Source organism: Shewanella sp. S23-S33, from assembly GCF_043359565.1.
Taxonomy (GTDB): Bacteria; Pseudomonadota; Gammaproteobacteria; order Enterobacterales; family Shewanellaceae; genus Shewanella; species Shewanella oncorhynchi.
Genome location: NZ_JBHFFD010000023.1, coordinates 1 through 57671 on the forward strand (window position 1 = coordinate 1; position 57671 = coordinate 57671).

General features: G+C 45.3%; 49 protein-coding genes and 1 pseudogene (1 of these 50 running past the window's edge). 27 read left to right on the forward strand and 23 right to left on the reverse strand.

The genetic code is table 11. The features are described from left to right. Positions 1-34 precede the first annotated feature (34 nt). From ACHA99_RS06995 to rluA, 3 genes are all read right to left on the reverse strand, one after another. The gene (locus ACHA99_RS06995; protein ID WP_393941965.1) at positions 35-3910 is read right to left on the reverse strand and encodes a S8 family serine peptidase; all 3876 of its coding nucleotides are present in this window, start codon (positions 3908-3910) and stop codon (positions 35-37) included. A 207-nt stretch (positions 3911-4117) separates the two neighbouring features. Further along, positions 4118-4579: a transcriptional regulator AsnC gene (gene asnC / locus ACHA99_RS07000; RefSeq protein WP_006080290.1), complete on the reverse strand. Its 462-nt coding sequence runs from the start codon at positions 4577-4579 to the stop codon at positions 4118-4120. A 95-nt stretch (positions 4580-4674) separates the two neighbouring features. After that, positions 4675-5352 (reverse strand): bifunctional tRNA pseudouridine(32) synthase/23S rRNA pseudouridine(746) synthase RluA, encoded by a 678-nt coding sequence (gene rluA, locus ACHA99_RS07005; protein ID WP_393941869.1) that lies wholly within the window; start codon positions 5350-5352, stop codon positions 4675-4677. Positions 5353-5567: 215 nt separating this feature from the next. Here rluA and ACHA99_RS07010 point away from each other — a divergent pair, with 215 nt between their 5' ends. Next, on the forward strand, positions 5568-7484 hold the full coding sequence (locus ACHA99_RS07010; RefSeq protein WP_263172521.1) for a U32 family peptidase: 1917 nt from the start codon (positions 5568-5570) through the stop codon (positions 7482-7484). 201 nt (positions 7485-7685) lie between these two features. Continuing rightward, positions 7686-8060 carry a PH domain-containing protein gene (locus ACHA99_RS07015; protein WP_105250128.1) on the forward strand — a complete coding sequence of 125 codons (375 nt, stop codon included), beginning with the start codon at positions 7686-7688 and terminating at the stop codon, positions 8058-8060. Positions 8061-8239: 179 nt separating this feature from the next. Here ACHA99_RS07015 and ACHA99_RS07020 read toward each other — a convergent pair whose 3' ends face one another. Continuing rightward, positions 8240-10636, reverse strand: a complete 2397-nt coding sequence (locus ACHA99_RS07020) for a toxin-antitoxin system YwqK family antitoxin (protein ID WP_393941872.1) — start codon at positions 10634-10636, stop codon at positions 8240-8242. A gap of 180 nt (positions 10637-10816) precedes the next feature. Here ACHA99_RS07020 and ACHA99_RS07025 point away from each other — a divergent pair, with 180 nt between their 5' ends. Next, on the forward strand, positions 10817-11134 hold the full coding sequence (locus tag ACHA99_RS07025) for a cupin domain-containing protein (RefSeq protein ID WP_393941874.1): 318 nt from the start codon (positions 10817-10819) through the stop codon (positions 11132-11134). Positions 11135-11147: 13 nt separating this feature from the next. Here the strand turns inward: ACHA99_RS07025 and ACHA99_RS07030 are convergent, their stop codons facing one another. The 4 genes from ACHA99_RS07030 to ACHA99_RS07045 form a co-directional block, all read right to left on the reverse strand. Continuing rightward, the gene (locus tag ACHA99_RS07030; protein ID WP_393941876.1) at positions 11148-12320 is read right to left on the reverse strand and encodes an AAA family ATPase; all 1173 of its coding nucleotides are present in this window, start codon (positions 12318-12320) and stop codon (positions 11148-11150) included. Positions 12321-12403: 83 nt separating this feature from the next. Then, a complete protein-coding gene (locus ACHA99_RS07035; RefSeq protein WP_393941878.1) occupies positions 12404-13570 on the reverse strand; it encodes a membrane dipeptidase in 1167 nt (388 codons plus the stop codon). 176 nt (positions 13571-13746) lie between these two features. Continuing rightward, complete coding sequence (locus ACHA99_RS07040) at positions 13747-14193, reverse strand: SufE family protein (protein ID WP_198572853.1); 447 nt, start codon at positions 14191-14193, stop codon at positions 13747-13749. Positions 14194-14262: 69 nt separating this feature from the next. Beyond that, positions 14263-15612 carry an aminotransferase class V-fold PLP-dependent enzyme gene (locus ACHA99_RS07045; RefSeq protein ID WP_393941880.1) on the reverse strand — a complete coding sequence of 450 codons (1350 nt, stop codon included), beginning with the start codon at positions 15610-15612 and terminating at the stop codon, positions 14263-14265. A 347-nt stretch (positions 15613-15959) separates the two neighbouring features. Between ACHA99_RS07045 and ACHA99_RS07050 the strand changes: the two genes are divergently transcribed. The 5 genes from ACHA99_RS07050 (at position 15960) to ACHA99_RS07070 (ending at position 21174) form a co-directional block, all read left to right on the forward strand. Continuing rightward, complete coding sequence (locus ACHA99_RS07050; RefSeq protein WP_393941882.1) at positions 15960-17660, forward strand: methyl-accepting chemotaxis protein; 1701 nt, start codon at positions 15960-15962, stop codon at positions 17658-17660. A gap of 280 nt (positions 17661-17940) precedes the next feature. Continuing rightward, positions 17941-18780, forward strand: coding sequence for a MipA/OmpV family protein (locus ACHA99_RS07055; protein WP_393941966.1), 840 nt, complete (start codon positions 17941-17943; stop codon positions 18778-18780). Positions 18781-18789: 9 nt separating this feature from the next. Continuing rightward, entirely contained in the window at positions 18790-19179 is a 390-nt protein-coding gene (locus ACHA99_RS07060; RefSeq protein ID WP_393941884.1) for a DUF3019 domain-containing protein, read from the forward strand. A gap of 1 nt (position 19180) precedes the next feature. Beyond that, entirely contained in the window at positions 19181-19885 is a 705-nt protein-coding gene (locus tag ACHA99_RS07065) for a response regulator transcription factor (RefSeq protein WP_105250123.1), read from the forward strand. Then, the gene (locus ACHA99_RS07070) at positions 19882-21174 is read left to right on the forward strand and encodes an ATP-binding protein (protein ID WP_393941887.1); all 1293 of its coding nucleotides are present in this window, start codon (positions 19882-19884) and stop codon (positions 21172-21174) included. The genes ACHA99_RS07065 and ACHA99_RS07070 overlap by 4 nt, the downstream gene beginning before the upstream one ends. Positions 21175-21435: 261 nt before the next feature. On the opposite strand, the gene ACHA99_RS07075 is transcribed toward ACHA99_RS07070, so the two are convergent. From ACHA99_RS07075 to ACHA99_RS07085, 3 genes are all read right to left on the reverse strand, one after another. Then, on the reverse strand, positions 21436-21894 hold the full coding sequence (locus ACHA99_RS07075) for a CC0125/CC1285 family lipoprotein (RefSeq protein ID WP_028761861.1): 459 nt from the start codon (positions 21892-21894) through the stop codon (positions 21436-21438). Positions 21895-21915: 21 nt separating this feature from the next. After that, the gene (gene ompV, locus ACHA99_RS07080) at positions 21916-22689 is read right to left on the reverse strand and encodes an outer membrane protein OmpV (protein ID WP_393941889.1); all 774 of its coding nucleotides are present in this window, start codon (positions 22687-22689) and stop codon (positions 21916-21918) included. 353 nt (positions 22690-23042) lie between these two features. Then, a complete protein-coding gene (locus tag ACHA99_RS07085) occupies positions 23043-24083 on the reverse strand; it encodes an NADP(H)-dependent aldo-keto reductase (RefSeq protein ID WP_105250120.1) in 1041 nt (346 codons plus the stop codon). Between the two features lie 454 nt (positions 24084-24537). Here ACHA99_RS07085 and ACHA99_RS07090 point away from each other — a divergent pair, with 454 nt between their 5' ends. The 6 genes from ACHA99_RS07090 to nqrF all read left to right on the forward strand — a co-directional run bounded on the left by ACHA99_RS07090 (position 24538) and on the right by nqrF (position 30469). Continuing rightward, positions 24538-25911: a Na(+)-translocating NADH-quinone reductase subunit A gene (locus tag ACHA99_RS07090; protein WP_393941891.1), complete on the forward strand. Its 1374-nt coding sequence runs from the start codon at positions 24538-24540 to the stop codon at positions 25909-25911. After that, positions 25911-27143 carry an NADH:ubiquinone reductase (Na(+)-transporting) subunit B gene (locus tag ACHA99_RS07095; RefSeq protein WP_028759366.1) on the forward strand — a complete coding sequence of 411 codons (1233 nt, stop codon included), beginning with the start codon at positions 25911-25913 and terminating at the stop codon, positions 27141-27143. Before ACHA99_RS07090 ends, ACHA99_RS07095 begins: the two co-directional genes overlap by 1 nt. Beyond that, positions 27133-27939 (forward strand): Na(+)-translocating NADH-quinone reductase subunit C, encoded by an 807-nt coding sequence (locus ACHA99_RS07100; RefSeq protein WP_105250117.1) that lies wholly within the window; start codon positions 27133-27135, stop codon positions 27937-27939. The genes ACHA99_RS07095 and ACHA99_RS07100 overlap by 11 nt, the downstream gene beginning before the upstream one ends. Continuing rightward, complete coding sequence (locus ACHA99_RS07105; protein ID WP_028761892.1) at positions 27936-28556, forward strand: NADH:ubiquinone reductase (Na(+)-transporting) subunit D; 621 nt, start codon at positions 27936-27938, stop codon at positions 28554-28556. Before ACHA99_RS07100 ends, ACHA99_RS07105 begins: the two co-directional genes overlap by 4 nt. Positions 28557-28565: 9 nt before the next feature. Then, complete coding sequence (gene nqrE, locus ACHA99_RS07110) at positions 28566-29174, forward strand: NADH:ubiquinone reductase (Na(+)-transporting) subunit E (RefSeq protein ID WP_105250116.1); 609 nt, start codon at positions 28566-28568, stop codon at positions 29172-29174. Between the two features lie 77 nt (positions 29175-29251). After that, complete coding sequence (gene nqrF, locus ACHA99_RS07115; RefSeq protein ID WP_105250115.1) at positions 29252-30469, forward strand: NADH:ubiquinone reductase (Na(+)-transporting) subunit F; 1218 nt, start codon at positions 29252-29254, stop codon at positions 30467-30469. Between the two features lie 119 nt (positions 30470-30588). On the opposite strand, the gene ACHA99_RS07120 is transcribed toward nqrF, so the two are convergent. Then, on the reverse strand, positions 30589-30906 hold the full coding sequence (locus ACHA99_RS07120; RefSeq protein WP_393941895.1) for an ankyrin repeat domain-containing protein: 318 nt from the start codon (positions 30904-30906) through the stop codon (positions 30589-30591). 166 nt (positions 30907-31072) lie between these two features. On the opposite strand from ACHA99_RS07120, the gene ACHA99_RS07125 reads away from it, so the two are divergent. Together ACHA99_RS07125 and ACHA99_RS07130 are read left to right on the forward strand one after the other, a co-directional pair. After that, positions 31073-31390 (forward strand): hypothetical protein, encoded by a 318-nt coding sequence (locus tag ACHA99_RS07125; protein ID WP_105250113.1) that lies wholly within the window; start codon positions 31073-31075, stop codon positions 31388-31390. A 252-nt stretch (positions 31391-31642) separates the two neighbouring features. Continuing rightward, positions 31643-32848 (forward strand): serine hydrolase domain-containing protein, encoded by a 1206-nt coding sequence (locus tag ACHA99_RS07130; RefSeq protein ID WP_393941898.1) that lies wholly within the window; start codon positions 31643-31645, stop codon positions 32846-32848. A gap of 140 nt (positions 32849-32988) precedes the next feature. On the opposite strand, the gene ACHA99_RS07135 is transcribed toward ACHA99_RS07130, so the two are convergent. The 4 genes from ACHA99_RS07135 to yjjX form a co-directional block, all read right to left on the reverse strand. Next, positions 32989-33408, reverse strand: a complete 420-nt coding sequence (locus ACHA99_RS07135) for a hypothetical protein (RefSeq protein WP_105250111.1) — start codon at positions 33406-33408, stop codon at positions 32989-32991. Positions 33409-33569: 161 nt separating this feature from the next. Next, the gene (locus tag ACHA99_RS07140) at positions 33570-36032 is read right to left on the reverse strand and encodes an ankyrin repeat domain-containing protein (protein ID WP_393941900.1); all 2463 of its coding nucleotides are present in this window, start codon (positions 36030-36032) and stop codon (positions 33570-33572) included. Between the two features lie 241 nt (positions 36033-36273). Then, the gene (locus ACHA99_RS07145; RefSeq protein WP_393941902.1) at positions 36274-37323 is read right to left on the reverse strand and encodes a GNAT family N-acetyltransferase; all 1050 of its coding nucleotides are present in this window, start codon (positions 37321-37323) and stop codon (positions 36274-36276) included. A gap of 4 nt (positions 37324-37327) precedes the next feature. Next, on the reverse strand, positions 37328-37888 hold the full coding sequence (gene yjjX, locus ACHA99_RS07150) for an inosine/xanthosine triphosphatase (protein WP_263192596.1): 561 nt from the start codon (positions 37886-37888) through the stop codon (positions 37328-37330). 258 nt (positions 37889-38146) lie between these two features. On the opposite strand from yjjX, the gene ACHA99_RS07155 reads away from it, so the two are divergent. Both ACHA99_RS07155 and ACHA99_RS07160 read left to right on the forward strand, forming a co-directional pair. Then, entirely contained in the window at positions 38147-40711 is a 2565-nt protein-coding gene (locus ACHA99_RS07155; RefSeq protein ID WP_393941904.1) for an acylase, read from the forward strand. A gap of 451 nt (positions 40712-41162) precedes the next feature. Continuing rightward, positions 41163-42458, forward strand: a complete 1296-nt coding sequence (locus ACHA99_RS07160) for an aromatic amino acid transport family protein (RefSeq protein WP_028761640.1) — start codon at positions 41163-41165, stop codon at positions 42456-42458. A gap of 109 nt (positions 42459-42567) precedes the next feature. On the opposite strand, the gene ACHA99_RS07165 is transcribed toward ACHA99_RS07160, so the two are convergent. Continuing rightward, positions 42568-43011, reverse strand: coding sequence for a GNAT family N-acetyltransferase (locus tag ACHA99_RS07165; protein ID WP_105250107.1), 444 nt, complete (start codon positions 43009-43011; stop codon positions 42568-42570). Positions 43012-43224: 213 nt separating this feature from the next. On the opposite strand from ACHA99_RS07165, the gene ACHA99_RS07170 reads away from it, so the two are divergent. Together ACHA99_RS07170 and ACHA99_RS07175 are read left to right on the forward strand one after the other, a co-directional pair. Continuing rightward, the gene (locus tag ACHA99_RS07170) at positions 43225-43521 is read left to right on the forward strand and encodes a hypothetical protein (RefSeq protein WP_113939800.1); all 297 of its coding nucleotides are present in this window, start codon (positions 43225-43227) and stop codon (positions 43519-43521) included. Positions 43522-43730: 209 nt separating this feature from the next. Then, positions 43731-45065: a dicarboxylate/amino acid:cation symporter gene (locus ACHA99_RS07175; RefSeq protein WP_028761637.1), complete on the forward strand. Its 1335-nt coding sequence runs from the start codon at positions 43731-43733 to the stop codon at positions 45063-45065. A 72-nt stretch (positions 45066-45137) separates the two neighbouring features. On the opposite strand, the gene ACHA99_RS07180 is transcribed toward ACHA99_RS07175, so the two are convergent. Next, positions 45138-45554: an META domain-containing protein gene (locus ACHA99_RS07180; RefSeq protein WP_263196701.1), complete on the reverse strand. Its 417-nt coding sequence runs from the start codon at positions 45552-45554 to the stop codon at positions 45138-45140. Between the two features lie 71 nt (positions 45555-45625). On the opposite strand from ACHA99_RS07180, the gene ACHA99_RS07185 reads away from it, so the two are divergent. After that, positions 45626-45856: a hypothetical protein gene (locus ACHA99_RS07185; RefSeq protein ID WP_028759411.1), complete on the forward strand. Its 231-nt coding sequence runs from the start codon at positions 45626-45628 to the stop codon at positions 45854-45856. A gap of 36 nt (positions 45857-45892) precedes the next feature. On the opposite strand, the gene ACHA99_RS07190 is transcribed toward ACHA99_RS07185, so the two are convergent. Further along, positions 45893-46909, reverse strand: a complete 1017-nt coding sequence (locus ACHA99_RS07190) for a GGDEF domain-containing protein (RefSeq protein WP_393941908.1) — start codon at positions 46907-46909, stop codon at positions 45893-45895. Between the two features lie 168 nt (positions 46910-47077). On the opposite strand from ACHA99_RS07190, the gene ACHA99_RS07195 reads away from it, so the two are divergent. Together ACHA99_RS07195 and ACHA99_RS07200 are read left to right on the forward strand one after the other, a co-directional pair. Continuing rightward, complete coding sequence (locus ACHA99_RS07195) at positions 47078-47620, forward strand: GNAT family N-acetyltransferase (protein WP_168824844.1); 543 nt, start codon at positions 47078-47080, stop codon at positions 47618-47620. 61 nt (positions 47621-47681) lie between these two features. Further along, positions 47682-48032: a hypothetical protein gene (locus ACHA99_RS07200; protein WP_393941910.1), complete on the forward strand. Its 351-nt coding sequence runs from the start codon at positions 47682-47684 to the stop codon at positions 48030-48032. 38 nt (positions 48033-48070) lie between these two features. Here ACHA99_RS07200 and ACHA99_RS07205 read toward each other — a convergent pair whose 3' ends face one another. Next, complete coding sequence (locus tag ACHA99_RS07205; protein WP_393941912.1) at positions 48071-48475, reverse strand: GNAT family N-acetyltransferase; 405 nt, start codon at positions 48473-48475, stop codon at positions 48071-48073. A gap of 159 nt (positions 48476-48634) precedes the next feature. Here ACHA99_RS07205 and ACHA99_RS07210 point away from each other — a divergent pair, with 159 nt between their 5' ends. Further along, a complete protein-coding gene (locus tag ACHA99_RS07210) occupies positions 48635-51049 on the forward strand; it encodes a TonB-dependent receptor domain-containing protein (protein WP_393941914.1) in 2415 nt (804 codons plus the stop codon). 193 nt (positions 51050-51242) lie between these two features. Here the strand turns inward: ACHA99_RS07210 and ACHA99_RS07215 are convergent. From ACHA99_RS07215 to metK, 3 genes and pseudogenes are all read right to left on the reverse strand, one after another. Further along, a pseudogene (locus tag ACHA99_RS07215) lies at positions 51243-51568 on the reverse strand (transposase); the annotation flags it as partial. Between the two features lie 77 nt (positions 51569-51645). Then, positions 51646-52197, reverse strand: coding sequence for a hypothetical protein (locus tag ACHA99_RS07220; protein WP_393941916.1), 552 nt, complete (start codon positions 52195-52197; stop codon positions 51646-51648). Positions 52198-52286: 89 nt separating this feature from the next. Next, a complete protein-coding gene (gene metK / locus ACHA99_RS07225; RefSeq protein WP_028761631.1) occupies positions 52287-53438 on the reverse strand; it encodes a methionine adenosyltransferase in 1152 nt (383 codons plus the stop codon). A gap of 445 nt (positions 53439-53883) precedes the next feature. Between metK and tkt the strand changes: the two genes are divergently transcribed. The 3 genes from tkt to ACHA99_RS07240 form a co-directional block, all read left to right on the forward strand. Further along, positions 53884-55878 carry a transketolase gene (gene tkt, locus ACHA99_RS07230; protein ID WP_393941919.1) on the forward strand — a complete coding sequence of 665 codons (1995 nt, stop codon included), beginning with the start codon at positions 53884-53886 and terminating at the stop codon, positions 55876-55878. Positions 55879-55994: 116 nt separating this feature from the next. Then, positions 55995-57011, forward strand: a complete 1017-nt coding sequence (gene epd / locus ACHA99_RS07235) for an erythrose-4-phosphate dehydrogenase (protein ID WP_105250098.1) — start codon at positions 55995-55997, stop codon at positions 57009-57011. 134 nt (positions 57012-57145) lie between these two features. Further along, positions 57146-57671 carry the 5' portion of a phosphoglycerate kinase gene (locus ACHA99_RS07240; RefSeq protein WP_219254533.1) on the forward strand. 650 nt of this gene lie beyond the right edge of the window, so 526 of the gene's 1176 nt are visible here — the first part of the coding sequence; its start codon is at positions 57146-57148; its stop codon lies beyond the right edge, outside the window.

Genomic DNA, 57671 nt, shown 5'->3' on the forward strand with positions numbered 1-57671 from the left:
CCATTAAGGCTCCCTTTTTACTGTCAACAACTCGTTACTTCATACGACGGCGCATTGCCGCCAGTGGTAATAATAAGGCGGTTAACCAACCTAATGCTCCGCCATCATCTTTTTTAGCTGGAGGTATTGGTTTTGCCGTTACTTTAACCGTTACTGTACTAGGATTGCTTTCTAATTTTCCGTCAGACGCTGTTACTGTAAAGACCAGATCTTGTGCTCCACTAGGTGCGGTGAAACTTATTACCTCTCCACCATTGGTGAAGGTCACTGGAGTTCCACTCGTCTGAGTCCAAGTATAAGTCAAGGTGTCTTGATCTATATCCGCGCCATTAGCTTTTGCTGTTAACACAGAACCTTCAACACCAGTTGAACCGACTGGAGCGACTGTTGGTGCGTCATTTACATTTTTTACGTCAATGGTAACAATTGCCGCAGCGCCAGTATTGCCATCTTCGTCTGCAGATGTATAGCTAAGCATATCCGGACCAAAGTAATTCTCTGCAGGTGTATAATCAATTCCACCTGTTGAATTGATTGAAGCAGTGCCATGTGAAGGTGCTTGTACAATAGCTAAGCTGCCTAATGCTCCTTTTGGCATGATATCAATAATGCGTTGGGCATTTGCCGTAATGCCATCACCTGTAATTGATACTCGAGCAACTTTCATATCTGGTTTGATATCATTTTTTAAGACATCAATTGAGACTAAAGCTTCTTCGTTGGTTTCAATTACATCAGCTTGTCCAACATTGAGTGATGTCGCTGTAACATCGTAGTTAATAGTGACATTTCCTGCCGTTGTATTCTTTAAGGTTAATGCATCACCTGTAGAAATATTGCCACCTGTACCATTAAAGTTATAAGTCGTCCCAATAGTACCGCCTACGTTTTCAGCACCAATAGTGACGTTTGCAGGTATATTTGGAATATTGATATAGTTGAAGACAACCTCTTCAGTATCACCTGTCCTAATCCAAACACTGAATGTATAAGCTGTACCAGATGTGTCGCCATAGAGTTGGCCTTTATTCCACTCTAAAGCTAACCATTTCACTCCTGCGCCATCTGTGAATACTCCAACGGCTAAATCACCGCCACCAGTATCGCCGACAGACTTATCTGATAAGTCGAAATCAGACCAGAATGGAGCAAGGATGTTATTTGGGTTACTACCATCTGGTAATTGTTTATTTGCAAAAGTACCACTTGCACTTCCGCCTCCAACAATTGCTAAACCATTGTCTGATATTGTTATTTTGCTGTAGATCACGCCGTTGTATTTAAAGCTTGGAACTGTAAAAGTAAAGGCTTGTTCATCACAGCCTTCAGGACAAGTTACGGGAACAACACCTAAGCCAACGATACTTGGAAATCTTTGAGCACCTTTGGTTGTTGCCATTTTAGGTAAATTTAGTTGGCCTACCCATGTCACTAAGCCCAAATCTTCATTTACCTGCAATCCATTTTGTGTTGCACCTGCTAAAGTGATTTTTACATCATCTTTTGAGGTTAGTTTAGTGCCTTTAGGTGCTTGCGCTGTTACTGTGACTGTATTTGCAAATACATTATTGTTCACAGTTGCAACCAATGGGATCACGTCACTCGCAGTAATATCTGTTTTGGTTGTTAGTGTAGAAATTAAGGATGCATTACTTGATTCTTTAGCCAAAACAGCTAGAGGTAAATGAGCATTTTGTAACCCTTCCGCGCTGTTGATTAATATGTTTCCGAAGATCCACTCGCCATATTCAGCGAAAGTTGAGTCAACGGTTACAGTAAACGTGGCAGAGGCTCCTGCGGCAAGTTCTAAGGTAGAGGGGGATACTGTGATGCCTGTGCTATCTGATGAAGTTGATAAGCTCCAAGATGTCGTTGCATCGCTTTTGTTATAGACAGTACGAGTGAAGGTGCATGGACCAACGCAAGAGTCTGAAGCAATTGAAGGTTTGTCAAAGGTTAATACTGCCTTGGCTGCAGCATCTAAATCCATGCGACCTGCACCCATGTCAAATGGAGTTGCTGGGGTTGTTGCATCATCATCGAGAATGTCTTCATATTTAGCCGTAGAAGTGAGAGCCGTTTTTATATCATTTGCGCTCCACTCTGGGTGCAGTTGGCTCATAAGAGCTGCCGCACCTGCAACATGAGGGCTTGCCATACTAGTGCCAGAGATCATATTGAAGTCTTCACCACCATCATCAGGAGAAAAGGCTGATAGAATGTTGGTACCAGGTGCTGCTATATCCGGTTTAAGAATATTTTGGTTGCCATTAGGACCGCGTGAACTGGTGCTATTTAGGTTATCAGCAAGTTCAGAAACCATGATACGTTTAGTTTTAGCAATTATTGTACCTGTTGTTGCAGCATCTCCCATGGCTTCAATTACGGCTAAACCTGCATCTTTCGTAATCATGACAGCAGGGAATGGTTCACCAGGCATAGACATAGTCGTTGGTGCACCTGCCGCATTGTTATAAACTACAAGGGCTTTAGCGCCTGCAGCTTTTGCGTTTGTGGCTTTTAATGAGAAGTTACATGTTCCGCGAGAAATCAATGCAATGCCATCTTTGAACGAATCCGCAGCAAAGGCATCACAACCATTGGTATTTTCAGCATCTAAATTAACGGCCGCAATCACTGGAGCGGTAATATCTTCTGAAAGCACAGCATCAGAACTTGGGACAGCAAGTAAATCACCACCACCGATATTAAAGCTATTAGCGAAAAAACGCCCTGTTGTAGTGTTAGCAACAGTTATTCCTGATTCAATACAAGCAGGGCAGCCGATAGTTTGAGGACCATTACCATCGTTACCGGCAGCACTAACTACAACAACACCCGCAGCTTCTGCAGCTTCAAACATGGTTTTGTATGGGCTGCTAGCTGGATCACTACCAGCACTCCCCCCCCATGAGTTGTTGATTACATCTGCGCCATCATTAACAGCATGTTCTAAGGCTTCCATTAACATGATGTTTGAACCACTACCACCAGTACAGTCAGCTTTACTATAAAGAGCTTTATAAACCATTAAGTATGCAGCTGGAGCAACGCCTGATAACTCAACAGGGATTTCTTTGAAGGTTGTTGATACTTTATTGCCAACGGCGGTTCCTGCTACGTGAGTACCATGGCCACCAAAACCGAGTGGGCTCATGTATTCATCAGCGCAAACAGGGAATGTAGGTTGTGACCAACGCGCAACGATTAGTTTGTTATTACAGAAAGATGCATCAACAGTCGAGCAATAGTCATCCGATGGTAAATTTCCACTTGGTGCGGTAAAGCCAGCGTCAGTAAACATGGGGTTTTCAGGACGAATGCCACCATCAATGATTGCGACTTTAATTCCTTTACCTGCATTTTCCATCCCAGAAACGGCTTCCCACATTGCTTGGGAATTAATAACTTGGTGAGAAGCATCCATGTTTATTTCATACATGGTTTCTGGATAGACTGATTTAACACCTGGCATTTGAGCCAGTTTTTCAGCGGTTAATCCTTGGCCAACAACAGTGACACCATTAAATAATGTTTGAAAATGGCGTTCTATTTTTGCATTAGGTACTGTTTTAGCTAGAGCAGAAGAAAAATTGTTCTGCTCTTTTGTAAGATGATTGGCGTAGCTTTTTACTTCAGCTGACTGTACGTTGATTTTTTGACCTTTTTTTGCTGAAGCTGTTGCAGCAAACGAGCCAATACCACCTTGGTATTTAGCGAGTGCAGGAGATTCCATTTCAACAATAAAACGTTGTGGTGCACCTAAATTTGTTGTTGCCACTTTAGGTTTGCTAAATTTATCGTGAGATGTGATCTCGGGTGAGTAAGGTTTAAATGTAAATTCACTGTTAGCAATAGCTGCGCTTGAGAGTAGTGCAGCGGAGATAGCGATCGATAGTTTTGTCTTCACAACTTCTTCCTTGTCAATTAATGCTTTCAGCACTTTATTAAACGTGCCCGTAGCTGAATTGTTATAGTTTTTGCTGTACTCTTTGGTGTCAGCAATGAAGTTGTAACACAAATATATCGTATGGTTAACACTTTTGCAGTAAAAAAGATGTTAATCACACTTTGCGGTTTGTTATGTTGTTTGCAGGTAGTTTGCTGTTTTTCCTGTTTAAGGCTTAACCGCTCTGACGATTGGGTTTTGTAGGCTGATCAAGGTTTCTGTTGATTGGATTTCATCGATAGATTGAATGCGATTGATGAGCACGTGTTGTAAGCCGTCGATGGATTGGCACATGACCTTTACGAAAATGCTGTAGTTGCCTGTGGTGTAATAGGCTTCGACGACTTCTTCGAGAGCGTTGAGTTTGGCGATAGCGGCGGGGTAATCGCCAGCGCTTTTAAGGTTGATACCGATAAAACAGCAAACGTCATAGCCTAGGGCTTTAGGGTTTACCGTGATTTGCGCACCTGTAATGATCCCCGCTTGCTTCATTTTTTCTACCCGAACATGGATAGTGCCGGCGCTAACGCTAAAGCGTTTAGCGAGTTCGGCAAAGGGTGTGCGGGCATCCTGCATTAGGGCTTCGAGGATATGATTATCGAGTTGATCGCGCTGAAATGCGGTATCCATAAATAAACTCTCTATAACGTAGTGAATTGTCATAAAGTTACGTTTTTTTATGGGGAATTGCTACCGATTTTGCCCGTATTATTTGATTTTAGTGATCATTGTTCGCCCAAAGGCTCACAAAAAGGGACTTTTGCGCTAAAAGTTATACTGACGCCCGAGTAGGGATGTTTGATGGTGAGCTCTGCTGCATGTAGTAATAGTCGAGGCGCTAAGGATTTTGCCAGTGAGTCGGCATAAAAACCATCGCCTAAGATCGGATGTCCTAGCGCCATCATATGCACCCGTAATTGGTGTGAGCGGCCTGTGATTGGCATTAGTTTAACCAGCGTTGAGCGCTTGGCGCGGCTCATTACTTGGTAGTGAGTCAAAGACGGTTTGCCAACAAGATGATCGACTTTCTGTTTAGGGCGATTTGGCCAGTCGCAGATCAGTGGATAATCAACGCTGCCAGTGTCATTTTTGACATGGCCTGCAACCCTTGCATAATAGGTCTTGCTGGTTTCTCTATCGTGGAACTGACGTTTTAATTCCCGCTCGGCGCTACGAATAAGGGCGACAACTATCACACCAGAGGTCGCCATATCGAGGCGATGGACGATTTGACAATGTGGATGCTCTGCTTTTACCCGGGCATAGACACTGTCGTAATGGGCGGGGTCGCGACCGGGCACAGACAACAATCCTGAAGGTTTGTTTATGACGATAATGTCTTTATCTTGATAAAGAATATCGAGCCAAGGAGTGGTCGGTGGTTGGTAAATAAAATCAGTCATAATGAGGCCTATTCGTCAATGCGCCGCAAAGATACTCTGCTAGGCTTGAGGGTGCAAGTGCGACGCCCAAAGATTGCCTGTGGCATGAACCTTTCTGAGATGACTAAAGCGCCGAAGTAAAGCACATTAGTTGATGATTTGCTGATAGAGCTGTATTTGAGTTTTTGTTATACTCCCGTCCTTTTCGTTAATGATAATTTTGAGTCTGTGAAGCCATGAGCCAGCCAGAGATATACACTCCCGAGAATCTTTCTCACGTCCATAACCGTCTTGAGTTATTGGCGCCTGCAAAAAATGCTGACTACGGTATCGAAGCCATACGCCATGGTGCCGATGCGGTATACATAGGTGGTCCTGCGTTTGGTGCGCGGGCAACGGCGGGTAACAGTGTTGAAGATATCGCGCGCCTGTGTACTTATGCTCATCAATATCATGCTCAGGTATTCGTCGCCCTCAATACCATTTTGATGGATAACGAACTGGCCGACGCCGAAAAACTTATTTGGCAATTGTACGAAGCGGGCGCTGACGCGCTGATTGTGCAGGACATGGGTGTATTGCAGCTCAATTTGCCGCCGATTGCCCTGCATGCCAGTACCCAAATGGATAACCGCAGTCCAGAAAAAGTGGCGTTTTTAGAGCAAGTTGGTTTTTCTCAGGTGGTGCTTGCCCGTGAATTGGGCTTAAGCCAAATCCGTGATGTCGCCGCGCATACTAATATGCAACTCGAATTCTTTATCCACGGTGCTTTGTGCGTGGCTTACAGTGGTTTGTGTAACTTGAGTCATTCCTTTAGTAACCGCAGTGCTAACCGCGGTGAATGCTCGCAAATGTGCCGCCTGCCGGGGAATCTTAAAACCCGTCAAGGTGATGTGTTAGCGCAGAACGAACATTTATTGTCTTTAAAAGACAATAACCAAACCGAAAACCTTGAGGCGCTCATCGATGCGGGCATTCGCTCGTTTAAGATTGAAGGTCGCTTAAAAGATTTAAGTTACGTTAAAAACGTCACCGCGCATTATCGCCAAAAGCTGGATGCGATTATGGCGCGTCGCCCTGAGTTTAAGGCTTCGTCCCACGGCCGCTGTGAACATTCTTTTATCCCCGATCCAGAAAAGACCTTTAACCGTGGCAGCACAGATTACTTTGTTAACGAACGTAGCCAAGGCATTAAAGATTTCCGCTCGCCAAAATACATAGGCGAAGAAGTCGGTAAAGTGGTCAGCATAGGTAAAGACTTTATCCAAGTGAGCTCTAGCCATGAGTTTAATAACGGCGATGGCTTAGCGTTTTTCCCCGCGAATTTTGCCATGGCAAAGCAGTCCGATGACAAGCTGCAAGGCCTGCGGGTTAACCGCGCCGAAGGGTTAAAACTGCATATATTGCAGGTGCCAAAGGATTTAAAGGTTGGCATGACTTTATATCGTAACCATAACCAAGCCTTCGAAGCCCTGTTATCGAAAGAATCCTCTAAGCGGATTATCGGCGTCGATTTACGGTTGAGCGATACCCAAGACGGACTGGCGCTGACCTTGACGGATATCTATGGCCTAACCGCCACAGTCAATTTAACAGTTGAGAAGACACCTGCGACAGATGTCGATAAGACCTTACAAAATACCCGCACTCAACTGGGTAAGCTCGGCAGTACCGACTTTGTTGCCCGTAGCATTAGTATCGATACGGCTCAAGCTTGGTTCTTGCCTGCGTCTGTGCTCAATGGTCTGCGCCGTGATGGTGTGGCCGCTCTAGAGGCTGCCCGTATGCAAGGCTACGTGCGTCCACTGCCGTGGAAGCATAATCAAGATGCAGTCTATCCCGTCAAGCATTTGAGTTACTTAGGCAACGTTGCCAACGAAAAGGCCAAGGATTTTTATCAACGCCATGGCGTGATTGAAATCCAAGATACCTATGAGAAAAATGGCGTCACTGAAGACGTGCCATTGATGATCACTAAGCATTGCTTACGCTTTAACTTCAATCTGTGTCCGAAAGAAGTGCCAGGGATCAAGGCCGATCCTATGGTGCTTGAAATCGGCAATGATGTGCTCAAGTTGGTATTCGACTGCCCTAAATGCGAAATGATGGTGGTCGGCGAAAACCGTCAAGTGCGAGGCCAGAAGCACCTTTAACATTTGTCATTAGGAGCATTGCCCGAGTGCAATGCTCCTAGCACCTATTCAGCTTGCATCTGCGCGCCTACAACGGCCTACCTCTCATTGATGTTGCCCTCACCAGCGTCACTCTCATATTTTCATCAAAGCCTTATATTGCACATGCGGTAATGAGCAGATATCTTATTGAAAATAATATCAATAATAAGGGATGTTAAAATGGGATTGTTAGACGGTTTACTCGGTAATGCTGCTGAGGTTGATTTACAGGAATTAGCCGAGGAATTAAGGCCTATCATGGGCATTCAAGAAGAATTAAAACTCGCCTACAAAGTGATCCGTGATTTGTTTATTTTCACCAATAAACGCCTGATCTTAATTGATAAGCAGGGACTTACAGGCAAGAAGGTTACTTACCATTCAATACCTTATAAATCCATTACCCATTTTGAAGTGGAAACGACAGGGCATTTTGATATGGATGCCGAGCTTAAAATTTGGATTTCAGGCCAGAGCGAACCTTTAGTAAAAGAGCTCAAGCGTGGCACGGATGTTGTGGGTATTCAAAAGACCATCGCCACTTTTGCGCTTTAGTTTTTTTGCACTTTAGTTTTAGTGCCGTGGCTTAAGTTTTAGTGCTGCGACTTAGATTCATTTAGTGCTATCAAGCTTGGAATTGTTATCGCAAGCTGACGGTTAATGTGAGTAAGGTAAGCCAAGTTTTATCTGGGCTTACCTATCCTCCCTATCGAGTGTGATTCAAATCTGCTTGATTAATTTAACACTATCCTACTTGTGCTAGTGGAGTGCTCTATCGGTTCGCCCGCCATAGTATAGGTTTCGGAAAGCTTGAGTTTGCCTTGCTCATCGTATTGATTGTGGATGCCGACCCAGAATTGCTCCTGTCCTTGAATTTGTAAATTACCTTCTTCTGCAATCTGGCGATTGGGATGATAGCGTTTCATTGCATAAAGCTTGCTTTCATCATCAAATTTTAAGTGATAAGCCAATATGGGTTCTTCGGTGTGAGTGGCGACATCTGCTATTGTTTTATCTTCTCGCTGTTTTGTCGCGGTATTGCCATTGGGTGCGTGATACTTCTGACGAGATAAATATGCGTTATTTCTACTATTGCTAGCATGATGTTCGCTGTCATCCGTACGGTTATTTGGTCCGTTACTTTGCCCATCAGCATCGTCTTCATCATAGTCATAACTAGGATTTTCTGGGCTATCCCATTCAGGTTCTTCATCTTCCTGAGTTGCTATATTTTCATGAAAATCAAAGTAGTGACGGCTTTCTATCAGTTGGCCTTGTTCATCTAGCCAGGCTTCGCGGTACACTTTTCCTTGGGGCGTAAAACGTTGCCAATGGCCGATATCGAGGTAACGACCATTAGTAATTTGGATTGTGCCAGTTTCTAAAATTAAACCTTGAGGGGATAAGGATTTAGAGCTAAATAAATCCCCTTGCGTACGGGTGAGTAACCAGCGAATGGCGCCATCTTCATAGTATTCGATGCGAGTATCGGCAATACCTTCTTGATAGTATTCCCTTTGATTATTATCAAGATTATAGCCGCAGCGGGTATTCGAGTGACTCTGATAGGATTCGAGGATCCCTTTGTTATTATAAAAGCTGGACTCTTTGAGGTAGCCTTGGCCATCACGAACTTCATATTCAGAAATTGTACGTATCGTGCCATCTTCATAAAACCAGCGAGCAGTGCCATCACGGTTGCCCTGTGTGTGCGGTAGGTACATCTGAATTTGCTGGTTTTCGTGGTATTCAATAAAAGGGGCTACCGAGAGGTTATTTTTATATTGGCCTTCGGCCGAAAGCACGCCACTTTTATAATAGCTTCTAAATAGACCTTCCCTGAGTCCCTTTTCAAGATAGATCTCAAGGGCGAGTTGACCATTGTCATGATACCAAAGGGCCATGCCTTGTTCTTTACCATCCTCAAAATAGATTTTTTCTTCAATTTGACCATTGGGATACCATTTTACATGTTCGCCATGTAATTGGCCTTCGGTATTGAAGGGTTCACGCCATGCAGGCTTACCTGAGTCGTAAAATTCTTCAATGACTTTGCCCGTCACATCGTTAAACACTTTTTGTTTAATCGCTCCATTGGGATGATACCAAACGGCTTCATATTCATAGCCTTGGTTGTAATATCTTTCAGCTTCTAGTGAACCATCAGGGTAATATTGTTTTTCAATTCCGTGGATAACATCTTGCACTAAGGGCCGGATCAGCTGTATTTGTCCAGATTCATAGTAGCGAGTTAACGTATTGATATAATAGCCATTGCTATCTTGTTCGGCGGTTTCTTTAAGCTGACCATTGCCATAAAAGTATTGAATAAATTGACCTTGGGGATGGCGATCTTCTATTTGATTGATCTTGCCCTCATGGTCATACCACGTTTGTGTTCCAAGTTGCTGATCATTAATAAAGTTGCCTTCAAATAACAGGGTACCTAGGGCATTAAATTGGCGGGTCACGCCATTACGTTCGCCAAAATAGTTTGAATCGACGGCTTGGGTAAGCCCTGGGCTTTGGGTGATGATTCTAAGTATACCCGCACCATCTTCAGCAGTGAGTTGGTGAAAAGTGCGGTGCAGTTGGCCTGTTAGGCTGGCGTAATCTTGAATATCGCCTTGCACTATATTGTCAGCATCGAGGGTAAAGTGGCTTATCAATAATGCATCGAGATTGTTAAGCTCAACTTGCCACAACGCCTTTATTTGGCTGTTCTTTTTGGGGGTGATACTGCACACTTTTACCTTGTCGAGCCAAAAGTGCTGCTCGGGGAAAGGGAATTGATTGCTGATTTCGAGGCGGTCGAATTCGGTATGGTGGAATTCGCAGCATTCATTGGCGTTTTCCCAGCCCAAGAGTTCTATGACTTGGGGCGTATCGTAGTGATAGAGAGTTAAGCCGTGGTCGGCATTTTCTTCGCAAGAAGCTGCGTCTGCCTTTGTCGTATGGATTTTTAAGCTGAAGTAGCGTTGGAATAGCGGTGCAGCGACTGACGGCTCCTGCGTTAAATCTTGTTCTTGGCTGAGTGTTTGTGATTCAGTTTGAAGATGAATGTCTTTTGGATCGCGGCTAGTTTGGTTTGAGGGAAATAACTTGGCTTTGAGTGCGCGAAACAACGACATTGGGGGAAATCTCCATATCCATATGTAAAACAATAAGCTTATCTGAGGGATACTCATGGCAACTGAGTATTTCTGTGCGCATATCATAGCGGTTTATGGATTCGTTTCTCAATGCTTGATTGCTCCAAATACCGTTTAATCAGAGTGGCACATTAATAAAAGCAGAGGAATAAAGACAAAATGCTTGATAACTTTTTTACAAAATTACCCACAGATTTATCGGCCGAAGTGTTTGAAAAACTGGCGGGTAATGACACTGTGACCATAGAACGCATCGTTTCCAATGGGCAAGCTACGCTCAAAGGTCAATGGTACGATCAAACTCAACATGAATGGGTGATGCTGCTCAAAGGCGAGGCGACGCTTGAATTTGAACAAGGTGAACCCGTTACGCTAACCCCTGGTGATTACTTAACGATTCCGCCCCATCAAAAACATCGAGTCGCTTCGACTTCTATAAGTTCAGAAACCCTATGGCTCGCGGTATTTTACGATTGATTAAGGCTATAGGTTAACGATTCTGCCATAGCCAACTGGGCGTATTGAGTAAGTCTTGGCCTTGGATCTGCGTTTGGCCTAAGGTTTTGTCTAAGGCCAAGGTATTGCAGTGTTCAAATTGACTTAAGGCATTAATAAGCCGATTAGCATGGGAAACCACCCACAACTGGCACTCTTCCGATACCTTAGCGATTAAGCGTGCAAGCGCAGGTAATAAGTCGGGATGTAGGCTAGTTTCTGGCTCATTTAACACCATAAGCTCTGGCGGCCTTGGGGTCAGTAGGGCGGCGATTAACAGCAAATAGCGCAGGGTGCCATCCGACAATTCACTGGCATTGAGTGGCCTTAATAAGCCATTTTGATGAAATGCGAGTACTAAAATACCGCCCGCTTGGGGTTCAATGCGAACTTTAGCACCGGGAAACGCATCGCTCACCGCATGATCAAAAGCCGCTTTATCACCTATCTCAAAAATGGTTTGAATTGCTGATGCAAGGTCGCGCCCATCGTGGTGCAATACTGGCGTGGCTGTACCTAATTGTGGACGACGGGCTGGCGCTTCTGAATCGGTTCTGAAGTGATCGTAAAAGCGCCATGCGCGGATACTGTCGCGAAGCTTGAGCACTTCAGGGCTGCGCTCTGGATCGGCAAGTTCGGTAAAAATACTGTCACCAGTTTGCAGGTGTGCGCCTAAGGTTATCCAGCCTTGTCCGTCAGCACTGCGACTCTTCACCATAGGACCACGGCGCTCAACCAATACAGTTGAGGGTCGATATTTAGGGCCGTTCCAAATGGCTTCGCGCTTGATTTGTGGATCTAAGCCAAACAGCGTGGTGGCGTCGGGTTTGGGTAAACCGAGTTCAATAAGATAGCTAAAATCTTCGCCGGCAAACCCAAGCTTTAGGCGGTTTGGCGCTTGCCTGACGGTGGCTTCAATAGCGGTGTCGCCCGCTAGCATACTTTTGGTGGGGTTTTCTGGTCCCGCCCAAAAGCTGGAATCGAGTCCGCCTTCTTGGGCTAAAGCATTGACAACGCCGCCTTGCGCCGTTTGTGCGAGTAAACGTAGTGCCTTGTATAGATTCGATTTACCACTGCCATTCGCCCCTGTGATCAAATTGAGTTGCCCTAGGGGCAAGACGATTTCACGCAGAGAGCGATAATTGAAAATAGCGAGTGTGGTCAGCATAGAATATCCAAGACTGAAACAAGCTGATAAGCCAGTAAATTTATCGACAAAGTAAATTAAACATGACGATAAAACAATGGCATTTACAGTAGCACTTTGTTGAGCACTCTTTGCCAGTTACCACCCATAAAACGGTCGCGGTCGGTAGATTTAAAGCGTGCTTTGGCTAAGGCATCGTCGATACGGCTCATGCGATCGATATGATTCAGCTCGGGGATTACTACATGCCTTGGCTCTGCATCAAAACCTAGCACGCCTTTCGCCCTCAGGCTGTACCACCATTCTTGATATTCTTTAATGCCTTTGGCGTTGTTATTACCCAGTGCCAGTAGGTTTTCTTGGCCACGGAGCGGGAAGTCATTAGCGATTGCCACGCAGTCCACTCCACCAACACGCATAACGTATTCCAGTTGTCGAATATAATCATCAATCGTGGGCACGGCATTATTGGTAAGCCAGAAACTCATCATAAATACGCCGAATACGCCGCCGCTATCGCCGATGGCGCGGATCACTTCATCGGGAGAACAACGGGCATGGTTTACTATACCGCGCGCTGCGCCGTGGCTTTGCACTATGGGTGATTTAGTGATTTTTGCGACATCTAAAGCGGTTTGAGCGCTGGAGTGACTCACATCGACTAAGATATTGGCGTGATTGAGTTTGGCGATAAGCTCGTGCCCATGGGCCGTGAGTGGTTTATTGAGTCCGCCACTGGCATCATTATCTAAGGCGCCACCGGCAAAGGTATTGCCGTAATGGTGGGTGAGTTGCAGTACGCGTAGCCCTTGTTGATGAAACTCATCTACCCGCGCCCACTGGTTAGCTTCACTGTCTTCTTCGACACAATCTGCGCCTTGGATTTGAAAGTATACCGCAGTGCGCTGGCTGTCGCGGGCACGTTGAATATCTCTCCCCCTCAGACCTTGCAGTAAAATATCGGGATGATCGCTCACCCGTTTAGCGGCCTGCTTAATGCTTTCCATGCAAGCTTTATAAGTGCGTTTGTAGTTTTGAGTGCCATCGGCTTGTTCTATGGTCTCAATAGCCGAAATATCGCAAAGATAGGCATCAAGTTTAGCGGCGGTTACATCACTTAAGTCATCGGGAAGGAAAGATAAACCATCGACATATATCCGCCTCTGTGCGGCGGCAAAGCTAGGTAAACTGGCGAGTGGGCTTAACAGAGTTGCTGCGCCAAGACCTTTAAGGAGTGTACGACGGTAGTAATTGACTGCCTTGATGGGCATGCTCGGTTCCTATCAATAACGCAAATGTAACTTCTTTATACCTTTTTAGGGCGTAGAAGTCTTTGATTAAATCCCTTTTTTGGCCTTTGCCCCTGAGCTAGAGTTGTGATTATTTGTTGTTGCCGAGTGGTTTCAATTATCGCTTGTCGCAGTAAATGAAAACCCTCGGGTTATGATTATCGAGTGGCTTCAACCATTGCTTTTGCCAGTGAGTTAAGGCCGTTGGTGCGCGATGGGCTGAGCTGACCTTCTAGGCCCAATTGTTTGAAGTAAGCTGTAGGATCAAATGCTTGGATTTCAGCGCGGCTTTTGCCATGGCAGGCACCAAGTAATAATCCGATCAATCCCTTAACGATGCGGGCATCGCTGTCGGCTAAATAATAGTGTTTGCCAGCCTGTTCTAGATGGTAAATCCACGCATCACTCTCGCAGCCTTTTACTTGAGCGGTCTCGATGCGAAGCTCAGGGCTTAAGCTTGGTAAGTCTTTCCCTAACAACATAATTTGGCGATATCTTTCCTGCCAGTTAGGGGCATTGGTAAAACGCGCCAGTAAGGTTTCGGCATCTTGCACTAAATAGTGAAAATCGGCCTCATTTGGCATAGGCATGATTGAATCTGTCATAGGGCGAAATCCTGTCTAACTTATTTTGAGCATCGTATGAGTTGGGTAGAGCAGTGGCTAAATGCTGGATTACAACAGCAAGTCTTTTACCGAGGCTAACGCGGCAATAAAGCGGTCGATATCGTCTTTATTGGTGTAGATACCGATAGAGGCACGGCAACAGCCCTTAAGATTCAGGCTCTGCATTAATGGCATGGCACAATGATGGCCACAACGAACGGCAACCCCTTGTTGGTCCAGTAAAATGCCTACATCTTGGTGATGTTCACCGGCAAGATTAAACGCGACTACACCGATATTGTCATCAAAGGCGCCGTATAAATGCACTTCACCGAGCGCGCGCAATTGGCTTTGTAAATAGTTAACTAGTTCAGCTTCATAAGCTTGAACCTGCGGCATGAGTTCGGTTTGTAAAAATGTAATGGCCGCACCCAAACCTATGACTTCAGCAATCGGCGGCGTGCCCGCTTCTAAGCGATTCGGCAGGTTGCCAAATTCTGTCGCTTCAAAACTCACGCGTTTAATCATCTCGCCGCCAGTTAATAGTGGCGCGAGACTATCTAACGCGTCGAAACGGCCGTAAAGCACGCCAACACCAGTGGGACCATACATTTTATGCCCTGAGAAGACGTAAAAATCACAATCGATTTCAGTCACATCCAACGTTAAATGCGCAACTGCCTGTGCGCCATCAACTAAGGTGATAGCACCTTGTTTTTTCGCTAACTGCACTAGCTGAGTCACGGGATTGACTGTACCTAGGGCGTTGGAAACATGGCATAGGGCGACGATTTTAGGCTTTAACTCGAGCAAGGTTTTATAGGCGTTGATATCTAAGCGGCAATCCTGACAGAGCGGGATTGGTTTAATGATTGCCCCTGTGCATTTCGCCAGTTCCTGCCAAGGCACGATATTGGCGTGGTGAGCGGCGGCGTCGATTAATATCACATCGCCAGCGTTTAATTGGGCAGTCAGCCCAAAGGCGACTAAGTTGATTGATTCTGTGGTGCCGTGGGTAAAAATGATTTCTTCGCGGCGTTTTGCCTTCAAAAATTGCTGCAACTGATCGCGCACTTTCTCATAGCTTAAGGTCGAACGCGCTGATAACTGATGTGCAGCACGGTGTACATTCGCATTGTCATTAGCGTAAAACTTTGCCATGGCATCTAACACCATTTGCGGCTTTTGGCTGGTGGCTGCTGTGTCGAGATAACATAGGGGATAACCATCAAGCATTTGATTTAACGCTGGGAATTGCGACCGAATCTGAGCATTTTGCTGATATGCTTCAGATGAGCCAAGTGTCACTGTGGTATCAGGCATAGCATTCGCCGAGGCATGGGATGTTTCAATGTCAGCCATTGTATTCGTCGCTGTGTTAGTCACAGTATTTGGCGTAGGCGATGCAGGTTGAGTCATGGGCGAGGCTAAGGGCAATGAAAAAGGCCATGGGATCTTCTGTGATCTGCCATGTGAATGCAAGTTTTAGCGGTTTGTTGAGGCGTTGGTATCGGACAGTGGTATTGAACGCCTAATTTCACTAAGGTCTGTTCAAACTGTTGCCTAATAGATATTTCGCACGCCTTAAACGGTTTTAGACTCTAACGCATCATTGAGCTTAGCTATGATGCGATTTTTCTAATGTTTAAGTTTTTCTTTTAAATTCAGCTAATACTTTACGCTTAATTCATCCACCGAAAGTTAAAACTCCGACTATCCTAAATTGGACGTCCTTCGTTGTCAGTGTTTTGCTGGAGAGTAGTTTTATGGTGAAGCTTTTAAAAGACTTACGGATTAAACATAAGATGATCGCCCTCGTTGGGGTGATGTTAGTGCTGATCTTGATTTTGTCTGGATTTAGTCTGTTGAAGATGCAGCGTGTATCGGAGGAAATTCATGGCATTGCAGAAGAGAATATTCCATTAGTCAGGCTATCGACTGACATCACCATTAAGCAGCTTGAAAGCTCTGTCATTCTAGAAAAAGCGTTTCGTGCCGCAGATGTTGACGCCGTATCCAGTCCACTCATTCTAGCGGCTTTTATTGCGGATGTTGTTCAGCACAATGAAGACATTAGCAAGGAGTTGCTCTCGACTCAAACCATGCTTGGAGAGGCATTAAAAAACGCTAAAACTCCTCAAGTACGTGAGAAAACACAGCAGCTAAATCAAGATATTGACACGATCATCCAACATTTTGCAGATTATAAAGTCCTGCTTGGCACCGTTATTTCGGGAATTCAGCAAAAAGAAGACCATACCGCTTTGGCTAAGCGGGTTGAATCTTTAGAGGAAGCGCAAAATGTGTTTAATGCTGAGCTAAGTCAATTCGTAGAACGTTTAGCGTTGATGACTCAAGCTGCAGTTTCTGTAACAGAGGAAGAAGAGCTTAGGGCCATTTATGGCTTAACGATTATTTCGATAGTGTCTTTAGTCATAGGATTATTGATTGGTATCGCTTGCAGTCAATACATGGTCAAATCTATCAATCGGTTACGTAATTCTGCCGCCATGATGGAAAAGGGCAACTTTAACCAAGAGCTGCGCGTCGATTCCAAGGATGAATTAGGCGAACTTACCGTCAGTATGAATCAAATGGCGTGGACTTTAAGTAAAACTGTTGGCCAAGTGATTGCTCGAAGTGAAGAAATTGCCTCTATGGTGACTGAGCTTAATGCGGTGGCCGAGAATAATCGTGAGGCCATGTTGAGGCAGCAGGATAACACTGACCAAGTCGCCGCCTCTATGACCCAAATGGCAGCAACGATCACTGAAGTGGCGAGTAGTGCAGAAACCGCTTCGTATTCAGCGGGACAAGCTGAGCATAAAGTGAAAGAAAGTTGTGAGGTTGTCGATGCGAGCGAAAAAATCTCGAAGCAGTTGGTTGCCAGCGCCCAGTATTCAAATCAACTTATTCAACAGGTTCAGGCGAGTACGGGAAAAATCCTCAACTTTGTTTCAGTGGTCGATGCGATTGCGGGGCAGACGAACTTATTAGCTTTGAATGCATCGATTGAAGCGGCGCGGGCGGGAGATCAAGGTCGTGGTTTTGCTGTCGTTGCCGAAGAAGTGCGGGCATTGGCAACGCGCAGTCAAACGGCCACGCAGGAGATCAGCGATCTTATCCAAACACTCGTGAAAGATGCTAAATCCTCAGTCGAATCCTTCGCCAATAACGATAAGCAAATCAGTGAGTCATCACTGCTCGTTAATCAAGCCAAGCAGCACTTATTTGAGATTTTAGATGCGTTGACTGAACTGACTCAGGCTAATACTCAAGTCGCGACCGCCAGTGAGGAGCAAGCCGTGACCGCCGAAGATATTAGTGAGCGCATTAATGCGATTCGTGATTCGGGTGAATTGGTACTCAGCAGCGCTAACGAAACCGCGAAAGCCAGCGAGTCACTGTCTAAGCAGGCGAATTTATTGAGGGAAACGATGCAGCAGTTTAAGGTGCGAGTTGTTTAAATGTATTTGCCCATAATTCAGTGTGCCAACGACTGACAGCGGTTAACTTAACTGCGCCACTTCATCTTAGCTTGAGTCTCATTTGTGCCTTAACTCAATGTGAGGTGTGTGTATCCCCAAACAATTTGAAGATGCAGGATTCAAGTTGTTTGGGATATAGGTCTCTCTTGTTATCCGACACACAATTGCCGTAAAAATGATACTGGTTGTGCAGTGACTTGCAACAAACTGTTGTAATATGTAGCGCTAAATAACGACTAAAAATGTGAATTAAATGGGCATGCGTATTCTTTGGCTTCTTGTGTTAACGCTGAGCATTCTTCCTAGAACCGCTGCAGCATCAGATATTGCGAGCAGTGTTACTGGAGGAACTAATCGCCTTGCTGACGGCGGTGATTTTGAGCTAGGCATGAGTGTTTACGGGATTAATCAAGTCGATGTTCGGCAAACGGATTCTGGTTCTGCACAGTTGTCGCTGTTAGTCAGTGGCATGTACCAGTACAAAGGGCTGTTTGTTGAGATGATCCATCAATCTCAAGATGGCATTAATCTGGGATTTAATCTTTGGAGCTCAGAGGATTGGTCATTAGAACTGCTATTGGCTAACTTGCAAGGTTCATGGTCCCGTCCTGATGTGGATCCCAGTATGCTGGATGAAGCTGGCCGCAATGCTTATCTACTATCGGAAGATTCTCTCTATGTTGGTGCCGGTTTTCGTGCCACACGTTATTGGGGCTATAACTATGTTTTTCAGTATAGGTTAGTATCTGATTATTATGATGATCAAGGTATTCAAAGTTCTGCCAGATTGGGTAAGTCCTGGCAGGTTCGTAATTGGAATTTTCACGTATTGGGGAGCGTAGGTTACTCATCTGCCACCTTGAATCGCTATCTTTTTGGGATCAGTAAGGAAGAAGCCACTGAACGCTTTCCTGAGTATCGGCCGGATAGCTCTTTCAGTTACGGCATGGAGTTAGGGGTTGCCTATCCGCTGAGTGAAAATTTTGTCTTTCGGGCCATGTATCGCTTCAATGTGTTATCCCAAGAAGTGACCGACAGTCCCTTCAATCAAGCGAGTTATACATCGTATTTTAATGCTTCTCTTAGCTATGTGTTTTAGGAGGAGGGCATGAACCGATTTTATCAATTGTTAGCGGTATTGATGCTGAGCGCGCCTTTTTTGGCTTGGAGTCAGGATGATGCCGTTATTTTTACCGCAACCCCAGAACGCTGCATTGCACTGCATAAAGGGCAAACTTGCTATCAGGATGTATTGTTTCGATGGCAGACACCCGCGAGCGGCGAGTACTGCCTCATACTGACAGACCGTCAGCACCAGTTAACCTGCTGGACTGGCAAAGCTTTGCAAGAATATCAATATAGTTTTGAAGGGGATAAAACGGCGACTTTTAGTCTTATCCGTAATGATGATGTGCAACCGCTCGCGCAAGTTAAAGTGGTCGTGACATGGGTTTATAAGGCCCCTAAACAGAGTCAGTCCGGTTGGAGGTTATTCTAATATGTCAGTTGCAAAGCATATCTTAGTCGTAGAGGACGATACCTCACTGGCAGAGTGGATCAGTGATTATTTACTGGATCACGGTTACGGAGTCACAGTGGCTAGCCAAGGTGATTTTGCCTTAGAGATGATAGCCGATGAGATGCCTGACTTAGTGCTACTCGACGTGATGATGCCCGTTAAGAATGGCTTCGATGTGTGTAAGGAGGCCAGGGCATTTTATACTGGGCCCATTTTATTTATGACGGCTTGCGTTGAGGACGGCGATGAAATCCGCGGGTTAGATGCCGGTGCTGATGATTACCTCACTAAGCCGATTCGACCACAGGTGCTGTTAGCGCGGATAAAAGCTCTGTTACGCAGAGTGAGTGATGAGGAGCAAAAGCAGCAATTAGTGTTTGATTCTTTAGTGTTAAATGCGACGGCAAAATCAGTCACTATTGATAAACAGCCGCTGGATTTGAATGCCAATGAGTTTGATGTCTTGTGGCTGTTGGCATTGAAGGCGGGCACGATAGTGAGTCGCAATGAATTGGTGGCTCAACTGCGGGGCATTGAATACGATGGCCTAGACCGCTCGGTGGATATTCGCATATCGCGCTTACGCAAGAAGTTGCAGGAAGCGTTGAGTCAGCCCTATAAAGTCAAAACCATTCGTGGCAAGGGATATTTGTTTTGCCGCGATGAGGCCGAGCAAGCTTTATGAAGAAGTTAATGACTTCTCTGGTGCTGGTCGTGCTGGTGGCTATTGCCAGCCTAGGCTGGTCGATAAGTGAGTTTGCAACACTTATTGATCCTGATAATGAAACGCCTAGCCCGGCAACTCACCTCGCGGCATTAAAACTGCTGGGCGGTTCACTGGCGCAAACGTTAGATAACGATCCCGCCCCTAATAATGCGTTTATAGACAACTGGAATCAGCGAAATGCAGATCAATTATCTTTGGTGAATGAAGCGGATTTTGTCTTACCCTCAGCCCTAAAGACAGAGTTTTATTCAGGGGAATCATTACTGCTGGAGTCCGATGACGGCATCTCTTTGCACTATTTATTGCCTAAAACGGGTCAGGTGCTGAATATCAATGCCCAGATAGTGACGCCAGCCGATGTGAGTTTTAACGCGAACAAGCTGTATACCATGCTTTTTTATGGCGGTGTGGTGGTGATTTTATTGGTGTGGGTGTCTCCTTTAATCCGCCAATTGGTTAATCTCAGTAAGGTGACTCAAGCATTTGGTATGGGAGAATTACAGCAGCGAATTGTGGTCAGTAAAGCGTCCTACATAGGCACAATAGAAAGTGAATTCAATCGTATGGCAGATCGCATCCAGCAATTAATCGATGACAATAAATTGCTTAGTCGGGCAGTTTCCCATGATTTAAAAACTCCGATTGCGCGGCTGCGATTTGGTATTGCGGCGTTAGAAGAAACCCAAAGCGAACAACTTAGGGTGAAGTATTTTCAGCGATTGAACCGCGATCTGGACACTATGGAAGAGTTGGTCATGACACTGCTCAGCTATGCCCGTCTCGATGAGGCGAATATCCAACCTGATTGGCAACCTATTGAGCTTAATACTTGGTTGCTGGAAAAGTATCAAGGCCAAGTATACTCAGGGTTTTCAGTGGAACTCATCACCTGCCCAATACCGTTGAACATCAAAACAGATCCTAAGTACTTGTCAATGCAGGTGAATAACTTGCTCAGTAATGCGCTGCGTTTTGGCCGTGCCAATATCCGGCTGATGTTGGCATCGGAAGATGGGATTGCGTGGTTACACGTTGACGATGATGGCCCTGGCATAGATGAACAGGAATCTGCTCAAGTGATTAAACCTTTTGTGCGTGGTCAGCATAGCCGCGGAAATTCCGGTCATGGCATGGGTCTGGCGATTGTCGATAGAATTGGTTGTTGGATGGGTTCGCCATTACGTATTGGCCGTGCTCCTGACTTGGGTGGGGCTCGCATGTCACTAAAATTCAAGGCTGAAGTTTAAAGTTGGGGTTTAATACGATTGGTGTAATGCGAGGTTTGAGTCGTTTTTGTCTGTTTCTTTAACATGAGCTGAAGCGAGCAATGCGGCTAAATCTGCGTCATCTAATCTGCTGTGTTGATTTAGAGATAGAGGCAGAATGACTCAACTTACTATACGAATGAGTGCTTAACGAATTGGTGCTGAACAGGGGGGATTTATAAATAAAACGCACCAGCCTTGATACCTAACGAGAATCTAGACTGGTGCATTTTTGATGAGCAATTAACTTTTCACATTGACATTGTTAAGTATGTAATCTGTTTCATAGATGCGGGAACTCGCATTTTCTGGCTTGCTATGTAAACCTGTGACTTCGACCATGACAGAGGTTTCTTGATTCATCGTTGAACTCCCCCACAAGATATCCTTACTCGCGCTCGCTCCTACTCCAAACTGGCCAATTGCATCACGATCGGTTTGTTCGTGAGTAAAAGTGAAGTAGTTATAACCCGCTTGTTTGCATAACTCTGCTGACTTACGCATGACGTACTTTCGGGCCAATGCGCGGTCAGTGTTGGTATTGCCAACAAAGCTTATCTGCCAGCTATCGGGTGCAATCTGTGCGGTTTCAAATCCTTTACCGAAAGACCAAAATTGCTTTTCGGTATCGTAGGAAGTGGCACAAGCTGAAAGCATCAGAGCTAATCCAGCACATAAAAACGTTTTTCTGATAAGTGTCATGGTCTTGTCTCGTCAGGTTGTTTAGAAGCTATAGTTCACGCCAAGGGTAGTCACCCACTGGTTGTTACTGTCTATTAGCGGAGAGTCTGCCATGTTGGCACCTATGTGCGAGTAACCTGTGGCTTGAGTAATATCTAAATGCTTAGTGACTGGAATAACCAAAGCGTAGCCTAGCTTATATGCAAAGGTGCCGTCGGCTTGATAGGCAGGGCGCTGCGCCGTAGCTTCAGATGACGTCACACCTGTGTAGTAGTTTGCAAAGTCTTTACTGAAGTAGTGCACACCCGCATAAGGCACCAGATCACCGAAGCCTACATTTATTGGATGGTAATAGGTGATATCAGCCTGAAAACCATCATAAATATTGGTGACATCGTGTTGGAATTTAGTTGATAGCGTGCCATTTCCTAAATGAATGTCGGCGTTTAAACCCAGATCGCCACTGAACTTGCGATCCTTCATGCCCGTTAAAATATCCGCATCATCGGCATCAAAGCCAGGATTGGCAACGGCAAAGATACTGAAATTAACGGCACTATCGTTCGTGCCTAAAAAGCGGTAGTTGATGCCGGACAGATCGGCGTTGAAGTCTTCACCGTGGTAGCCGCCATTGAGGTAGGCACCTGTCTGGTGATCTTGACCCTTATAAAACTGACTACCAGTAGCAACACCTGCGCCAGCAAAGAATTGATCTTGATGACTATAGATATTACCGTTACGAATGTAGGTATTGCTTTCAGCAAGAGCGTGGCTTGACATCAAAACACTTGTAATTACAAAGCAAATTTTTTTCATTTTTTTATCCTTAAGACATCTGTCTAGTGACTGTGATGCCACTATATTTCACTTCTTAAAAGGACTCTGTATCCGAATGTAACCTAGACCATGTATCGCAGCCTTCTCGCATCGTCTGGCGCTGGTGAGCTCGTGGAGCTGATTACGATGACCTTTTGCTAAGCCGGAGGGATAAGATAAACAAGACTAGGTCATAGATAGCTTTGATTGAATGGAGGATAGGGTGCTGTGATGAGATGATATAAAGGTAAAAAGTTATGCCTCTAAAGCTATTTGAAATCAATAGCATCAGGGGGATTTGACCCGATGCTATTGGTCAGTCATTCAAACAACTCGCCGACTAAGCCAAGGGGCTAAGGACAAGGTAATCTAAATTGATCGGACAGTTGGTTTAATCGCACTAATAGCTCTGGTGATAAGGTGACTTTTAAACTGTCGATGTTTTCTTTCAGTTGATATAAGTCGGTGGCGCCTATGATATTGGAGCCGACAAACTTACGTGAGTTAACAAAAGCTAACGCCATTTGTGCGGGCGTGAGCTTGAACTCGCGGGCCAAATCGACATAGGCTTTTGTAGCCTCCAGAGCCATTTGCGAACCTGTATAGCGGGCGAAACGCTTAAACAAGGTCAGGCGCGCGCCTTCAGGCCATTGGTCGTTGCAATATTTTCCCGTCAAGGCACCAAAGGCCAGTGGCGAATAGGCCAGTAATGGCAAGTTTTCGCGGTGACTGATTTCGCTCATGCCGACTTCGAAACTGCGATTAAGCAAGTTATAGGGGTTTTGCACACTCACAATACGCGGCAAACCATGTTTTTCGGCGAGTTGCAGGTATTTCATCAAGCCCCAAGGCGTTTCGTTCGACACACCGATATAGCGCACTTTACCTTGGCGGATCACTTCGGCGAGCGCTTCTAGGGTTTCAAGTATCGGTGTTTGATGTTCATGCTCTTGTTGATCGTAAAACAGTTCACCAAAGAAATTGGTATTACGGTCAGGCCAATGGATTTGATAAAGGTCGATAGTGTCTATTTGGAGGCGTGCTAAAGACGCATCGACCGCTTGGTGGATGTTGTTCCAGTCCAGCGCCATATTTTTGCGAATGTAATCACTTTTACCCCCCGGTGCGGCAATTTTAGTGGCGATCACTAAGTCGTCTCGGTTACCGCGGGCCTTAATATATTGCCCTAGGATACGCTCGGTTTCCCCTTGGGTCTCCGGCTTAGGTGGTACGGGATACATTTCCGCCGTATCGATAAAGTTGATGCCATTGCCTATGGCGTAGTCCAGCTGTGCAAACGCTTCGGCTTGGGTATTTTGTTCGCCCCAAGTCATAGTGCCCAAACAAATTTTACTGACCTCAAGATTAGAATGCGGTATGCGTCTGTATTCCATCTATTTCTCCTACGGAAACTCTCTTAGTTTGAGGCTACCAAGCTTTTGCTGTAAAGCAAAGGTTAAACCATAGGTTGAAATGTTAGTGCGCTAAAAATAGCCAGCAAGTTTAGCCATCCTGCCCCATTTTGAGGCATGCCATTGGTTGAAGTTTGTTCGCTGAGTTGCTCTTTTAACGGTTTTAGCGCTTTACTGCACTGAAATGGAGATTTTTGCTTATTTTTGTAAACCTTAGGTACTACTAAATCAGTAATGACGTATTTATGAATAAATTGTTATAAAACTACATTTGCAGATTACAGTAAGTAAGGATGTGAATCTGCGTCACAAAATTGCGTAAATTTACGTATCTAACTTACGAATTTGCAGCGGAATGTGACGCCAATATCGGAATCTGCGTTAACAAATCTCTACCCTAAATTTATCTAAAAATTTTTCATGGTTGATATTTGTGATGGCAGATTTTTCAAACCAAATTGTAACGATCAAAAAAGGCCTCGACTTGCCGATTGTTGGTGAGCCGCGACAGGTCATTGAACTCGGTGCTAAGCCATCCCAAGTGGCTGTTCTGGGAGAAGAGTTCGTTGGGCTTAAGCCGACGATGTTGGTCGAAGAGGGTGATTTTGTTCAAAAGGGCCAAGTCCTATTTGAAGACAAAAAAACGCCTGGTGTGTTGTTCACTGCACCCGCTAGTGGCCAAGTCGTAGCAATTAACCGCGGCGAGCGTCGAATTTTACAATCAGTCGTCATTCGTTGTGATGACGGTGAAAACCACGATGGGCAGATTTCTTTCGATATCCATCAAGACATCGCCGCTCTCCCTCGGCCAACCGTTCAAGACCAGTTGGTGAAGAGTGGTCTATGGACTGCACTGCGTACTCGGCCTTTCTCGCGCGTGCCTGCGCTCGATAGCACGCCAGCAGGTATTTTCGTCACCGCTATCGATACTAATCCACTAGCCGCAGATCCCCGTTTGATTATCGCCGAGCAAACCGAGGCTTTTAAAGCTGGCTTGCTGGTGTTGAGCCGTTTAACCGAAGGCAAGGTTTACCTGTGCCAGGATAAGGGCGAAGCGATTGTTAAAGAAGCATTACCACAACTTGAGGTGCGCCGTTTTGATGGTGTTCATCCTGCGGGTTTAGTGGGCACTCATATTCACTTTACCTTGCCAGTGAGTTTAGAACGTCAGGTATGGCATATCGGTTATCAAGATGTGATTGCCTACGGCAAGTTATTCCAAACCGGTGAGTTGTATACCGACCGCATCGTCGCCTTAGGTGGCCCGAGCGTGCTGAACCCGCGTTTACTGCGCACTCAATTGGGCGCTGAGCTAAGTGCCTTAGTGAGTGATGAAATCAAACCTGGCCATAACCGCGTGGTATCGGGATCTGTGTTATCTGGCCATACCGCGGCGGGCGTACATGACTTTTTAGGCCGATTCCACAACCAAGTGTCAGTGTTGAGCGAAGATTCGCAGCACCATGTTCTCCCTTGGGTGCGCGGTGGTTCTGACAAATTCTCCATCACTCGTGCCGTAACATCACGTCTGTTTGGTGCGACTAAATTGTTCGAGTTTACGACTCATCAGGGCGGTTCAGCTCGCGCCATGATGGCTTTTGGTCAGTTAGATCGCGTGATGCCACTGGATATTTTACCCACCTTGCTTGTTCGAGACTTAGTGGTGCGTGATACCGATGAGGCGCAGGCCTTAGGTGCATTGGAGTTAGATGAAGAAGATCTGGCGCTGTGTACCTTCGTATGTCCCGGCAAATATGACTTTGGTAAAGAATTACGTGCCTGTCTAGATGTTATTGAGAGGGAAGGTTAATGACCAAACAAGTGAAAAAACCTGATTTACAGGACGCCTCTGATTTACAACAAGAGTACTACGCAACGGGTAAGTCGATGAAGGGCTTTTTGCGCTCACTCGTCATTGCCAATGGTCGTAGCACTAAGGGCCAAGTGCATGTGCGTGACGCGATTGACGTGAAACGTACCATGACGCTAGTCGGTTTGTGTTTACTGCCCGCCATTTTATTCGGTCTATATAACATTGGCCTACAGGCACAGCTTGCGCTCGCGGGCGGATTATCGACGCCAGATATTTGGAAGTTAGAAATCTTTAATACCCTGTTTGGCAGCCTTAGCCAAGACACTGGGATATTAGGTTTATTCCTCTATGGTCTTAGTTTTTATCTGCCGATTTACCTGACAGCACTGCTCACCAGTTTGTTTTGGGAAGTGGTGTTTGCGCGGGTTCGTGGTCAAGAGTTGCACGAAGGCTTCTTCGTGACGGCCCTGCTGTTTACCTTAATCTTGCCAGTATCGACACCGTTGTGGCTGGTGGCCATGGGGATTTCCTTTGGTGTGGTCGTGGCTAAAGAGCTGTTTGGCGGCATGGGATATAACTTCCTTAACCCTGCGCTGGCAGGCTTGGCTTTTATCTACTTCGCCTATCCATCTGAAGTTTCAACCATTAAACAGCTCGTTGCCGTTGATGGTTTCTCTGGTGCAACAGCGCTGGCACAAACCGCAGCGGGCAAGTTGAGTTTTGCCGATTACTCTTGGTTTAGCGCCTTTAGCGATCCTAACTGGTGGAACAACTTTTTTGGCTTTACCGTGGGCGCGATTGGCGAAACCAGCACCTTAGCGATTTTGATCGGCGGTTCATTATTGCTGATCAGCCGCTTAGCGGATTGGCGCATTGTGCTCGGTGTGTTGCTGGGCATGATAGCGACTGCAACGCTGTGTAATTACATCGGTTCTAGCAGCAATCAAATGATGGCAATGCCGTGGACTTGGCATCTTGTCACTGGCGGTTTTGCGCTGGCGATGATGTTTATGGCCACCGATCCTGTGACCACTTCGTACACTCGCCAAGGCAAGTTTGCCTACGGTGCTTTGATTGGTTTTATGACTGTGCTTATCCGTGTCGCTAACCCCAAAATGCCTGAGGGCGTGATGTTAGCCATTCTGTTCGCCAACCTTTGGGCGCCGCTGTTCGATTATCTGGTGGCCCGCGCCAACATCAAACGGAGATTAAAACGTCATGGTATTTAAGAAAGATACTGTGGTGGGGACCATGATCTTCACCATCACGCTCTGCCTCCTGTGCTCTTTTATGATCACAGGCACTGCAGGCATATTGAAAGAACGTAAAGTCGCCAAAAAACGTGACGAAGTGCAGCGCTATGTGTTGATGGCCGCCGATGTGAACTTAGGTCAGGGCAATGAGTTTAGAGAGATTTTCGCTAAATCCGTGAAGCCATTATTGATCAACCTAGACACAGGTAAGGTGGACTCAGACGCTAACGTCCTCGATTTCGATGAGCGTATGGCGGCAATTAATCCTGAGACTTCAAGTGCGCCGAAAAAAGATATCGCCAAGATTAAAACCCGTGCGAACGATGCCCGCGTGTTTAAAGTGCTCGATGCCAACGGCAAGTTAGACAGTGTGGTTGTGCCTTTCTATGGCAAAGGTCTGTGGTCGATGATCTACGGTTATGTGGCGGTTGAACCCGATTTCAACACCATTAAAGGGCTCGTCGTGTACGAGCATGGTGAAACCCCTGGTATCGGCGATTTTTTAACTGATCCTAAGTGGGTGTCACTATGGAAGGGTAAGCAATTGTTTGATGAAAAAGGCAAGTTTTCGATACGTCTTGTGAAAGGCGGCGCTAAAGAAGGCGATATTCATGGTGTCGATGCGGTAAGTGGCGCGACCATGACGGGCCGCGGCGTGCAGCGCGCAATGGAGTTTTGGTTTGGCGTTGAGGGTTTTCAAACCTTCTTCAATCAGCTGAAAGCGACGGCCACGCAGGGTGAATTGCAAGGTGAGTTGGGAGAGGCAAAATGAGCAACACTTTATCCATGCGTGACATGTTAACGGGGCCAGTGTTTGCCAATAACCCCGTCGCGATGCAAGTGCTGGGCGTATGTTCGGCACTGGCGGTCAGTAACTCAATGCAAACCGCTGTGGTGATGACACTGGCAGTGACCTTTGTGTTGGTGTTTTCTAACCTGATTATCTCTGCCATCCGTAACTTTATCCCGACCAGTGTGCGGATTATCGCGCAGATGACGGTTATCGCCTCCTTGGTGATTATCGTCGACATGGTTCTGCAGGATGTAGCCTATGAGTTATCTAAGCAACTTTCTGTATTCGTTGGGTTAATTATCACTAACTGTATCATCATGGGCCGCGCAGAAGCCTTCGCCATGAAGTATCCACCGCATTTAGCGGTCGTCGATGCGCTTGGTAATGCGACAGGTTATGGCTTGATTTTGATCAGCGTCGCCTTTGTACGCGAGCTGTTAGGGACGGGTAATTTATTCGGTCACCCTGTGTTCACCACCATCGAAAATGGCGGCTGGTACTTGCCAAACGAGATGTTCAAGTTACCACCGAGCGCCTTCTTCCTGATTGGTGTGTTGATCTGGACTATCAATGTGATCCAGCGGAAACGGGGTTAAGGAGCAGATATGGAACACTATATAAATCTATTTTTGCAGGCCACTTTTATCGACAACATGGCGCTGTCGTTCTTCTTGGGCATGTGTACTTTCTTGGCCGTGTCTAAAAAGGTGTCAACCGCCTTTGGTTTAGGCGTTGCCGTGATTGTGGTGATGACCTTAGCCGTGCCGTTAAACCAACTGATTTACGTCAAAGTGCTCGCACCTGGCGCACTGTCTTGGGCGGGATTACCCGGTATCGATTTAAGTTACCTGCAACTGATCACTTTCATTGGTGTGATTGCGGCATTAGTACAAATCCTTGAAATGTTTTTGGATAAGTACATTCCTAGCCTGTATGACTCCCTTGGGATCTTTTTACCTTTGCTCACAGTGAACTGCGCGATTTTTGCCGGGGTGATCTTTATGGCGAACCGTGATTACAACTTCGGTGAGTCAGTGGTGTTTGCGATGGGCTCGGGTCTTGGTTGGGCGGTGGCGATTGTACTGCTGGCGGGACTGCGCGAAAGAATGAAATTCAACGCGATTCCCGAAGGCTTACAAGGTATTGGTATCACCTTTATTACTACAGGCTTGATGGCGCTGGGCTTTATGTCTTTCTCAGGGATCTCGCTGTAAAGCTACAGTAGGCGAGCCAAGAATTGAGAAAGTGAAACCAGATTCTTTTTAGAAAAGAGCTAGAAAAGGGTAATACGATGGAAATGGCAATTGGCATAGGCATGTTCACGCTAGTGGTCTGTCTATTGGTGATAGTGATTCTAATCGCCAAAAAGAAATTAGTGGCTACGGGTGAAGTGACGATCAGCATCAACGAAGATGCCGAAAAAAGCATTCAAGTTGCCGCGGGTGATAAGTTACTCGGCGCTTTGGCGAGTCAGAGTATTTTTATTCCGTCTGCCTGTGGTGGCGGCGGAACCTGTGGTCAGTGCCGAGTGAAAATCAAATCGGGCGGCGGTGATATTCTGCCGACTGAAATGGGCCATATCACTAAGAAAGAGGCTAAAGAAGGTTGTCGTCTCGCCTGCCAAGTCTCAGTGAAAACCGATATGGAACTTGAGCTCGACGAAGAAATATTTGGGGTGAAGAAGTGGCAATGTCAGGTGATCTCTAATGATAACAAGGCGACTTTTATCAAGGAGTTATTGCTTGAGTTACCCGAAGGTGAAGATGTTCGCTTTAAAGCAGGGGGTTATATTCAAATTGAAGCGCCAGCCCATGTGGTGAAATACGCTGACTTTGATATTCCTGAAAAATACCGTGGCGATTGGGATAAATACGGCCTGTTTGACATTGTCTCTACCGTTAATGAAGAAGTGTTGCGCGCTTACTCTATGGCCAACTATCCCGATGAAAAGGGTCGCATTATGCTGAACGTGCGGATTGCGACGCCGCCATCGGCCAATGTGCCAGCGGGCAAGATGTCATCTTACATCTTCAACTTGAAAGCGGGCGATACAGTGACGATTTCTGGGCCATTCGGAGAGTTCTTTGTGAAGGAAACCGATGCGGAAATGGTGTTCATCGGCGGCGGTGCGGGCATGGCACCTATGCGTTCACACATTTTCGATCAGCTTAAGAGTAAGAAAACCACACGTAAAATGAGCTTCTGGTACGGTGCTCGTTCGACCCGTGAAGTGTTTTACCAAGCGGATTTCGATGCCCTAGCGGCCGAGAATGACAACTTCGTCTGGCATGTGGCGTTATCTGAGCCATTGCCTGAGGATAATTGGACTGGCTACACTGGCTTTATTCATAATGTGATTTATGAGAATTATCTTAAAAATCATAAGGCACCAGAAGACTGCGAGTACTACATGTGTGGTCCTCCAATCATGAACTCTTCAGTAATTAAGATGCTTGAAAGCTTAGGCGTTGAGCCCGAAAACATCCTACTCGATGATTTTGGCGATTAGGTTGTAAGTGAGTAATAAAAAATCGCGTTAAGCCCAGCTTAACGCGATTTTTGTTTATAGGGCTTTTTATCATTTCGCAGTTTTTAGCTTTCGCATTTTGATGCTATTTAGTACCTCACCTAGCTAAAGGATTTGCCGCCGTGGCGGGTTAAATAGCTCACCATGCGCTCACTCTCAGCGGTATAGCATCCCATGCGAAACTCACCGTGCCAGTAAGCAATATCGAGCGGATGATACCCCTGCGAGTTTGGATGATTCACATTGGCCCCCGCATCCACCAATAATTTGAGCAGTTCAAAAGACTGCAACTCACAGGCATGCAAGAGTGCCGTCATCGCATTTTCGTCCACGTCTTCAAGATCCGCGCCATTGGCAATAATGCGCTTAACAGCAAGCGTATCTTTGGCTTTAACCGCATCGATGAGTTCAGTGCTCATTTGATCGCTATTTAACCTCATCCAAAGGATTTAATTTAAGTGGATTTAGCCTAGGTTTCTTTAACTTGTGGGCGAAACTCCGTAAGCTGAGTAGCTTATACCTAAATGCTTATGTCTACAGGTATAACTTATCATGGATGTAATAGTTGTAGGATAGGAGGCTTGTTTGAAAAAGTTAGCAGTAGTATCACTTATCTGTTTCTCCCTCAGCGCATGCTCTTCACTCAATGAAGTTAAATTGGATTCTCAATCGGTATCCAGCTACATAGGTGAAAAGGTCAAAGTCACCACAATATCTGGCGAACAAATGGAATTTCAAGTTGAAAGTGCAACGGAACAGCAGATCGAGGGAGAAGGGCAACTAGTCAAAATTGAAGATATACAGACGTTGGAAGTTGAGGAGTTTAGCCCACTAAAATCGATATCACTTTCTGCAGGCTTATATATGTTAGGTGCGATAATTATTACTATTGTCGTTTTATAGCCATTTTAAATGTGTATTAGCTGCAACTTGAGATATTCAGTCTACAAACTGGGGCAGACTGCCACTTGGTTTATACTGCTCGGATTAGCTTCGTCGCCCTAGGTATCACTTTGTTGTGTCATTTTTATATGGAATATTTCCTTTATAATTCAATTGTAAAGATTAAATTGTATTATCCATAAAAAGCGCTTGTGATAAGCTTGCTTTTTTCTAGCAGGCAGCATTATTTGTTAATTACGTTAAGGATAACCCATGCGTTTGAGTGTCATCAGTACCCTGTTGACTGGTTTTTTATTATTCCCAAGTGCCAATAGTTTTGGTCTGTTATTAGAAACAGGTGCTGAACAAGAGCAAATCGGGCAAGGCAGTAGCTCTATTGCCGTTGAAAGCCAAACCGCATCTTCAGTATCGAAGGTGGCGGAGATCAAGACCTTAATCCAAACCGCAATAAAGGATTCGCCGCAGCCATTTAGTGGCAGTGTTATCCTGCTTGAGCAGGACAAGCCGCAGCTTGAACTGCAAAAGGGTGAAGGTATTAGTCAAGATTCGCGCTTTGTGATGGCATCACTTTCTAAACAAATCACCGCAACCTTGATATTGCAGGCACTCGATGCGGGGAAACTCGACTTAAACCTATCGCTTAATCATTATCTTTTTGGTGATGCTGAAGGGAATAATAAGGCGCTAAAAGGCCTGGATGCAGGTATAAATCCAAGTGCGGATGCACTTAATTCCAGTCGATATGACGCGCGGATTACGCTGCACCAACTGCTAACTCATACATCGGGTGTCGATAAACTGGGTAAGGCCAATCGATTCGAGCCGGGTAGCCAATTTGAATACTCCAACTTTGGTTATTCACTGCTTGGGCAAGTGCTTGAGAAGGTCAATCACCAATCCTTTGCCGAGCAAGTGGCGCAGTTTGCAACGCGATACCAGCTTAATGGCCTGAGTGCTGAGCTTGGCAGTATTGAGACTATTCGCGCCAAAGTGCCTTCACTCGCCGTAGGTTTACAGGAAAGCGAGGTGATTGCCCCTGCTGACTTAGTGCTTGATGAAGCTTTGTTACCTGCCGGGGGATTGATTGCTTCAGCGCCAGCTTATGCCGCCTTTCAGCATCTATTACATTCTGGCAAGTTGATGAGTGCAAAGAGTTATCAACGGATGACAACGGCGTATACCGAGATCCAATTCTTATGGCCGAATATGCGCTATGGCTATGGGGTGAGGATCAATAAGGACGATGGTCTCGTCGAATACAGTCATACGGGCTATTTATCTGGCTATATGTCGATGACACTACATTATCCCGAATTTAATTTGGATCTGGTGATGCTGGAAAATCTATCGCTAAATCTTAATGATCGCGCTCGAGTATTTGAACTGCATAATCAGATACGTCAAATCATTCGTAGCCAGTTACTGCTTATTAAAACATCACTTACACCAGTGATTTGACTAAACTGACTACTGACATAAGTGCCCTTATGCTGATATTAAGCACGGTACTTCGGTACTTAAAAGATTACTAAGATATAGTTTCTGCGGGAGATAATGGCTACTATCTCCCGCGTTAAGGGAATAAATATAATCTTTTACTACTTAATGTCGCCATATTTAATTGAATCACGACTATCTGTTTCATATATCATTTCATATTCATAGTTCAATGAGTCTAACAAGCTAATTATATAATCTTCGGATTTAATTCTTTCGTATCCAGGAAAATCTTGGTGGAAAATGATACTCAATAACCAGCTGCATTCTGGTTTTGATGGTGCGAAAGTATTTTCATCAAGATCTACATTGGGAAATAGTTTAATGAATGTGCCTGTCTCTTTATTTAGATTCCAATGGTAATGTTTTATCCTGAATGGTAAAAAACTCTCAAGCATAGTAGGGTTCTTAGCTGTAGATGTTTTTCTATCTATTAATGCTAGAAATTCTTTTAATTTATTATGAATTGTTTTTTCATCTTTACTTGTTGATTTTATACCAAATAGTACTTGATGTTTCATATGGTTGAATCTCCTCATTGAATAGATTTTATCGGCACTGGTGTCTTTTAAAGAGCCATTTTCTTTAGTTAAGGGTGTAAGTTTGTTAGCTAACAGAGAATTTAAACTCTATTTTAATGATTAACGCCCCTAAAAATGAGACGTTAATCTGTGACTTACAGTTACCAAAAGCGCTTTCTAAGTGCGGTCTCGATATCAATCTCAACCCTAAAGTACTGCAAAATCGTCCAAACTGAATCGACTAAGGCTTCGGTAAGCGCTGGATAATCATCCTCGATAATTCCGTTAATTTCTTCGACGGTTTCATCTATATATTCCTGAACACCTTCCTCAAATTCGGCCTTTGTCGCTTGATTGCGGAAAAAGCTAAAGTTGTCGAGCTTTTCTATCAATTGATCAATAAGGACTCTCACCGAATTGAGTTGCTCAACTGTGATCGTCGGATCGGTGGCGATCAGTTTAAAAAAGCTATGCACTTTGGTTTTGAGATCGAATAGCGTTGGGATTTTATCTCGATTTGCCGCCGCATTACTCACCTCTAATTTGGCTTGCTTGACGGGGGCAGGTGTCACATTCACCTCAGATGCTTGCGGATTGGCCGTCATAGGCTCGGCATTGCTCGAAGCTGTTACTGGTATTGCGCGATTATGGGCTATGGTTGTGGGGGCTGGCGGTATCTCGCGCCCCAGTGTTTGTAGCAGGCGGCGCTGGAAATAGCTTTGCGGCAGGGCTTTGCTAAGTGCTTGTTCAAGCTGAGTTTCACTGTAGGAGGCTATCTGCAGCAGCGCTTCGAAAATCTCTTTATATTCTTGCTCAATAGCCGCTATTAGCGGGCTATTGCCTAAGCTATTGGTCACGGTTAAGTCGGCGCCATATTGCTGCAAAAGTCTTAAGATCCGCACCGCCGTTGATTCAAAGCGGGGGAACTCGATTGAACTGCCGCCTATCACAGCGCAAAGGGCTGGGGTGGTGTCTTCGGCATTGATGGCATTTGGGTTGGCGCCATGTTCGAGTAGCGCCTCTACGCAGGACTGTGCGCCGTAGTAACTGGCGCACATTAATGGCGTAAATTGCTCATCCACCGAGAATTCTTCTAACTTTGCTCCATGGCGCAGTAATAGTTCTACGGTTTTTCGCCGCATAGGGCCGGTAATTTCATCCCACCAGTAGGTCGAAATCGCCTTGTGTAGAATGGGCGAATTATCGTGGCCACAATGGGTAAAAATATCCCCGCATTGGTGAATGAGCCATTCAAGTAGTTGGATTCGACAGGAGATGGCCGCCGCGGACACATAGTTAGTGTTGTAGATATTGGTGAGGCTTAAATCTAGCCCCTTGGTGAGCAGATATTCCATCACTTGGATAAGCGTTGCTTGATCTTCTTTCCCTGAACCACGCTGGCAGATAGTGAGTAAGGTTGGTTCATCCACCGCCCCAAATTTTTTATTGATATCCATACCATATTGCAGGAACAGATCGAAAAACTCGGGCAGAAAGGTTTTCTTTTCGACCATTGGATAAACCAATAGTCGTAAATTCGACCAGACTAACATCTCATAGGGTTTACCCGTATTCACAAATTCGGCATTTGGATTAGCGCCATATTTGAGCAACAGTTCAAGGGCTTGGTAGATGTAGCTCCGTTTATTCGGATCGGTAAATTGGGCATTATTAATATATTGGTTGAGTAAGGGTGAATGGTCGGCATCAGGCGGTGTCATCCTATAGATACGATTGATCTCGACGGTGGCCTTAATCAGTTTTTCGATAATCCTAAGGTCAAATTCTGAGGTCAATGCTGCATAGACCAAACTTTTAGCGTGGGAGTCGGCTTTGAGCTGCGGATAATGGTCTAACAGGTATTCAGTGTAGTCTTGCGCTTTGGCGTAAACGCATAGTTCGAGTAAATTGGCATCATCCCAGAAGCTGCTATCGTTGGCCATAATATAGCGTGACTTTTTAAATGCAGGGAAGCGTTTAACTAAGGGAGAAAATGTTTCTACTCCCCAAAATTCGCTCGAAGAAATAATGTTTTCAATCAGGCTTAATTTGCCAATGTCTAATGGGATATCTTTATTAATGATATGCAGGAACAGATCTTTATTGCGTTCATCATATAATATTTCTAGTGGATTATTTAATTCACCATTAGTCCAAAAGCTCACCGGTTTATTGATATCTAAGTCAGCTGCAAGTAGAAGGTCGATCATGTCTCTACGTTGATGGTCTTGATAGATATATTGCGGATTAGGATGAAATAGATAGTTGAGCCAGCAATTATTATATTGATTTTGAAAGTAAAGATTGGCACTGGAGTCTAGGTATAGGGTAACGAGTTCTGAGTTGTTATATTCAATAGCCGAATGCAAGGCACTGAAACCATTACATTCGATTTTAGCGCCTTTGCTGAGCAAGTATTTTATAAGCACTAAATCGGACTGAGGACTGCAAGATAGGGGAACTAATATATTGCAGGGCGAAATATTGAGATCAATAAAGTTGAGATCTCCACTATCGGCAAGAAATTGATCAACTTTCTTTATTTTAGCCGAGGTCGAAAGCGTGTTATCTAGGCATATTTCCCGAAGTGTGAGTTTCTTATCACTAAAAATCCAACTGAGCATAATGTTCCCTATTTAATGCCGTTAACAAAATGGTATCAAACGCCTTTCAATTTATTAAAAATTGAGTGAGGTGAAATTGCCATATTTTAATGCATTTAAGTTAAGAAAAACTATGCCCTAAGACTGATAATTAAAATGCTCCTGTTTGAATAACATTTTGTGATACAAATTGATAATGCCAAACAAGTTGCATGATGACATGTTTGGCATTGTTACTTTGATTGGAATTCTGCTTCATATCCTATTGATTAAGCTCTAGCAGCATCGGCATTTCGCAGGCGTCGTGGCCTGTGTTCCCTAGGGGAGCCGACAGATGTACAAAGCCTAATTTCTCATAGAGTTTTACGGCTTCATTTAGTACAGCGGTGGTTTCTAAATAGCAGCTTTGATAACCCGTTTCGCGGGCGAAATCGAGTGCCAGCAGCGCTAAACGTTTGGCTAAACCTTTACCGCGAATTTCGGGCATAAAGTACATTTTTTGCAGTTCACAAACACCCTCATTGTTGGCTAATGGCGCAATACCGGCGCCGCCTAAAATGCGGCCCTCTAATTCAATAATCCAATAGTTGGCGCCCGCTTGGGAGTAAATCTGGCTTAGGCAATCTAAGGTCGGGTCCGCCACGCTATAGCCTTTATCCGCGGTTAAGCCGTATTCGGCCGAAACATCGCGGATGACTTTGGCAATTGCGGCATCATCTTGGGCTGTGGCTTGGCGAATGTGGCAACCACTTTGCTGCTTGGCGTTATGTACGGCTTGGTTATATAACACAAGGGCCTCTTCGATTTGTGAAGTTTGCAATGGAGTCAGTTGGGCTAAGATCCCTTGGAATAATTGATTCTGCTGAGTATCCAATTTAACGAGTAACTTCTTACCCGCAGGTGTCAGTTGCACAACTAAGCAGCGACTGTCCCGTGGGTGCACCTGACTCTGGGCAAGATGTTTATCGATCAAATGTTTGATAGCGCGGCTCGCATTGGACTTATCTATGCTGAGTTTGCTTGCAAGCTCTTTGATGGTCAGGGGCTGCTTGCCTATCTCAAACAGGGCATGGGCTTGCACGGGCGAAAGGGGTAAATCCCCAAAGGCGGCGTTGAGCATGCCTAAATTTCTCACCAGATAGCGAGACAAATGCCTAAGTTGGGCGGATGAGCCTGACTCAGTCGTTTGCTTAGTTTGAGTCACAGGCTTCGCAGGATCTTGAGCCAATGGTGCGTCTGTTTGAGCCATAGTCGAATAGGTTTGGTTGCATGTCACAACTAAGTTAGCGGGCTTTAATTCCTCTTGCAACATATTACTAACAATCTACTGTGTAAATATCAGGATTCAATAATGGCGCCATGGCGAGAATAATCGCTTGGGTGTAATTACTTTCACGGGTCGCATGGCCGTGGGTGAGTAAACCTATGGCACCGCCTTTTTGCTTAATATTGATTGTATTGAACAACCTATCCATGACATCCCCGAGTTCTTCCCCCGCTTCTAATGCCCGATAAACTTGCATTGGTAAAGGTAAAATCGCACTGCGGCCAATGGCAAGCTGGTCTTTATGGCCAATCGCGATATAGGCGAATGTGGCAGGGCCAAAGTCGAAACAATCGACACCGCCTTCCATCGCAAAATAGTAATCGGCTTTAGTCTCTTGCGGGTCCTGCTGTTGACAATAGCGCACCCGATTGATCGCCCCTTGGCGAGTGTCGAGATCTGTCATTGGCTGCGCCGCAACACCAGAAGGGGCATCCATACCGCTGGCTTCTATGATGCTCTCAGGGAACAGCTGTGCTATGGCGTTAGTTGCCGCGTTGATTTTTACTGGGTTTTTAGAACCCACTTTTATCTTAATAATGTTTTGTTGCATATAAGTTATTTATTTTGGATTTTAATGTGGACGCTCGTTTGAATCATTGCTTAAATGGTCTGAGGTGTCTAAGCGTTTGGGTTTTCTATTCTGCCACAGTCGTCGGCGAAGCTCAGTAAAAAAGCCAACAGTAGGGGAGGCAATAGCCAGCCTTAGGGACTAGGAAGCGACATGCAACTATTGCTCCTTCAGTAATTTGGGCTGGAATAGGCAGTAAGGCTATGTCATTGAAGGAACCAAAACCAAGAGATAATAATAATGAAATTCAACAAACTCGTGATTGCTATGGGAATGGCCTGCGGTGTAATACTGACCGGCTGTAACGATAGCGAAGATAGCACTACGCCTACCGAACCTGAAACTCAACTGCAAGCTTTTGCCCCCAATGGTTTACTCAAAGCCAGTATTCGTCGTACGACCTACGGCGTGCCGCATATCCAAGCCGACAACTTAGAAAGTTTAGGTTTTGGTAGTGGTTATGCGCAGGCACAGGACAACTTATGTGTATTAGCCGATGGTTTTATCAAGGCGAACTCACAGCGTTCTATGTACTTTGGCCCCCATGCGTCGATTGACTTCACTACGGGTCAACCTACGGCGGAAGATAACGGTAACCTTATCTCAGATTTTGCCTATAAAGCGTTAAAGATCAGAGCGCAAGCCGAAGAAAAATGGCCGAAATTTAGTGAAAACTCTCGGGCACTTATCCAAGGTTTTGCCTCTGGTTATAACCAATATCTTGCTGATGTCGAAGCGGGCACACAAACGGCAGAACCTTTCTGTGGTGGTCAGCCTTGGGTGAAACCCATAGTGCCAGAAGATGTGGTGACTTATTTGTTTTCTATCGCCTTATTACCGGGCGCAGCTAACTTTCTCGATCTGATTTTTTACGCGAACCCAGGAGATGCACAGGAATACATGCCGCGTATCGTTGGGCCTGCGCCTAGCCAAGACCAAACTGCGTTTGTGGCCGATATGCAGTCTAAGTTGATTGCCCGCGCGGCTCGTATCACGACACCAGAGACCAATCCCCGCGATTTAGGTTCAAATGGTTGGGGTTTAGGGAAGGATAAAACCGAAAATGGTAAGGGCATGGTGCTAGGTAATCCGCATTTCCCGCATACGGGTAACCTGCGTTTTTGGCAATCCCATATTACGATCCCAGGGCATTTAGATATGATGGGCGGCTCGTTAGTGGGTATGCCTGGACCGATTAATATTGGTTTCAATAAAGATCTCGCTTGGACTCATACCTTCTCTACCGCTGAGCATTTTGTGATGTATAACCTTGAGTTAGTCTCAGGTGATCGGATGCAGTATTTGTTTGATGGTAAACCTATGCCTATCACCAAAGAGACAGTATCGGTTCTAGTGAATGCAGGTCCTGCGGGCATGCTGGTCGCCGAGAAAGATATTTATACTACGGCCAAAGGCCCTATGGTCGAAGCTCCTCCCGCTTTAGCGCCTTTTGGTTGGGATGATGGCAGTGCCTTTATGATCCAAGATGCCAATATGGGCACTATGGACCCTGTTGACCATTGGTTAGCCATGAACATGGCCACGAACAAAGAAGAGTTCCAACAGGCATTTAAGGACTACGATGGTGTCATCTTTAATAACACTATGTACGCCGATAAAGAGGGCAATGCTTTTTATATCGACGACTCAACTGTGCCAGGATTATCCGAATCTGCAGTCGTGTTGTTAAAAACCTCACCGGATATTAAAGCGGCTAAGGCAAAAGCCGGATTTACGATTTTACCCGGTAACACTTCGTTGTTTAGCTTCGATGGTCCTACGCCCTATGAACGTGCGCCCAAGCTTGAGCGCAGCGACTTTGTGCAAAACTCCAATGACTCCTTTTGGTCGACTAACTTGAATGAACCGCTGACTTACTTCTCGCCTATGTACGGCGCAGAGGCTGGACAGCTATCACTGCGGACACGGATGGGTTTGAGTTTAATGCAGGACGCCGCAGGGGCTGATGGCAAGTTCAGCTTGGAAGAACTCGAAGCGGCTGTGCTGTCGAATCGCAGTTATCTCGCCGAGTTAGTGCTGCCTGACTTGATTGCCCAGTGTGATGCCCAAGGCAGTACACCTGTGGTGGTGTCGGCGAGTTTATCTAAGGATGTCTCTTCGGCTTGTGCGGCATTAAAGGCGTGGAACGGTAAGCAAGATAACGACAGTAAAGGTGGTGCTTTACTACGTGAATTTGCCCATCTATTCAGCCAAACAACCATGTTGACCCAAGGATTCGATCCCGCTAATGCGGCAACGACACCTAAAACCTTGACTACGGATGGTAGTGCCTTAAAGGCCTTGGCTCATAGTGCGCTTAACCTTGAGGCCGCAGGTTTTGCCTTAGATGCGCCATTAGGGGATGTGCAATTTGTGGAGAAATCTCTGCCAGATGGAACGCCAAGTGGGTCGCGTTTACCTTGGCCGGGTAGCCATAATGCTGAAGGTGGATTCAACGTGTTTTCAACCAGTTTGTCGGGTGATGACACTTTGATCCCGCAGCACAAATACGCTGCTGTGATGGATGTAGTCACAGGCAAGGCGATGAGTTCTGGCTTAACGGCGAAAGGATACCAAGTGCGTTACGGGTCGAGTTGGATGATGGCGGTGAACTTTACCGATGAGGGGCCTGTGGCGCGGGGGATTTTAACTTACTCTGAGTCGAGTAATATCTTAATGCCTGCGTTTGCTGATCAAAGTATCTTGTACTCGAGTGCTAAAAGCTTCCGTCCTTTGTTGTTCAAAGAGGCTGACATAGCCCCAGCTGTAGTGTCGACAACTGAGCTGACACTACAAAAACCATAAGTTAGATTTTGCGCTTTAATCGTTAGCGGCTCACTTCGGAGTTGAATCCGGATGAGCCGTTTTTTATGCGTGTTTGCGACTGATAGCGATTTGTAAAAATTTAACATTAACGACTGTGATCTTGATCTACCTTAGACGTGAGTGTGCTGTGACGCGTCTTGTTTTGTTGATTTTTGTGACACATGTCCGGTTAGCTGTTTTTCTCGGCGCTTATGCAATGTCACTGGATTTGGCTTGAGGTGAATATCTTGTATTTTTAAGTGGCTTTTTATGTATATGTTTTGATGCTGTATTGAAAACTTATTACATTAAATCAGCGATCTAGATCTCAATATCAGTTTATTATGAAATTCCCTTACATAAAGCCGTGTCAGATCAACTTTTATGGGCTTTTTTTGGTTATCCTTAGCGCGAATTTATTATGCTAGTCACACCGTAAGGTAACTTTTATATGCAAAAAGATGCGACCAGTGTTCTTGGAACACCTCAAAGCACACAGAATCTAGATTCAACGAAACACTTACCTTGGACTCGCCAAGACACGACTTGGATGTTGAGTTTGTTCGGCACTGCCGTTGGCGCTGGAATTTTATTTTTACCTATCAATGCGGGCATGGGCGGCTTTTGGCCTCTTGTGTTAATGGCAGTGATCATTGGTCCTATGACCTATCTTGCCCACCGTGGCTTATCTCGTTTTGTTTGTTCATCAAGCATTCCTGGTAGCGACATTACTCAAGTAGTTGAAGAGCATTTTGGTGTTGGTGCGGGTAAAGCCATTACCGTACTGTATTTCTTTGCTATCTACCCGATTGTATTAATTTACGGTGTGGGTATTACCAACACTGTTGATAGCTTTATCGTCAATCAGTTAGGCATGGCATCGCCACCACGCTTCATTCTATCGGGTGTATTGATCCTCGGTATGATGGCTGTAATGGTCGCAGGTGAGAAATTCATGCTCAAAGTGACACAATTGCTGGTGTATCCGCTGGTGGGTATTTTGGCCTTTATGTCTATCTACCTGATCCCTGAATGGAAAATGGATGCTTTACTCGTTGTACCAGAAGCGGGTGCATTTTTAGGCACAGTTTGGTTAACGATTCCAGTTTTAGTGTTTGCCTTTAACCATTCTCCAGCGATTTCACAGTTTTCTGTGTCATTGAAACGTGACCATGGCGCGAATGCTTCTCGCAAAGCTGATGTTATTTTACGTAATACTTCCATGATGTTAGTGGGCTTTGTGATGTTGTTTGTGTTCTCTTGTGTGCTGTCATTATCGCCAGCACAATTGGCCGAAGCGAAAGCTCAGAATCTGCCGATTTTGTCTTATCTCGCCAACGTGCATTCAAGTGGTTTTGTGAGCTACTTTGGTCCATTAATCGCCTTTATCGCGATTGTGTCTTCTTTCTTTGGCCATTACATGGGCGCGACAGAAGGCATGAAGGGGATTATTGTTAAGCAGTTAGACACGAATAAAAAAGGTATTTCAGAGCAAAAAATCAACAAATTTATTCTGGTGTTTATGTTTGTGACGATTTGGGCCGTGGCAATCAAAAACCCAAGTATTTTGAATATGATTGAAGCTTTAGGTGGCCCAATTATCGCGGCTATCCTGTACTTGATGCCTATGTACGCTGTATACAAAGTGCCAGCATTAAAAGCACACCGTGGTCGCATCAGCAATATCTTCGTGGTTATAGCGGGTTTATTGGCAATGACGGCTATTCTGTTTGGCTTCTTTCGTTAAGTTTTAATCTTAGTAGGAACGCGGTTTGAATGTGAATCGTGAGTCGTAAAAAGAAAAGGATCGTGCCATTGGCCCGATCCTTTTTTATTACGTATAAGATTTGAATCGCTTATTTTTCTTCGTACATTAAGTAGTAACTCTGCTTCATCCCTAACGCTTGATAGGTCTGCTGTGCGGCGAGATTTTCTTGCTCGACATATAAACGGAAGCTTGCGGCACCACCATTGGCTTCGGCCAGTTGTTTGACTTCGCTGTAGAGTTTGGCATAGATGCCTTGGCGACGATTTTTCGGGCGAATATACACACTCTGGATCCAGTAATAATCCTTCGCACGCCAATCGCTCCATTCAAATGTCACCATGAGCGAGCCGACTAGCTCACCTGCGATTTCAGCGACCAGGTAAAACCCTTTTTGCGGGCTCTCAAGTAGCGTGCCCACACCTCGAGTCAGTGTCGCTTCATCTAAGGCTAGGCCTTCGGTTTCTTGGGCCATGGCCTGATTAAACTGCACTAAGGCGATTAGGTCTTGAGCCTTAGCTTTACGAATCAACATACTACAACTCCTAGGCGGTTATTTGGCAATACCGCTCTTGTTTAGTAAACAACATTTTGTGATTCACTCTATCATGGAACGACGAGGGATAACGAGTTTGGCAGTGGCAGGTTAGGCACTGATATTATTTATTGCTGTGGATATTTGTACGACTAAAGTCTTATCTGCTAGGCTTATCTCTAGTGTCCTTTCGCTGAACTAAGTGAGTTAATGATGGGATTTATTAAGTCTACTCGCCGCTATAAACTTAAGATTTTACCCGTCTATGATATTGCTGCTGATGAACAGATAAATCATCGTCTGCATTTTATTTTAACGCTTTTGAGCTTCGGTTTATGGGGTTTAGTTTGGTGGTGGTTGGTCTTAAAAGCTAACGGTAAGTCCGACTTTATTTTCAGTGGTTTTGATGACGATTATTGGAGTTATTTGATTGAGCGTGAGCAACCGCCTGCGTCGCTTTATCGTCAGCAAATAGCACCAAAAAAAGTCACAGAATATTTTGATGCTTAAGCAGGAAAACTAACATCTCAGCGGCCAATTTAACAAAGTTGGTTTGGTTAATATTACTGATTTTAAGGCGGTTTAGCTCAACGTGACCCAGATCATCCCTCGATTAAAACCCCTCTGCTAGACTCGGCGATTGTCCCATTTAGACTGAGAAACTAGCGCGTTAGTTTTGGTCTTTGCCCCATCATAGTTTCGAATTCAAGGTTATCAATATGACAAAACAAAAGTCGTCAGCATTAGGCCGTGTTTGGTCTCGCTGGATGTCAGTGCCGCTGTGGCTGCAAATTGTTATCGGTATGGTGCTAGGTATTTTAGTGGGCATCATCTTCGGCGAGCAAGCGACTCACTTAAAACCGATAGGCACCTTATTTGTTAATTCCATTAAGATGTTGATTGTGCCATTGGTGTTTTGCTCACTGATTGTGGGTGTCACTTCGATGCAGGATACGAACAAGATGGGGCGTATTGGTTTTAAATCTTTTGCGTTTTATCTCTTTACCACGGCTATCGCGATCACTATCGGTTTAATTGTCGGTTATGTTCTTCAACCCGGTGCAGGTTTAGGTTTGTCATTGGCAGATGGCACGGCTCAAACTGCCAAAGAAATACCTTCTTTAGTCGATACTTTGATCGACATAGTACCGACGAATCCTATTGCGGCTTTAGCAAGCGGGCAAATTTTGCAAGTTATAGTATTTGCGATTGTTTTAGGTATCGCCTTAGTGCTGATTGGCGAGCATGGAAAACCTGCAATTAAAGTGTTCGAAAGTTTAGCTGAGGCCATGTATAAAATGGCCGACATGGTGATGAAGCTCGCACCCTACGGTGTATTTGGTCTAATGGCTTGGGTAGCGGGGGAGTATGGGATTGATATGCTCTGGCCACTGATCAAAGTCATTATTGCTGTGTACCTTGGCTGTATTATTCATGTGATTGGATTCTATAGTTTTTTACTGCGCGGATTTGCGAAGTTAAGCCCGCTGCAGTTTTTTAAAGGGATTAGCAATGCCATGTTAGTGGCGTTTACCACGTCGAGCTCTGCGGGCACGCTTCCTGTGAGTATGAAGTGTGCGAGTGAAAATTTGGGGGTTCATAAGAAGATCTCTAGCTTCGTGTTACCGCTAGGCACCACAATCAATATGGATGGCACAGCGTTATACCAAGGGGTCACAGTGCTGTTTGTGGCACAGGCGTTTGGTATCGACCTGACTGTCGTCGATTATCTCACCATTATTTTAACGGCGACGTTGGCCTCTATTGGTACTGCGGGTGTGCCCGGTGCGGGTTTAGTGATGTTGACTTTAGTACTCACAACCGTAGGGCTTCCCTTAGAAGGGGTGGCATTGATTGCGGGAATTGACCGTATTTTAGATATGGTGCGTACTGTGGTAAACGTCTCCGGTGACTTAGTGGCGACGACTGTCATTGCAAAGTCTGAAGATGAGTTGGATATGGCGCATTATAATGCCGACATAGATCAAAGCGCCGTAATAGCCGAACAGAATATTGCCCTCGAAATTGCAGCGGCTAAGAGTGTCAAAGCATAGGGAGCTTTTATTGCTGGTTCGTTAACTAAAAAACCGCCATTGGCGGTTTTTTTATGCTGACAAGTTTTATGGTTACTTCATTTGGCTTAACACTAACACTGGCTTGTCGTCGCTGTTAAGTAAGGTAAGTCGGCCTTGCACTAATTTTGCTTTGGTAACTAATGGCATAGCTTGCATCACTTTGTGCTCTTGCTGCATTAGGGCATCCACGCAGGCTTTCATTGTGCTACCGGCAGGAGATAGCTTAAGCTCTTCGCCTTGCTGAGTATATTGACCGAAAAAGTTATTGCAGCTGTTGTTGCCATGTAATTTACCTTCGGCCTCAAAGGTGATTTGCGCTGGGCTGTAATCGATAGTCGGTTGGCCTTGGACCATTTCAATGTGCCAGCGGCCTTCTAATGGAATGGTATCATTTGGGGTGATATCGGCACTTTGGCAGGCGGTGATGCCTAAGAGTAATGCACCTAAGATGAATGTTTGTTTTAACATCGTTGCGGTTCCTTTTTCCATGATTATGGCCATAGTGTGACAAGTTTTTCGTAAGATCTAAAGGGGTTTATATGACAGGCTCATTTAAAAGTACTCTGAATTTGTTGAAGTTTTTACATTGGTTAGGTGTATTGATGCTAGTTTGTGGACTTGGGTTTTATATGTTGACGCAATGGAGTCTAGAGATAAGCGGCATGTTATTGATCTCAAGTCTGATTGGTTTAGGGTTGGTCTTAATGTCGCCCTATCCTGTGGTGCTGTTTATACAATGGGCGAAGCGCCAAGATGAGCATTCCAAGTAATTTTGTACTGCCTAATTAAGCCTAAATTTCATTAAATCAAAGCTCTGCCGAATCTGCGGCGGGATTATCGTACAAGCTTGAGTCAATGATGGGTTCTACTGGTGTGTCTGCGACTTGGGGTACCGGTGGGCGCATTGAATCGAGTTTACCCCGTGCGAGTTCTATCATAGGTGCAAGTTTGGCGCTGGATTCTGGGGTAAAAAAACTGTAACTCACATCGAGTTTTAGCTGATGGTTTTGTTGTTCTAGTTGTTTTTCCACCCGCTTCATAATATGTAGAACATCCCGTTCACCATCCACAAAAGCAAGTACCACAAATTGAGTGCTGTTGTAATGGGCGGCAACGTCAGCGGTTCTTATCGTATCTTGGATCAACTTGCCTAACAGCCTGTGGTGATTATCTTCGAGGGGGATGGGTGTGTTATCCGTGCTCAGTAATTCAAAGAAGATGATACCTGCATGGGCGCCAAAGCGGCGGCCTAAATTGAGCTGTCTTGGCGCCATCATCAAGAAGCCGTAATGGTTGAGCATGCCCGTTTCTTGATCGCGCATCGAAAGGGATTCAATTCTATGGTTCTGACACAGCAGAGATAATTCCTGTTGCAGTAAAATCTGAAACGGTTCGAGCATAGCGGCATTGGCTAGTGGCTCTGTTATATGCGGGTTGAGTACACACAGGGCACCAAATTGGCTACCATCCGGCCAAGCGATAGGACGTGAGAGAATATGCTGAATACCATCAAAATCCCGTGGTAAATCCTCTAACATAAAGCTGCCGAGGTTTTGATATAAACCGTCAGGTTGGCTGTTTTGTATCTGTTTGAAGAGTTCGAGTTCTGGTGGATATAAAGTGCCCGCGGTAAATTGCGGTGTTTCAGTGATTGCGCTGACAATGATCTCAAACCCGGCACTGATTTTTTGGAATATGAAAACCGTGTTGGCGTTGTAATAGCTTTTGATGAGCTCACATTGGTGCATCCAGCGTGTGAGATTGACTTGTTGATTATCGGTATCAAGTAAACTCAAGTTGGGATTAATGGTTTCTGGCAACATACAAACGCCTAACTATGGCTAAATATCCATTAAGTTTGGGAAATAAAAGGATATTTAGCAAATCAAAGCCCTAAATATTGCCTTGTTCTTGCTGTGCCTATTAACCCAACCGAGTATACTGGCGGGCTGAAATTGGGCCCAAAGCCGAAATAATGCTGTGAGAATACTGTGAAAATTAGACTAGCCTTACCTCAAGATGTTGATTTATTAGCGATGCTAGAGAAAAAACATCTTAATGATGAATTAGCTTCCGCCAGTATGGGGTTACAAGGGCAAGCTTTTTCCCACAGTGAATTGAGCGAATTAGTGCAGCACCATTGGGTCGTGGTGGCGCAGGTTGAGCAGCAGATCGTCGGTTACGTGATTGCAGGCCGTTGGGGATTTTTCGAACATTGGCCCATTTACCGCACTTTGTTGAATCGTTTGGGGCAACTCGATTGGGATGGACCTAAATTAACTAAGGTCAATTCTTGCCAATACGGGCCGATATGGGTGCAGCAAGCCTACCGTGGGCAAGGGATTTTCGAGGCATTAGTCCGTGAAATTCGTCGCCAAGTTGCTCCGCATTTTAGCTATATGTTGACCTTTATTGCTGAAGATAATGAACGTTCCTTTGCCGCTCACTCGGGTAAAGCGCACATGCAGGTTGTGGATTTTTTCACCGTTTCTGCAAGGGATTATTATTTAATGGCGGCAAAGACCCAAGCTTAGTTGTTCGACGATAAGAATTAAGGGTTAAATCTCTACTGATATCAATAACGGAGATAAATACATGCATGTGCAATTTGTTGAGTCATTATTAGCGACTTATGCCAAGGTCAATTTATCGGCTTGGGACAACTTGAGATTGGTCTTATCTGAGTGCGCTCACCATGGGTGTGAGGCGAGGGGATTTGAAGTCGAGTTTGTTTCCGATTCAGGGCAAGCGCAGCATTATTGGGTAGAAGTAGGGGATATTTGGCTCGATTGTGGCCGAACCAATGCCTATTCGGCGACGATAACGCGACTGACGGATCAGCTAGTCAGCCGCGCGAATACAAAAAAGGCGCTAGAGTGCGCCATTTTATCCCAAGAGCAGATTGGTTTACTTTGCATGCAAAACGCCCATTTCGATCATTGCTGAGTGTGTTAATTCAGTCCATTTCTCAATCGCTTTTTTGATCAATACTTCTTCATCAGAAAGATGCGCTGAGGGTCAGTGGTGACAGTGCCTATGATCTCAAACCCTTGTTTTTCATAAAACACAGGTGCTTGAATCGATAAGGTATCCACTTGAGCTACCAAGCAACCCCGCTGTTTCGCCTCAGCTTCGGCAAGTGCCATCAGTTTATGCCCAAGCCCAGTGCCTCTGGTTTGGTCATCAACCCAGACAACATTGATTAAGAAGTTTTTATAGATAGTCCGGCCACCCACACCACCAATCAACTTGCCATTTTCATCACGTGCTATGACAGTCAAAGGCACTGATTTCTCAGGTCCTAATAGCCCAGCATTAAATTGCCGAACGCCGTCTACCAGCGCATCCACAATCGCGGTATTTTCTTCACTAATAACTTCAAAGTTCATATCAAAAACTCTTTCTGGAATGTGATTACTTTATAAAACGTAAATGTTATTTCTGTTGTATTCAACTTTTGATTGATCTTGCTAATGTTAATTATTATCATTCGCGAAATCATTTATAGGTTGCATTTGTAAACTAAGTTTACTAAACAGGAGAGGTTTATGTTATTTCGTCAAACTTGCTTGGCAGTTGCCATTACCGCTGTATTTGCGGGTAATTTTGTCCAAGCCGAAGAGGCTCCCGACAGAAAAATGGAAGTTATGGTTGTTACTGCCTCTGGATATGAACAGAAATTGGTTGATGCACCTGCCAGTATTTCTGTTATCACCCAAGAAGATTTGATGATAAAACCTTATACCACTCTGCTAGATGCAGTGCGTGACTTGGAGGGGGTTGATATTGGTGAAACCCGTGATAAAACAGGGCAAGGTACCATCAGTCTACGCGGTATGGGATCTGACTATACCTTAATCCTTGTCGATGGTAAGCGTCAGAATAACCATGGTGATATTTATCCAAACAGTTTTGGTGGCAATCAATTTGGTCATGTACCACCACTTGATGCTATTGATCGAATTGAAGTTATTCGTGGGCCAGCATCAACGTTATACGGTGCAGATGCTCTAGGTGGTGTGGTGAACATCATCACTAAAAAAGTGGGCGACGAATGGTCTGGCTCTATCACTCACAGCCGAACTCATCAAACCAATGATGCCTATGGCGAAGATATCACTACCGATTTCAGCGTGATGGGTCCCCTCATTAAAGGCGTTCTTGGGTTATCTATTCATGGCAGTATTTATGATCGAATGGGGTCTACACCAGAGTATGCACCAGTAGATTATCCCAATGGAGAAGTACGCACTCGTTCACTCGGTTTTGGTGGTGGCGGTAAAACCGTCGATAACGAAAATCATATGTTAGGTGGGAGTTTAAGTTGGACACTAAATGAACATCACAAAATTTGGTTTGATTTAGATTCCTCATCTCAAGATTATGATAATACGCCACTGATTAATGATAACGGTGAACGCGAGTATCCGCTTGGTACTGTTGATAATATCGATAGTCTCTGGATTGCCAGTAACTTCTGTAAAGGCGGCGTAGGTTCCCGTGAGGCTGTTTGTCTAGCCAGCGGTGGTGAATGGGCAAGACGATCAAATCCGCGAGCGGGTTACAGCGAGACTCAAAAATTTACCCGTGATGCTTGGGCATTAACCCATGAAGGTGCTTGGGATTTTGGTACAAGCTTTGTGTCACTATCCTATGTAGATACACAAAATAATGGCCGCACACTACCATTTACCACTGCTGAGCGAGTATTACTACTGCAGATGATTGATGGTAAAGGGGATTACACCGGCATGACTGAAGCCGAACGTAAAGCGATTGCTGAATCCACTTTCCTGCCTAGACCTAAACGCGAAATGGCAAGTAATCAATATACGCTTGATATGAAACTCGATATTCCATTTGAAGCTGCAGGAAATCATGTCGCAGTGACGGGTGCGCAGGTGATTCGTGGTGAGTTGAAAGACGGTGTATTTGGTATGGAAGAAGGTACGCCGGGCGCAGTACAAGAACATAATATGTGGTCTGTTTTTGCTGAAGATACATGGAGCATGACTTCTGATTTATCTGTTACTGCGGGTTTACGTCATGATGATCATGAAATATTTGGCAACCAACTCAGCCCACGTCTATACGGCGTTTACACTATTAATAATGAGTGGACTGTAAAGGGTGGGGTGAGCACAGGCTTTAAAACACCTAAAACCACACAATTGTATGATGGTGTCGTTGGCTTTGGTGGCCAAGGAACCTCACCGCAATTTGGTAACTCAGATCTCGAAGCTGAAACCAGTGTGTCCAGCGAAGTCGCCCTGTATTGGTCTCATCCAGATGGCCATAATTTTAACGTCACTATCTTTAAAAATGACTTTGACGATAAGATTGCTTCACAACCCTGTGGTAAAGGTACGAGCATAGAATGTTCTGATGCGGGTGAATATGCTGATTTAGGTTATGCAGTCAGTAGCAAAACAGTCAACATAGATAAAGTTACTATTCAAGGTGCTGAGCTCGCGGGACGTTGGGAAATTCTAGATGCCTTAACGTTAAATGCTAATTATACCTACACAGATAGCGAACAGAAAAGCGGTGCAGAGCAAGGCCGTCCACTCGGCAACAGTGCCAAGCATATGGCAAACGCGACATTAAAATGGGAGTTGACCGACTCATTTAACGTATTCTTGACCTCAGAATACCGTGCTAAACGTTATCGCTCTTGGGATATCATTAATGATGCTGCACTCTACTATAAGGGTTATAACGTGTTCCATCTTGGTGGTTCTTATCAGGCGAGTGAGTTTGTCACCTTCAACATGCGAGTAAATAACTTGTTTGATAAAGATTTTACTTCATACGATATTGTCTTCACCGAATGTAGTGACACTAGCACCACTTGTGTCTCTGACGACAATGGCCAAAACGGATACACAGCATCTTACGTTGATGATTTTAATAACAAAGATAAGGCCCGTAACTTTTGGGTTGGTATGAATGTACGTTTCTAAACGAATACCCTGTGCATTAGCCATTATTTGATATTCATGGGCGATAGATAAAACTGAGAGTTACCCGTTTGATAAAGGTACCCACTATCAATTAAACAATAGGGTAACTCTCATTACTCATTACTCATTACTCATTACTCATTACTCATTACTCATTACTCATTACTCATTACTCATTACTCATTACTCATTACTCATTACTCAGTGCACCTGCACTGTGCTGGTGAGTCTGCACTATCGAGCCATCAATAAAGACCCATTCCGTGTCGGCCATTTTCGCTAAAGCTTTGAATAAATAGGCCTGAATGTCTTTTTAGATCATAAATGAAACCCTCTAAAGACCGTACTCCAATGGCTCAATTCTTTGGGTAAATCTTGCCAAGGGATACCTGTTAGAAGGCGGTAAAGAATGCCTTCGAATATTTGTCTATGTTCAGGTTTATCATAAACATGGCCTGTGCTGTTCATTAAATGAAATAGCGTTTCCCTGCGTGCATTGGTTAGTATCAATCTTGGCATGCTCTCTAAAAATCATTCTCGAAAGCTCAATAGACCCTAGATGAAGTCAGAAACATTAAAGGTGCTAGCGTATAAGGCTACAGAATGAGCCATTGTCCGTTTGGATAAGTACCAATATAACCAAAGGGTATTCTTCCACAGAGATACCAAGATAGGCGTTCACTCGTAAAGGCTGAAAGTTTAACGTCAGCTAGGAGCAGTGTTGCGAGCGTATTAGCGTCATCGGATGTCAGCGCGCATATTTCTGCAACGGGAATAATTTTCCAAGTGGCGAGGTAAGCTGACTTAGCAATTTCATCGACTTCGCTGTCAGAAATCCAAGCATGCACATCATTTACTACTGCCTTTGTTTTTAACGAATTAGCCAAGTCATGATCTGTTACACACAGGCTTTCATATTGGATTTCGTAAGGTGTTTCAAAAAAGGCTTCAGGATCGGATTCAAGAAAAGCGGCGATCTCCTCTAATGTGCCGTATGTCTTTGCTGTTTCCTCTGGCTGACCTACGTTGGCTGCCCATGCACAAGATTGAAGTTGCTGTAATAAGATGGCGTTATCGGTCATGGGGTCAGTGCACTCTAATAGTCTATGTATATGCTGTTTTTTATCTTGCCATATTTGTCTTAGCATTATTAATCTAACTAAATGTCAGACATAAAAAAACCGCAGGGTAGCGGTTTTTTATGGGTCTTAAGTGTAAAAATTGAAATGAATTAAGACTATAGACCCGCGTCAGCGCGCAATATTTCGGCTTTATCAGTCGCTTCCCATGGGAATTCGCTGCGACCAAAGTGGCCATAAGCGGCGGTCGCTTGATAAATTGGACGTGCTAAATCTAGCATGGCCGTTAAACCGTATGGGCGCAGTTCAAAGTGTTGACGTACTAACTTGATCAGCACTTCTTCAGACACTTTACCGGTACCGAAGGTCTCGATGCTGATAGAGGTCGGCTCTGCCACACCAATAGCGTAAGACACTTGGATTTCACAGCGATCAGCAAGACCTGCTGCAACTATGTTTTTTGCCACATAACGGGCAGCGTATGCTGCGCTACGGTCCACTTTTGATGGATCTTTACCAGAGAATGCGCCACCACCATGACGGGCCATGCCGCCGTAGGTGTCAACGATGATCTTACGACCCGTTAAGCCGCAATCACCTACTGGACCACCGATAACAAAACGGCCAGTTGGATTGATAAAGAACTTAGTATCTTTGTTTAACCATTGAGCCGGTAATACAGGCTTGATAATGGTTTCCATCACGCCTTCAATTAAGTCGGCTTGTGAAACGTCATCTCTGTGCTGAGTCGATAACACAACTGCATCGATACCGACAATTTTGCCATCATCATAGGCAAAAGTGACTTGGCTTTTCGCATCTGGGCGTAACCAAGGTAGCGTGCCATTTTTACGCACTTCAGACTGACGTTTCACTAATGCGTGGGCATAGGTGATAGGTGCAGGCATCAGAATGTCGGTTTCGTTGTTGGCATAGCCAAACATTAACCCTTGATCGCCTGCACCTTGCTCTGCAGGGTCTGCGCGGTCTACACCTTGATTGATGTCGGGTGATTGCTTACCAATGGCGTTTAATACTGCGCACGAGTCTGCATCAAACCCCATATCTGAATGGGTATAACCAATTTCACGCACCGTTTTACGGGTGATTTCTTCAATATCAACCCAGGCAGAAGTCGTGACTTCGCCACCGACTAATACCATGCCAGTTTTGACATAAGTTTCACACGCCACGCGTGCTTTTGGATCTTGAGCCAGAATTGCATCTAGCACAGCATCAGAAATCTGATCTGCAATCTTATCGGGATGACCTTCTGAGACCGACTCAGAAGTAAACAAGTGCTTTGCCATAGTAGGAAAATCTCGTCGTTAGCATTCAAACGTGTAGAAGCATCTACATCTAGACGGCTATTTTAGTTTAAATCCGATTGCCGATCACCCCCGATAATAAAAAATCCTCTCAGATTGTGACCTGAAAACGACTACTCTCAGTCATAAATAGGTTATTTTTCTTATATTTCATAGTATTAAGTTTGCTATGTTTTTGAGAAATTTATTTCTCCATTACAAGTGATCCTTGCTATGCCCTCTCAAGTAAACGCTAGCAAAGTGACCGGCTTGTTTCTGCGACTTGTATACCCAAGCGACCTGAATCCTGCATCTTCAGGTTGTTTGGGTATATATTCGCCCATCTTTTGCTGAGTGAATGGTAATTTTAGTTTGCGTCACACTGGCATGTAGGGGAAAATATGCATCCAAATTGCCCGCTAGACCCCACAAACAAGCAGGAGAGAGCATGTCTTCCCGTAAAGTACTCGCAAACGCAATCCGTGCGTTAAGTATGGATGCAGTTCAAAAAGCAAATTCAGGCCATCCCGGCGCCCCAATGGGTATGGCAGATATTGCTGAAGTGCTGTGGAATGATTTCCTTAAGCACAACCCGAACAATCCGAAATGGGTAGATAGAGATCGTTTTATCCTCTCTAACGGTCACGGTTCAATGCTGATTTACTCTTTACTTCACCTGACTGGTTATGAATTACCAATTGAAGAGCTAAAACAGTTCCGTCAATTGCATTCTAAAACCCCGGGTCACCCAGAATACGGTTACACCCCAGGTGTTGAAACCACAACGGGTCCACTCGGTGCGGGCATTAGCAATGCTGTTGGTATGGCGATTGCTGAGAAAACCTTAGCGGCACAGTTTAACCGTGATGGTCACGATATCGTTGATCACTACACTTACTGCTTCCTCGGCGATGGCTGTTTGATGGAAGGTATTTCCCACGAAGCCTGTTCATTAGCCGGTACTTTAGGTTTAGGTAAACTGATCGCATTTTGGGATGACAACGGTATTTCTATCGATGGCCATGTTGAAGGCTGGTTCACCGATGATACACCAAAACGTTTTGAAGCTTACGGCTGGCATGTGATTGCCGGTGTTGATGGTCACGATAGCGCGGCAATCCGTGCTGCTATCGAAGCGGCTAAAGCCGTTACCGATAAACCAACCATGATTTGCTGCAAAACCATTATCGGTTTTGGTTCACCCAACAAATCTGGCAGCCACGATTGTCACGGCGCGCCACTAGGCGATGCAGAAATCGCAGCCGCCCGTGAATTCCTTGGCTGGCCACATGCACCATTTGAAATCCCTGCTGACGTTTATGCCGGTTGGGATGCCAAAGAAGCCGGTGCGGCCCGTGAAGCAGCGTGGAACGAGAAGTTTGCAGCATATCGCGCTGCTCACCCAGAACTGGCTGCTGAATACGAGCGCCGTGTACTGAAAGGTGAATTACCGGCCGATTTCGAAGAAAAAGCGCAGGCATTCGTGCAAGCATCACAGGACAAAGCCGAAGGTATTGCGAGCCGTAAAGCCTCACAAAATGCTATCGGTGCATTTGGCGCTATGTTGCCTGAACTGTTAGGCGGCTCTGCTGACTTAGCGGGTTCTAACTTGACACTGTGGTCAGGTTCTAAAGGTATTCAAGACGATCCAGCTGGTAACTACATTTACTACGGCGTGCGTGAATTCGGCATGAGCGGCATTATGAACGGTGCTTCGCTGCATGGTGGTTTCATCAACTACGGCGCAACGTTCATGATGTTCATGGAATATGCTCGTAACGCAGTTCGTATGTCGGCGCTGATGGGCATTCAAAACATCTTCGTTTATACCCATGACTCTATCGGTCAAGGTGAAGATGGCCCAACGCATCAGCCAGTTGAGCAATTAGCTAACCTGCGTATGACGCCAAATATGGCCGTATGGCGTCCATGTGATGCGGCAGAAACGGCTGTTTCTTGGAAAGCTGCGATTGAGCGCCGTAATGCACCTACGTCACTGATCTTCAGCCGTCAAAACCTGAAAGCGCAAGCGCGTACCGCTGAGCAATTAGCCAACGTGGCTAAAGGTGCTTATGTACTGCAAGACTGTGCGGGTACACCAGAACTGATCCTGATCGCAACCGGTAGCGAAGTACAATTGGCAATGGATGCAGCCGCTGCACTGACTGAGCAAGGTAAACACGTTCGCGTAGTTTCTATGCCATCGACAACTGAGTTCGATAAGCAAGATGCTGCTTATAAAGAATCTGTATTACCACGTGCTGTGACTAAACGTGTGGCTATTGAAGCGGCGCATACCGATTTCTGGTACAAGTACGTCGGGTTTGAAGGCACAGTTGTGGGCATGACCACTTTTGGTGAGTCTGCACCGGGTAACGTGCTATTGAATCACTTTGGTTTCACCGTTGAAAATGTGCTGAATGCTGCAAAATCATTGGGCTAATCGCTCAAGGGATTAGATTCAATACAAAAGGTTAAACTTTTTAAGTGTTAATCTGTATAATGCGGCCTGCAATCGTTTGCAGGCCGTTTTTGTATTAAGAGGAAATTGAGACCTCAATGATCCGAGTCGCTATCAATGGTTATGGCCGTATCGGCCGCTCTATTCTCCGAGCTTTATATGAGTCTGGAAAACGGCAGCAAATGCAGATTGTCGCGATTAATGAATTAGCTAAACCTGAAGCCATTATTCATCTGACCCAGTACGACACCACCCACGGTCGGTTTGCGCATAAAGTGAAGCTTGTTGATGATCATATGCTGATTGGCGACGATGCGATAAAAATCCTCCACGAGCCCGATCCGGCAAAACTCCCTTGGCACGAGATGGACATAGATATTGTCTATGAAGCCACAGGCGTATTAGTCGATCGTCAAAGCTGCGAAGCCCATATTCACGCCGGCGCTAAACAAGTGCTGATAAGTCATCCATCCTCAGCCGATGTCGATGGCACGATTGTCTATGGTGTAAACCACGATTTACTCCGCGCCGAACATACTGTGGTGTCCAACGCTTCTTGCACCACAAACTGTATCGTGCCTGTGATCGATGTGCTTGATCGCCACTTCGGAGTTAAAAGCGGTGCCATTACCACTATCCATTCGGCGATGAATGATCAGCAAGTGATTGATGCTTATCATGATGATTTGCGTCGTACCCGCGCTGCTGGCCAATCGATTATTCCTGTCGACACTAAGCTTGCCCGCGGTATTGAGCGGATCTTGCCACACATGAAAAATAAGTTTGAAGCGATTTCGGTGCGCGTGCCCACCATCAACGTGACCGCCATCGATTTGTCCGTGACCTTAGAAAAAACCGTCGATATTGCCACAGTCAATCAGGTGCTGGAATCAGCCGCCAATGGGCGATTTAATGGCATCTTAGGCTATACTGATGAGCCCTTAGTCTCATGTGATTTCAACCATGATCCGCGCTCCAGTATTGTCGATGGTACCCAGACACGCGTGAGCGCCGGTCAGTTGGTGAAGTTACTCCTGTGGTGCGATAACGAGTGGGGTTTTGCCAATCGTATGTTAGATACGAGTTTGGCGATGATTGCGGCCAAGCGAGGCTGATAAAAGTAGATTATTCACTTGTGGGTCACTGAATTTATGTCAATTCGACGGGATGTCGAGCGCCGAGCGGCAGTCAATTCATACCGGCTATGTGTGAAACAGTTTGTTTTTTGATTATAAAAGGAAGCGTTACCATGGCAATTATCAATATGTCAGATCTGGATCTACAAGGTAAGCGCGTGCTTATCCGCGAAGATCTCAATGTCCCTGTCAGCAACGGCGTCGTCACCAGTGATGCACGTCTGCGCGCCTCTCTACCGACTATCGAGTTGGCCCTTGAAAAAGGTGCGGCTGTGATGGTGATGTCGCATTTAGGTCGTCCGACCGAAGGCGAATACAATCCCGAATATTCTATGCAACCAGTGGTCGATTATTTGGCAAAAGCCCTGTCTTGTCCTGTGCGTTTAGCGACCGACTATTTAGACGGCGTCGACGTTGCCGTGGGTGAAGTGGTTGTGTTCGAAAACGTGCGTTTCAACGTGGGTGAAGGTAAGAACAACGAAGCCTTATCGAAAAAAATGGCGGCGCTGTGTGATGTCTATGTGATGGACGCCTTCGGTACTGCACATCGTGCCCAAGCATCGACCCATGGAGTGGGCATGTTTGCCCCAATCGCCTGTGCAGGTCCATTACTGGCGCAAGAATTAGATGCCTTAGGCA

Coding starts and splice junctions, on each gene's coding strand:
- ACHA99_RS07205 (WP_393941912.1), bottom strand. CDS start 48,475: ATGAACTTTGAAGTTATTAGTGAAGAAAATACCGCGATTGTGGATGCG.
- ACHA99_RS07075 (WP_028761861.1), bottom strand. CDS start 21,894: ATGACACTTATCAGAAAAACGTTTTTATGTGCTGGATTAGCTCTGATG.
- yjjX (WP_263192596.1), bottom strand. CDS start 37,888: ATGCAACAAAACATTATTAAGATAAAAGTGGGTTCTAAAAACCCAGTA.
- ACHA99_RS07015 (WP_105250128.1), top strand. CDS start 7,686: ATGGGATTGTTAGACGGTTTACTCGGTAATGCTGCTGAGGTTGATTTA.
- ACHA99_RS07050 (WP_393941882.1), top strand. CDS start 15,960: ATGGTGAAGCTTTTAAAAGACTTACGGATTAAACATAAGATGATCGCC.
- ACHA99_RS07185 (WP_028759411.1), top strand. CDS start 45,626: ATGACAGGCTCATTTAAAAGTACTCTGAATTTGTTGAAGTTTTTACAT.
- nqrF (WP_105250115.1), top strand. CDS start 29,252: ATGGAAATGGCAATTGGCATAGGCATGTTCACGCTAGTGGTCTGTCTA.
- ACHA99_RS07095 (WP_028759366.1), top strand. CDS start 25,911: ATGACCAAACAAGTGAAAAAACCTGATTTACAGGACGCCTCTGATTTA.
- ACHA99_RS07120 (WP_393941895.1), bottom strand. CDS start 30,906: ATGAGCACTGAACTCATCGATGCGGTTAAAGCCAAAGATACGCTTGCT.
- asnC (WP_006080290.1), bottom strand. CDS start 4,579: ATGGATACCGCATTTCAGCGCGATCAACTCGATAATCATATCCTCGAA.
- tkt (WP_393941919.1), top strand. CDS start 53,884: ATGTCTTCCCGTAAAGTACTCGCAAACGCAATCCGTGCGTTAAGTATG.
- nqrE (WP_105250116.1), top strand. CDS start 28,566: ATGGAACACTATATAAATCTATTTTTGCAGGCCACTTTTATCGACAAC.
- ACHA99_RS07020 (WP_393941872.1), bottom strand. CDS start 10,636: ATGTCGTTGTTTCGCGCACTCAAAGCCAAGTTATTTCCCTCAAACCAA.
- ACHA99_RS07060 (WP_393941884.1), top strand. CDS start 18,790: ATGAACCGATTTTATCAATTGTTAGCGGTATTGATGCTGAGCGCGCCT.
- ACHA99_RS07010 (WP_263172521.1), top strand. CDS start 5,568: ATGAGCCAGCCAGAGATATACACTCCCGAGAATCTTTCTCACGTCCAT.
- ACHA99_RS07145 (WP_393941902.1), bottom strand. CDS start 37,323: ATGTTGCAAGAGGAATTAAAGCCCGCTAACTTAGTTGTGACATGCAAC.
- ACHA99_RS07175 (WP_028761637.1), top strand. CDS start 43,731: ATGACAAAACAAAAGTCGTCAGCATTAGGCCGTGTTTGGTCTCGCTGG.
- ompV (WP_393941889.1), bottom strand. CDS start 22,689: ATGAAAAAAATTTGCTTTGTAATTACAAGTGTTTTGATGTCAAGCCAC.
- ACHA99_RS07030 (WP_393941876.1), bottom strand. CDS start 12,320: ATGCTGACCACACTCGCTATTTTCAATTATCGCTCTCTGCGTGAAATC.
- ACHA99_RS07210 (WP_393941914.1), top strand. CDS start 48,635: ATGTTATTTCGTCAAACTTGCTTGGCAGTTGCCATTACCGCTGTATTT.
- ACHA99_RS07025 (WP_393941874.1), top strand. CDS start 10,817: ATGCTTGATAACTTTTTTACAAAATTACCCACAGATTTATCGGCCGAA.
- ACHA99_RS07070 (WP_393941887.1), top strand. CDS start 19,882: ATGAAGAAGTTAATGACTTCTCTGGTGCTGGTCGTGCTGGTGGCTATT.
- rluA (WP_393941869.1), bottom strand. CDS start 5,352: ATGACTGATTTTATTTACCAACCACCGACCACTCCTTGGCTCGATATT.
- ACHA99_RS07200 (WP_393941910.1), top strand. CDS start 47,682: ATGCATGTGCAATTTGTTGAGTCATTATTAGCGACTTATGCCAAGGTC.
- ACHA99_RS07085 (WP_105250120.1), bottom strand. CDS start 24,083: ATGGAATACAGACGCATACCGCATTCTAATCTTGAGGTCAGTAAAATT.
- ACHA99_RS07165 (WP_105250107.1), bottom strand. CDS start 43,011: ATGTTGATTCGTAAAGCTAAGGCTCAAGACCTAATCGCCTTAGTGCAG.
- ACHA99_RS07100 (WP_105250117.1), top strand. CDS start 27,133: ATGGTATTTAAGAAAGATACTGTGGTGGGGACCATGATCTTCACCATC.
- ACHA99_RS07130 (WP_393941898.1), top strand. CDS start 31,643: ATGCGTTTGAGTGTCATCAGTACCCTGTTGACTGGTTTTTTATTATTC.
- ACHA99_RS07180 (WP_263196701.1), bottom strand. CDS start 45,554: ATGTTAAAACAAACATTCATCTTAGGTGCATTACTCTTAGGCATCACC.
- ACHA99_RS07065 (WP_105250123.1), top strand. CDS start 19,181: ATGTCAGTTGCAAAGCATATCTTAGTCGTAGAGGACGATACCTCACTG.
- ACHA99_RS07160 (WP_028761640.1), top strand. CDS start 41,163: ATGCAAAAAGATGCGACCAGTGTTCTTGGAACACCTCAAAGCACACAG.
- ACHA99_RS07055 (WP_393941966.1), top strand. CDS start 17,941: ATGCGTATTCTTTGGCTTCTTGTGTTAACGCTGAGCATTCTTCCTAGA.
- ACHA99_RS07045 (WP_393941880.1), bottom strand. CDS start 15,612: ATGACTCAACCTGCATCGCCTACGCCAAATACTGTGACTAACACAGCG.
- ACHA99_RS07090 (WP_393941891.1), top strand. CDS start 24,538: ATGGCAGATTTTTCAAACCAAATTGTAACGATCAAAAAAGGCCTCGAC.
- ACHA99_RS07155 (WP_393941904.1), top strand. CDS start 38,147: ATGAAATTCAACAAACTCGTGATTGCTATGGGAATGGCCTGCGGTGTA.
- ACHA99_RS07170 (WP_113939800.1), top strand. CDS start 43,225: ATGGGATTTATTAAGTCTACTCGCCGCTATAAACTTAAGATTTTACCC.
- ACHA99_RS07190 (WP_393941908.1), bottom strand. CDS start 46,909: ATGTTGCCAGAAACCATTAATCCCAACTTGAGTTTACTTGATACCGAT.
- ACHA99_RS07040 (WP_198572853.1), bottom strand. CDS start 14,193: ATGACAGATTCAATCATGCCTATGCCAAATGAGGCCGATTTTCACTAT.
- ACHA99_RS07105 (WP_028761892.1), top strand. CDS start 27,936: ATGAGCAACACTTTATCCATGCGTGACATGTTAACGGGGCCAGTGTTT.
- ACHA99_RS07140 (WP_393941900.1), bottom strand. CDS start 36,032: ATGCTCAGTTGGATTTTTAGTGATAAGAAACTCACACTTCGGGAAATA.
- epd (WP_105250098.1), top strand. CDS start 55,995: ATGATCCGAGTCGCTATCAATGGTTATGGCCGTATCGGCCGCTCTATT.
- ACHA99_RS07220 (WP_393941916.1), bottom strand. CDS start 52,197: ATGCTAAGACAAATATGGCAAGATAAAAAACAGCATATACATAGACTA.
- ACHA99_RS07035 (WP_393941878.1), bottom strand. CDS start 13,570: ATGCCCATCAAGGCAGTCAATTACTACCGTCGTACACTCCTTAAAGGT.
- ACHA99_RS07135 (WP_105250111.1), bottom strand. CDS start 33,408: ATGAAACATCAAGTACTATTTGGTATAAAATCAACAAGTAAAGATGAA.
- metK (WP_028761631.1), bottom strand. CDS start 53,438: ATGGCAAAGCACTTGTTTACTTCTGAGTCGGTCTCAGAAGGTCATCCC.